At 65.5% G+C, this 54,198-nt stretch carries 57 protein-coding genes, 1 pseudogene and 2 riboswitches (1 of these 60 cut by a window edge); of the genes and pseudogenes, 26 read left to right on the plus strand and 32 right to left on the minus strand.

From position 1 onward, the window contains the following. Positions 1-300: 300 nt before the first annotated feature. The gene (locus AC3A4Z_RS07170; protein WP_498710941.1) at positions 301-978 is read right to left on the minus strand and encodes a 4-carboxy-4-hydroxy-2-oxoadipate aldolase/oxaloacetate decarboxylase; all 678 of its coding nucleotides are present in this window, start codon (positions 976-978) and stop codon (positions 301-303) included. A gap of 25 nt (positions 979-1,003) precedes the next feature. Continuing rightward, positions 1,004-2,212, minus strand: coding sequence for an aspartate transaminase (locus tag AC3A4Z_RS07175; protein WP_498710942.1), 1,209 nt, complete (start codon positions 2,210-2,212; stop codon positions 1,004-1,006). 241 nt (positions 2,213-2,453) lie between these two features. Here AC3A4Z_RS07175 and AC3A4Z_RS07180 point away from each other — a divergent pair, with 241 nt between their 5' ends. After that, positions 2,454-2,954 (plus strand): hypothetical protein, encoded by a 501-nt coding sequence (locus AC3A4Z_RS07180; protein ID WP_498711131.1) that lies wholly within the window; start codon positions 2,454-2,456, stop codon positions 2,952-2,954. 47 nt (positions 2,955-3,001) lie between these two features. After that, positions 3,002-3,424: a universal stress protein gene (locus AC3A4Z_RS07185; protein ID WP_498710943.1), complete on the plus strand. Its 423-nt coding sequence runs from the start codon at positions 3,002-3,004 to the stop codon at positions 3,422-3,424. 174 nt (positions 3,425-3,598) lie between these two features. Here AC3A4Z_RS07185 and AC3A4Z_RS07190 read toward each other — a convergent pair whose 3' ends face one another. Further along, positions 3,599-4,237: a GOLPH3/VPS74 family protein gene (locus AC3A4Z_RS07190; protein ID WP_498710944.1), complete on the minus strand. Its 639-nt coding sequence runs from the start codon at positions 4,235-4,237 to the stop codon at positions 3,599-3,601. A gap of 239 nt (positions 4,238-4,476) precedes the next feature. Between AC3A4Z_RS07190 and AC3A4Z_RS07195 the strand changes: the two genes are divergently transcribed. From AC3A4Z_RS07195 to AC3A4Z_RS07215, 5 genes are read left to right on the plus strand one after another with little or no spacing between them, the layout of a single operon-like run. Next, positions 4,477-5,289, plus strand: a complete 813-nt coding sequence (locus AC3A4Z_RS07195) for a MurR/RpiR family transcriptional regulator (protein WP_498711132.1) — start codon at positions 4,477-4,479, stop codon at positions 5,287-5,289. A 5-nt stretch (positions 5,290-5,294) separates the two neighbouring features. Then, positions 5,295-6,287, plus strand: a complete 993-nt coding sequence (locus AC3A4Z_RS07200; RefSeq protein ID WP_498711133.1) for an NAD(P)-dependent oxidoreductase — start codon at positions 5,295-5,297, stop codon at positions 6,285-6,287. Positions 6,288-6,321: 34 nt separating this feature from the next. Further along, on the plus strand, positions 6,322-7,869 hold the full coding sequence (locus tag AC3A4Z_RS07205) for an aldehyde dehydrogenase family protein (protein ID WP_498710945.1): 1,548 nt from the start codon (positions 6,322-6,324) through the stop codon (positions 7,867-7,869). Positions 7,870-7,905: 36 nt separating this feature from the next. Further along, complete coding sequence (locus tag AC3A4Z_RS07210) at positions 7,906-9,132, plus strand: amidohydrolase (RefSeq protein WP_493971953.1); 1,227 nt, start codon at positions 7,906-7,908, stop codon at positions 9,130-9,132. Next, positions 9,129-10,514, plus strand: coding sequence for a DUF3100 domain-containing protein (locus AC3A4Z_RS07215; protein ID WP_498710946.1), 1,386 nt, complete (start codon positions 9,129-9,131; stop codon positions 10,512-10,514). Before AC3A4Z_RS07210 ends, AC3A4Z_RS07215 begins: the two co-directional genes overlap by 4 nt. Positions 10,515-10,733: 219 nt before the next feature. On the opposite strand, the gene AC3A4Z_RS07220 is transcribed toward AC3A4Z_RS07215, so the two are convergent. The 11 genes from AC3A4Z_RS07220 to gcvP form a co-directional block, all read right to left on the minus strand. After that, complete coding sequence (locus tag AC3A4Z_RS07220) at positions 10,734-10,886, minus strand: hypothetical protein (RefSeq protein WP_167344656.1); 153 nt, start codon at positions 10,884-10,886, stop codon at positions 10,734-10,736. A 31-nt stretch (positions 10,887-10,917) separates the two neighbouring features. Further along, positions 10,918-11,154: a hypothetical protein gene (locus AC3A4Z_RS07225; RefSeq protein WP_498710947.1), complete on the minus strand. Its 237-nt coding sequence runs from the start codon at positions 11,152-11,154 to the stop codon at positions 10,918-10,920. Positions 11,155-11,258: 104 nt separating this feature from the next. Continuing rightward, positions 11,259-11,477: a hypothetical protein gene (locus AC3A4Z_RS07230; RefSeq protein ID WP_498710948.1), complete on the minus strand. Its 219-nt coding sequence runs from the start codon at positions 11,475-11,477 to the stop codon at positions 11,259-11,261. 5 nt (positions 11,478-11,482) lie between these two features. Then, positions 11,483-12,952 carry a D-serine/D-alanine/glycine transporter gene (gene cycA, locus AC3A4Z_RS07235; RefSeq protein WP_498710949.1) on the minus strand — a complete coding sequence of 490 codons (1,470 nt, stop codon included), beginning with the start codon at positions 12,950-12,952 and terminating at the stop codon, positions 11,483-11,485. Then, complete coding sequence (locus tag AC3A4Z_RS07240; protein ID WP_498710950.1) at positions 12,942-13,790, minus strand: methylenetetrahydrofolate reductase; 849 nt, start codon at positions 13,788-13,790, stop codon at positions 12,942-12,944. Before AC3A4Z_RS07240 ends, cycA begins: the two co-directional genes overlap by 11 nt. Before the next feature lie 71 nt (positions 13,791-13,861). Continuing rightward, positions 13,862-14,881 (minus strand): lipoyl synthase, encoded by a 1,020-nt coding sequence (gene lipA / locus AC3A4Z_RS07245; protein WP_498710951.1) that lies wholly within the window; start codon positions 14,879-14,881, stop codon positions 13,862-13,864. A gap of 13 nt (positions 14,882-14,894) precedes the next feature. Beyond that, positions 14,895-16,322, minus strand: coding sequence for an L-serine ammonia-lyase (locus AC3A4Z_RS07250; RefSeq protein ID WP_498710952.1), 1,428 nt, complete (start codon positions 16,320-16,322; stop codon positions 14,895-14,897). Positions 16,323-16,653: 331 nt separating this feature from the next. Then, a complete protein-coding gene (glyA, locus tag AC3A4Z_RS07255) occupies positions 16,654-17,976 on the minus strand; it encodes a serine hydroxymethyltransferase (RefSeq protein ID WP_498710953.1) in 1,323 nt (440 codons plus the stop codon). Next, positions 17,973-18,356, minus strand: coding sequence for a glycine cleavage system protein GcvH (gene gcvH, locus AC3A4Z_RS07260; protein ID WP_498710954.1), 384 nt, complete (start codon positions 18,354-18,356; stop codon positions 17,973-17,975). The genes glyA and gcvH overlap by 4 nt, the downstream gene beginning before the upstream one ends. 137 nt (positions 18,357-18,493) lie before the next feature. Beyond that, positions 18,494-19,615: a glycine cleavage system aminomethyltransferase GcvT gene (gene gcvT / locus AC3A4Z_RS07265; protein WP_498710955.1), complete on the minus strand. Its 1,122-nt coding sequence runs from the start codon at positions 19,613-19,615 to the stop codon at positions 18,494-18,496. Between the two features lie 10 nt (positions 19,616-19,625). Beyond that, positions 19,626-22,478, minus strand: a complete 2,853-nt coding sequence (gcvP, locus tag AC3A4Z_RS07270) for an aminomethyl-transferring glycine dehydrogenase (RefSeq protein WP_498710956.1) — start codon at positions 22,476-22,478, stop codon at positions 19,626-19,628. Between the two features lie 52 nt (positions 22,479-22,530). Further along, a riboswitch (glycine riboswitch) is annotated at positions 22,531-22,638 on the minus strand. A gap of 1 nt (position 22,639) precedes the next feature. Next, a riboswitch (glycine riboswitch) is annotated at positions 22,640-22,737 on the minus strand. Between the two features lie 184 nt (positions 22,738-22,921). Between gcvP and AC3A4Z_RS07275 the strand changes: the two genes are divergently transcribed. Further along, the gene (locus tag AC3A4Z_RS07275; protein WP_498710957.1) at positions 22,922-24,796 is read left to right on the plus strand and encodes a Na+/H+ antiporter; all 1,875 of its coding nucleotides are present in this window, start codon (positions 22,922-22,924) and stop codon (positions 24,794-24,796) included. Between the two features lie 93 nt (positions 24,797-24,889). Here the strand turns inward: AC3A4Z_RS07275 and AC3A4Z_RS07280 are convergent, their stop codons facing one another. Genes AC3A4Z_RS07280 through AC3A4Z_RS07290 form a run of 3 tightly spaced genes read right to left on the minus strand, consistent with a single transcriptional unit; the run spans position 24,890 to position 25,941 of the window. Then, the gene (locus AC3A4Z_RS07280; RefSeq protein WP_498710958.1) at positions 24,890-25,297 is read right to left on the minus strand and encodes an SRPBCC family protein; all 408 of its coding nucleotides are present in this window, start codon (positions 25,295-25,297) and stop codon (positions 24,890-24,892) included. Then, positions 25,294-25,608, minus strand: a complete 315-nt coding sequence (locus AC3A4Z_RS07285; RefSeq protein WP_498710959.1) for an ArsR/SmtB family transcription factor — start codon at positions 25,606-25,608, stop codon at positions 25,294-25,296. The genes AC3A4Z_RS07280 and AC3A4Z_RS07285 overlap by 4 nt, the downstream gene beginning before the upstream one ends. A gap of 33 nt (positions 25,609-25,641) precedes the next feature. Then, positions 25,642-25,941: a hypothetical protein gene (locus AC3A4Z_RS07290; protein WP_498710960.1), complete on the minus strand. Its 300-nt coding sequence runs from the start codon at positions 25,939-25,941 to the stop codon at positions 25,642-25,644. Between the two features lie 47 nt (positions 25,942-25,988). Here AC3A4Z_RS07290 and AC3A4Z_RS07295 point away from each other — a divergent pair, with 47 nt between their 5' ends. The 3 genes from AC3A4Z_RS07295 (at position 25,989) to AC3A4Z_RS07305 (ending at position 27,171) form a co-directional block, all read left to right on the plus strand. Then, positions 25,989-26,348, plus strand: a complete 360-nt coding sequence (locus AC3A4Z_RS07295; RefSeq protein ID WP_498710961.1) for a VOC family protein — start codon at positions 25,989-25,991, stop codon at positions 26,346-26,348. 121 nt (positions 26,349-26,469) lie between these two features. Then, positions 26,470-26,754, plus strand: coding sequence for a DUF427 domain-containing protein (locus AC3A4Z_RS07300; protein ID WP_498710962.1), 285 nt, complete (start codon positions 26,470-26,472; stop codon positions 26,752-26,754). A gap of 60 nt (positions 26,755-26,814) precedes the next feature. After that, the gene (locus tag AC3A4Z_RS07305; RefSeq protein ID WP_498710963.1) at positions 26,815-27,171 is read left to right on the plus strand and encodes a DUF5655 domain-containing protein; all 357 of its coding nucleotides are present in this window, start codon (positions 26,815-26,817) and stop codon (positions 27,169-27,171) included. Positions 27,172-27,234: 63 nt separating this feature from the next. On the opposite strand, the gene AC3A4Z_RS07310 is transcribed toward AC3A4Z_RS07305, so the two are convergent. The 4 genes from AC3A4Z_RS07310 to AC3A4Z_RS07325 form a co-directional block, all read right to left on the minus strand. Beyond that, positions 27,235-27,690 (minus strand): hypothetical protein, encoded by a 456-nt coding sequence (locus AC3A4Z_RS07310; protein WP_498710964.1) that lies wholly within the window; start codon positions 27,688-27,690, stop codon positions 27,235-27,237. An 82-nt stretch (positions 27,691-27,772) separates the two neighbouring features. Then, the gene (locus AC3A4Z_RS07315; RefSeq protein WP_498710965.1) at positions 27,773-28,375 is read right to left on the minus strand and encodes a hypothetical protein; all 603 of its coding nucleotides are present in this window, start codon (positions 28,373-28,375) and stop codon (positions 27,773-27,775) included. After that, positions 28,375-28,707 (minus strand): PEP-utilizing enzyme, encoded by a 333-nt coding sequence (locus tag AC3A4Z_RS07320; protein ID WP_498710966.1) that lies wholly within the window; start codon positions 28,705-28,707, stop codon positions 28,375-28,377. The genes AC3A4Z_RS07315 and AC3A4Z_RS07320 overlap by 1 nt, the downstream gene beginning before the upstream one ends. Before the next feature lie 50 nt (positions 28,708-28,757). After that, positions 28,758-28,964, minus strand: coding sequence for a hypothetical protein (locus tag AC3A4Z_RS07325; RefSeq protein WP_498710967.1), 207 nt, complete (start codon positions 28,962-28,964; stop codon positions 28,758-28,760). A gap of 220 nt (positions 28,965-29,184) precedes the next feature. On the opposite strand from AC3A4Z_RS07325, the gene AC3A4Z_RS07330 reads away from it, so the two are divergent. The 3 genes from AC3A4Z_RS07330 to AC3A4Z_RS07340 all read left to right on the plus strand — a co-directional run bounded on the left by AC3A4Z_RS07330 (position 29,185) and on the right by AC3A4Z_RS07340 (position 30,516). Then, entirely contained in the window at positions 29,185-29,823 is a 639-nt protein-coding gene (locus AC3A4Z_RS07330) for a hypothetical protein (protein WP_498710968.1), read from the plus strand. Next, on the plus strand, positions 29,823-29,987 hold the full coding sequence (locus tag AC3A4Z_RS07335) for a hypothetical protein (RefSeq protein WP_498710969.1): 165 nt from the start codon (positions 29,823-29,825) through the stop codon (positions 29,985-29,987). Before AC3A4Z_RS07330 ends, AC3A4Z_RS07335 begins: the two co-directional genes overlap by 1 nt. 76 nt (positions 29,988-30,063) lie before the next feature. Further along, on the plus strand, positions 30,064-30,516 hold the full coding sequence (locus AC3A4Z_RS07340) for a hypothetical protein (protein ID WP_498710970.1): 453 nt from the start codon (positions 30,064-30,066) through the stop codon (positions 30,514-30,516). A gap of 112 nt (positions 30,517-30,628) precedes the next feature. Here the strand turns inward: AC3A4Z_RS07340 and AC3A4Z_RS07345 are convergent, their stop codons facing one another. Continuing rightward, on the minus strand, positions 30,629-31,018 hold the full coding sequence (locus AC3A4Z_RS07345) for a hypothetical protein (protein ID WP_498710971.1): 390 nt from the start codon (positions 31,016-31,018) through the stop codon (positions 30,629-30,631). Positions 31,019-31,208: 190 nt separating this feature from the next. Here AC3A4Z_RS07345 and AC3A4Z_RS07350 point away from each other — a divergent pair, with 190 nt between their 5' ends. Further along, on the plus strand, positions 31,209-31,772 hold the full coding sequence (locus tag AC3A4Z_RS07350; protein ID WP_498710972.1) for a dihydrofolate reductase family protein: 564 nt from the start codon (positions 31,209-31,211) through the stop codon (positions 31,770-31,772). A gap of 59 nt (positions 31,773-31,831) precedes the next feature. Here the strand turns inward: AC3A4Z_RS07350 and AC3A4Z_RS07355 are convergent, their stop codons facing one another. Next, complete coding sequence (locus AC3A4Z_RS07355) at positions 31,832-32,236, minus strand: SHOCT domain-containing protein (RefSeq protein ID WP_498710973.1); 405 nt, start codon at positions 32,234-32,236, stop codon at positions 31,832-31,834. Positions 32,237-32,392: 156 nt separating this feature from the next. Here AC3A4Z_RS07355 and AC3A4Z_RS07360 point away from each other — a divergent pair, with 156 nt between their 5' ends. Then, positions 32,393-33,259 carry a class I SAM-dependent methyltransferase gene (locus AC3A4Z_RS07360; RefSeq protein WP_498710974.1) on the plus strand — a complete coding sequence of 289 codons (867 nt, stop codon included), beginning with the start codon at positions 32,393-32,395 and terminating at the stop codon, positions 33,257-33,259. 195 nt (positions 33,260-33,454) lie between these two features. Here AC3A4Z_RS07360 and AC3A4Z_RS07365 read toward each other — a convergent pair whose 3' ends face one another. Then, complete coding sequence (locus tag AC3A4Z_RS07365) at positions 33,455-34,198, minus strand: GOLPH3/VPS74 family protein (RefSeq protein ID WP_498710975.1); 744 nt, start codon at positions 34,196-34,198, stop codon at positions 33,455-33,457. Between the two features lie 268 nt (positions 34,199-34,466). Here AC3A4Z_RS07365 and AC3A4Z_RS07370 point away from each other — a divergent pair, with 268 nt between their 5' ends. The 3 genes from AC3A4Z_RS07370 (at position 34,467) to AC3A4Z_RS07380 (ending at position 38,063) form a co-directional block, all read left to right on the plus strand. Further along, positions 34,467-34,991, plus strand: coding sequence for a flavodoxin domain-containing protein (locus AC3A4Z_RS07370; RefSeq protein WP_498711134.1), 525 nt, complete (start codon positions 34,467-34,469; stop codon positions 34,989-34,991). Between the two features lie 108 nt (positions 34,992-35,099). After that, positions 35,100-36,338: an NYN domain-containing protein gene (locus tag AC3A4Z_RS07375; protein ID WP_498710976.1), complete on the plus strand. Its 1,239-nt coding sequence runs from the start codon at positions 35,100-35,102 to the stop codon at positions 36,336-36,338. Positions 36,339-36,479: 141 nt separating this feature from the next. Then, complete coding sequence (locus AC3A4Z_RS07380) at positions 36,480-38,063, plus strand: phospholipase D family protein (RefSeq protein ID WP_498710977.1); 1,584 nt, start codon at positions 36,480-36,482, stop codon at positions 38,061-38,063. Positions 38,064-38,126: 63 nt separating this feature from the next. Here the strand turns inward: AC3A4Z_RS07380 and AC3A4Z_RS07385 are convergent, their stop codons facing one another. The 3 genes and pseudogenes from AC3A4Z_RS07385 to AC3A4Z_RS07395 all read right to left on the minus strand — a co-directional run bounded on the left by AC3A4Z_RS07385 (position 38,127) and on the right by AC3A4Z_RS07395 (position 41,296). Then, positions 38,127-39,158 (minus strand): hypothetical protein, encoded by a 1,032-nt coding sequence (locus AC3A4Z_RS07385; RefSeq protein ID WP_498710978.1) that lies wholly within the window; start codon positions 39,156-39,158, stop codon positions 38,127-38,129. Positions 39,159-39,188: 30 nt separating this feature from the next. Continuing rightward, a pseudogene (locus AC3A4Z_RS07390) lies at positions 39,189-40,048 on the minus strand (phosphatidylinositol-specific phospholipase C/glycerophosphodiester phosphodiesterase family protein). Between the two features lie 141 nt (positions 40,049-40,189). Then, positions 40,190-41,296: a response regulator gene (locus AC3A4Z_RS07395; protein WP_498710979.1), complete on the minus strand. Its 1,107-nt coding sequence runs from the start codon at positions 41,294-41,296 to the stop codon at positions 40,190-40,192. Between the two features lie 242 nt (positions 41,297-41,538). Between AC3A4Z_RS07395 and AC3A4Z_RS07400 the strand changes: the two genes are divergently transcribed. Next, the gene (locus AC3A4Z_RS07400) at positions 41,539-42,525 is read left to right on the plus strand and encodes an aldo/keto reductase (protein ID WP_498710980.1); all 987 of its coding nucleotides are present in this window, start codon (positions 41,539-41,541) and stop codon (positions 42,523-42,525) included. Positions 42,526-42,625: 100 nt separating this feature from the next. On the opposite strand, the gene AC3A4Z_RS07405 is transcribed toward AC3A4Z_RS07400, so the two are convergent. Next, the gene (locus AC3A4Z_RS07405) at positions 42,626-42,955 is read right to left on the minus strand and encodes an SRPBCC family protein (protein ID WP_498710981.1); all 330 of its coding nucleotides are present in this window, start codon (positions 42,953-42,955) and stop codon (positions 42,626-42,628) included. A 120-nt stretch (positions 42,956-43,075) separates the two neighbouring features. Between AC3A4Z_RS07405 and AC3A4Z_RS07410 the strand changes: the two genes are divergently transcribed. From AC3A4Z_RS07410 to AC3A4Z_RS07420, 3 genes are all read left to right on the plus strand, one after another. Beyond that, positions 43,076-43,546 carry a GNAT family N-acetyltransferase gene (locus AC3A4Z_RS07410; protein WP_498710982.1) on the plus strand — a complete coding sequence of 157 codons (471 nt, stop codon included), beginning with the start codon at positions 43,076-43,078 and terminating at the stop codon, positions 43,544-43,546. An 89-nt stretch (positions 43,547-43,635) separates the two neighbouring features. Then, positions 43,636-44,187 carry a hypothetical protein gene (locus AC3A4Z_RS07415; RefSeq protein WP_498710983.1) on the plus strand — a complete coding sequence of 184 codons (552 nt, stop codon included), beginning with the start codon at positions 43,636-43,638 and terminating at the stop codon, positions 44,185-44,187. Further along, complete coding sequence (locus AC3A4Z_RS07420; RefSeq protein ID WP_498710984.1) at positions 44,184-47,030, plus strand: ATP-binding cassette domain-containing protein; 2,847 nt, start codon at positions 44,184-44,186, stop codon at positions 47,028-47,030. The genes AC3A4Z_RS07415 and AC3A4Z_RS07420 overlap by 4 nt, the downstream gene beginning before the upstream one ends. Positions 47,031-47,079: 49 nt before the next feature. Here the strand turns inward: AC3A4Z_RS07420 and AC3A4Z_RS07425 are convergent, their stop codons facing one another. From AC3A4Z_RS07425 to AC3A4Z_RS07440, 4 genes are all read right to left on the minus strand, one after another. Then, positions 47,080-48,039, minus strand: a complete 960-nt coding sequence (locus AC3A4Z_RS07425; RefSeq protein ID WP_498710985.1) for a carbohydrate kinase family protein — start codon at positions 48,037-48,039, stop codon at positions 47,080-47,082. Positions 48,040-48,142: 103 nt separating this feature from the next. Beyond that, on the minus strand, positions 48,143-48,937 hold the full coding sequence (locus AC3A4Z_RS07430) for an ATP-binding cassette domain-containing protein (protein WP_056077930.1): 795 nt from the start codon (positions 48,935-48,937) through the stop codon (positions 48,143-48,145). After that, positions 48,934-49,980: an ABC transporter permease gene (locus AC3A4Z_RS07435; RefSeq protein WP_091423744.1), complete on the minus strand. Its 1,047-nt coding sequence runs from the start codon at positions 49,978-49,980 to the stop codon at positions 48,934-48,936. The genes AC3A4Z_RS07430 and AC3A4Z_RS07435 overlap by 4 nt, the downstream gene beginning before the upstream one ends. Positions 49,981-50,088: 108 nt before the next feature. After that, complete coding sequence (locus AC3A4Z_RS07440) at positions 50,089-51,207, minus strand: substrate-binding domain-containing protein (protein WP_498710986.1); 1,119 nt, start codon at positions 51,205-51,207, stop codon at positions 50,089-50,091. 165 nt (positions 51,208-51,372) lie between these two features. Between AC3A4Z_RS07440 and AC3A4Z_RS07445 the strand changes: the two genes are divergently transcribed. The 3 genes from AC3A4Z_RS07445 to AC3A4Z_RS07455 form a co-directional block, all read left to right on the plus strand. After that, a complete protein-coding gene (locus tag AC3A4Z_RS07445) occupies positions 51,373-52,371 on the plus strand; it encodes a LacI family DNA-binding transcriptional regulator (RefSeq protein ID WP_498711135.1) in 999 nt (332 codons plus the stop codon). A gap of 52 nt (positions 52,372-52,423) precedes the next feature. Beyond that, positions 52,424-52,717, plus strand: a complete 294-nt coding sequence (locus AC3A4Z_RS07450; RefSeq protein ID WP_285251004.1) for a putative quinol monooxygenase — start codon at positions 52,424-52,426, stop codon at positions 52,715-52,717. 345 nt (positions 52,718-53,062) lie between these two features. Next, positions 53,063-54,198, plus strand: partial view of a GH32 C-terminal domain-containing protein gene (locus AC3A4Z_RS07455; protein ID WP_498710987.1) — the 5' portion only. 1,399 nt of this gene lie beyond the right edge of the window; the window shows 1,136 of its 2,535 coding nt (coding positions 1-1,136); its start codon is at positions 53,063-53,065; the stop codon falls past the right edge of the window.

Raw genomic sequence — 54,198 nt, forward strand, 5'->3', positions numbered from 1 at the left:
CCTGCCCAGCCACCGGGTCTCGGGTTGCTCAACCACCGGGTCAGTCCCTGCCCAGCCACCGGGTCTCGGGTTGCTCAACAACCGGGTCAGTCCTGCCCAGCCACCGGGTTTCGGGTTTCGGGTTTCGCTCACCAGCCGCTCCCTAACCTCGGAGGCTCGACCAGGGAATTTGGCGGCCGTGGCCCCTCGCTCAACCACCGGCTCAACCGCAAACCTCAACCACCGGGATGCAGCAAAGCCGCCGCAGGACTATGCCCGCGGCGGCTGCGCTGCTGCTGCCTTGTTGGAATTCCCAGGCTCCTAGGCCTGCTCCACCAGGAGTCCCTTGGCCTTCAACACGTCCGTCAGGTTGCACAGGTCGATGGTGGTGCCGCCGTCCTTGTACAGGCTGATCAGCTCACGCTCGGCGTCATCGCGTTCCTGCGAGAGGCGGATGACTTCCTCGATCTCCTCCTTGCGGACCACCACCACACCGTCAGCGTCGCCGCGCAGGACGTCGCCCGGGTAGATGATTTCGTCGCCGAAGACCACCGGGTGGTTGATGGGACCGATGGTTTCCTTGACGGTGCCCTTGATGGACACACTGCCGGAGAAGACGGGCAGTCCGAGCTCAATGAGGTCCTGGGTGTCGCGGACACCGGAGTCGGTCACGAGGCCGGCCAGGCCCTTGGCTTTCATGGCGTTGCCGAGGACGTCACCAAAAGTTCCGGCTTCCTCGTACTCCCCCGCCGCGGCCAGGACGACGTCGCCGGGCTGCGCGTAGTGGATGGCCACCTGCAGCATCAGGTTGTCCCGCGGCGCACAGCGGACGGTGGTGGCGGGGCCGCAGAAGGACATGGACCTGTCGATGGGCTTGATGCGGGAGCTCAGCGCGCCCTTGCGTCCCTGTGCCTCGTGGATGGTGGCGGACGAGAACTTCGCGAGCCGGCTGACGGCGTCGGCGCTGGGGCGGTCGATGTTGGTTTTGACGTGGATCACGGCGTTTTTCCTTCGGTGGGTTGGGTCAGTTGAGGGCCTGGACGGCCTTGTCGATGGCAGCGATGGACTCCTCGATGATGTCCAGGCTGGTGGCGTAGGAGATGCGAAAGTAGGGGCCCAGTCCGTAAGCGGACCCCTGGATAACTGCTATGGAAGCGGCCTCGAGCAGGTAGAGCGTGAAGTCCTGGTCGTCGTGGATCACAGTTCCATCCGGCGTCGTCCTGCCAATAACCCCCGCACAGTTGACGTACGCGTAGAAGGCGCCTTCCGGCGTCGTGCATGACAAACCGTCGACGGCGTTCAGGGCGGCCACTGCCGCGTCCCGCCGCTTGCGGTACACCTCCAGGCTGTCCCGGACGAAGCCCTGGTCGTCGGTGAGGGCCGCGGCGGCGGCGGCCTGGCTCACGGAGGAGGGGCAGGAGGAGATCTGCGACTGCAGCTTGTTGATGGCGGCGATCACCGGCGCCGGTCCCGCCGCGTACCCCAGCCGCCAGCCGGTCATGGCGTAGGCCTTGGACACACCGTTGACGGCGAGGATGCGGTCCTTCAGTTCGGGGGCCACCTCCACCAGGCTGGTGAGCTTTCCTTCGCCGAAGTAGATCTGGTCGTAAATTTCGTCGGTGAGGACGTAAACGTGCGGGAAACCGGCCAGGACGTCGGCGAGCGCCCGCAGTTCGGCCGGGGAGTAGACGGCGCCGGTGGGGTTGGACGGTGCGTTGAGGATGACCCACTTGGTGCGCCCGGTCAGGGCACCGGCCAGGGCTTCGGGCGTGAGCTTGAAGCCAACATCCTCCCCGCAGGGAACCACCACCGGGGTGCCGTCATTGGCCAGCACCATGTCCGGGTAGGAGACCCAGTAGGGGGCGGGGACGATCACTTCGTCGCCAGCGTCGAGGGAGGCCATAAACGCGGTGAAGATGACCTGTTTCGCGCCGCCGCCGATGGTGATCTCGGCCGGGGTGTACTGAAGGCCCGTCCGCTGCGACAGGGTCTGGAGGATGGCCTTCTGCAGGGCAGGGGTGCCGGTGACGGAGGTGTACTTGGTTTCGCCGCGGTTGATGGCCTCCACGGCGGCGGCCTTGATATGTTCGGGGGTGTCGAAGTCCGGCTCGCCGACGGTCAGGTCCAGGATGCGGCGCCCTTCCGCTTTCAGTTCGCGCACCCGGGCCGCGGCAGCAACGCTGGCGGAAGATTTGATGCGGGATACCCGCGCTGCAGGGACAAATTCAGGCATGGTCTCTTCCTAGGGAGTCAGGAGGGAGCGGTACTCGTTTCCTTCGACACTAGGGAAATCCGGACGGTCTGGATAAGACCAATACTGCGTGGACGGATAAGCGTCCCTTATGGCTGGCAGACCCACAGTTTCCCGCTATGGGTCCACTCACAATTGGTATTTCCGCCATGCATCCGTCTCTGCCTAGCCTCGTAGGTGGCCCATCCGGAAGTACCCCAACCGAGGAGTGATCTTGGCGGTTATGCATCATGGCGACGTCGGCTACTACCGCTACCGCGGAGCACCCAAGCCTGACAAAGCCGCGCTCCAGGCGGAGAAGATCCGGAAGCTGCTGAAGGCGAACCGGCAGCGGCTGGCCTTCAACGCGAGCAGCAGCCGCCCCGTGTCCGCCCGGCTGAACCAGCACGTTGCGCAGGCGCTCCGGGACGGCCTGAAGGTCACCCGCCTCGCCGACGCTGCCGGCCTCTCCCGCTGGACCATCCGCACCATCGGCCTGACATACGACGACCTGCTGCCCTCCGGCCAGCCCGCCGAACAACAGCTCGCCGTCATCGCAAGCCTGAAGTCCGAGCTCGCCGAACTCGAGGAATCGCGGGCCGCACTGGAAGCCCGGCGGTTGAACCTCCTGGCCGCAGCCCGCAGGCTTGGCGTGATGGACGAGTTCGAACTCGCCGCGCTCAGCGGACTTCAAAGCGACGCCATCCGCAAAATGACATGGGGGCAGCACGTCCAAGTTCTCTAGACTTGCTCCTGAACGCCAAGTGACGGATACGAGTAAAGGAGCAAGGCATGAGTGGAGTAGTAGTTGTAGGTGTTGACGGCAGCCAGTCTGCAAGGAAGGCCGCTGAGGCTGCGCGGGACCTGGCGGCCGCGCTGGGAGCGTCCCTGCACATCGTCACCGCATTCGAGACCGAGAGCGCCGAAACGTTCGGCGTCGGATCGGACAAGGTGCGGATCTCCAACGCGGACAGCGCCGAACATGTAGCGAACGACCTGGGCAAGTCGGGACAGCGCGTTGAGATCACCCACTCGGCCGCCCGCGGCAAGCCGGCTGATGCCCTGATCAAGGAAGCGATCCGCCTGGACGCGAAGGTCATCGTGGTGGGCAACCGCAGGATGCGCGGCATCGGCCGCCTCCTGGGCAGCGTCGCGAACAGCGTGGCACACAACGCCCCTTGCGACGTGTACATCGCCAACACCTACGACGACTGACCACTTCGGGTTTTTGTCCAGATATGCAGGGCTAATAAGCCTTTAAGCCTGCACATCTGGACAAAAACTCCAGTAGCCGGGCCAAAAGTCTGTTAGCGGACGACGGCGGGACCTCCCGCCGTCGTCCGCTTGCGTTTAATGCCCGCTGCACAGAGCGCGCTGCCGCGATGACTGCTACGTTGCGGCTTCCGCCTCTGCCAGCGTGATCATGCGGATCTCCTCGGCAACCGCGTGCGAGGGCCAGTGGCTGTTGGCTGTGTCCCGGGCCCGGTGATGATCGGCATCGGGGAACAGCCTCTCCAGCAGCCCCGTCACGTGCAGCAGTCCGATCAAGGCCATGGTTCGAGCACCGGATGTTCCGCCGCCCAGTCCAGCCCCAATTTCCTTGAGGAGCGCCGCCTTCGGGGCGTGGTCCTGCTCCGGATAGCGGGTGATCCTGAACAGGCCCAGGCGCTTTTCGCCCACGTGCCTCACGACGCCCTGCTCCGCCAGCTCCTCGTAAATGCGATGCACCTCCGCGCGGCTTTCCAGGATTGAAACCCAGCGGTGGGCAGTGTGCGGCCTCGATTTATGCCGGATGAGGTCCAGGTGGTGTTGGACTTGGGCGGGCACAGGGCCGCCAGTGACCCTGACGTGCTTGCCCTGCAGGTCGATGGCACCGAGCAGGTCCAGCTCCGCCAGGATTGCCCCGGCCACACCGGCCTGGAGAACAGGCTGGGGAACTTCTGCCCCACCGTCGGCATCGTTTGTTGCCAGAAGGAGGAACGCCTGGGGAAGGCTCAGCTCCCAGGCCTTGGGAGATTCAGCATCCATACCCCTATGGTCCCGCGGGAAACGGGCCACCACAACGAGGATTTACATCCAGGTACGCAAACCACTGGAAGCAAGTGAAATTGCAGAGTACATTTAATGCAATCGCCCTTGCAGAGTGATCTGCGTTACAGAACAGGTCTTCCTTGAACACGAACACCGCAGAAGCGGAAGCCTTCGCCCTTGAAGCCGACGGCGGCAACAGTCCCGGGAACAGCTCCCAAGCATGGCTCGGCGACGCGATCCCGGACGTTCCGCTCACCAAGGCACAAAGCCGGGTAGTGGAGGTCATCACCCGGAACCCGCAGCTTTCCTCCTACGCCGACATCGCGGAAATCGCGCAGCGGGCCGACGTTAACAACTCCACCGTGGTCCGCGCCGCCCAGCACCTTGGCTACCGCGGCTGGCCCGACCTGCAGCGCGAGCTCCGCTCGCGCTACCTGGTGATGATTTCCACGGAGGACACGCTCACCGAGCACGGCGAACACCGCAGCCCCCTGCATGACGCGCTGAACCACGACATTGAAAACCTCCGGCTGACCCTCGAATCAAACACGGCAGACGAAGCCGAGGCCGCCATTGCGGCGATGGCCGCTGCGAAGTCCATTACCGTGGTCGGGATTGGCTCGTTCGCAGGCCCCGCGAGCGTGATGGCCCACCTCGGCTCCACGATGGGATACCCCATCTCGCTCGAAAACCGCGGCGGCGTCCACCTGGCGTCGAGCACCAACACCCTTGGCTCCGGCGACGTGCTGGTGGTGATCAACATGTGGCGCTCCGTCCGGCAGGTCATCGTGGCCGCTGAAGCCGCCAAAGCCGCAGGTGCCACGGTAGTCGCCATCAGCGATATGCGCCGCGGCCGCCTCGCAGCCGCCGCCGACCACCTGCTCGTGGTGGCCTCGGAGGGCATCTCCTTCTTCCAGTCGGTCACCGCCGCGAACTCGCTGGTCTACGGGCTGCTCGCCGGGATGGAAGCAGCCCACCCAGAACGCAGCCGCGCCGCCATCCGCCGCACGCAGCAACTGTGGAAAGACCTCGACATCTACCTCGACTGAACCGCATTACCTCCCAGGAGCACTTCATGAATGAGCAGAACACCCGCCGGATAGCCGTCATCGGACTCGGCGCCATGGGCGGAGCAATGGCCGCCACCCTCCACAAATCCGGCTGGGACGTCACCGGCTTCGACCCCTCTGACGCGGCCAGGACTGTTGCGGAAGAAGCCGGCATCAAAACCACGGCGGACCTCGAAGCCGTTGCAGGGACCCCCTACGTCGTGCTCTCCCTCCCCGCCGCCAGCATCGTGGAAACCACCGTGCCCCACCTCCTTAAAGCGCCGGGCACCGTGGCGATCATCGACACCACCACCTCCGAACCGGGCACGAGCAAAAACATGGCCGACCTCGCCCAGGCACAGGGAGCGGCCTTCGTGGACGCACCCGTTTCCGGCGGCCGCGACGGCGCAGCAACCGGTTCTCTGAGTGCCTTCGTCGGTGCCACGGACGAGGCCTTCGCTGCCGCCGAACCCGTCCTGCTGGCGCTGACGGGCGGGAAGTACAGCCATATCGGCGGCCCCGGCAGCGGCAACGTGGTCAAACTCCTCAACAACGTGCTTGCAGCGGCCAATCTCGTCTCGGTGGGTGAAGCGCTGAGTGTTGCCAAGGCCTACGGCATCGACCCCGCCACCGCCGCGGCCAGCATCAGCAACGCGTCCGGAGGCAGCAAGGTCTCCGCCAACATGTACCCCAACGGGGTGCTCAGCGGCACCCATGATTCCGGTTTTTCGCTGGGCCTGATGGCCCGGGACGCCGCCCTCGCCGTGGATGTCGCCGCCCGGATCGGCGAAAAGCCCGCGCTCCTGGCCGCCGTGGCCAGCCAGTGGCAGGATGCCCTGGCCGCCCTCGGCCCGAAGGCTGACTTCACCGAAATCGCCCGGACCGTCGCCCCGGCCATCACCCCAGCCGGAGCACCAGGCGCGGCACCAGACCCCGCATCAAGCACGGCACCAGGCACCGCGCCAGGCAAAGCGGCCGGCACCTCCGCCGTCGCCTGATACCCCACCCCCAGCCCCCCAAAGGAACACCACATTGAGCATCACCACAGCACCAGCCAATTCGTCGGCAGCCACCGCTAAATCCGTCCTGGACGCGGCCTTCCCCGCCGGCCTCGGCGCCTTCGTCAACGGCAACGTAACCACCGGCAGCGGCGAGGACATTACCCTCACCGCTGCTGCCACCGGCGAAGCCTTCGCCACCTACGCAGACCCCGGCGCCGAGGGCGCCAACACCATCCTGGAAAGTTCGACGGCGGGTGCCAAAGTCTGGGGCGCGATGAACGGCTTCGAACGGGCCGCCATCCTCCGCAACGTCAGCCGGGCCGTGGAACAGCACGGAGAGGAACTCGCCATCCTCGAATCCGCCACAACGGGCAAGCCCATCCGTGACACACGCGTTGAGGCCGCCAAGGTGGCGGAAATGTTCGGCTACTACGCCGGCTGGGCGGACAAGCTGACCGGCCAGACCATCCCGGTTCCCGGCAACTGGCACACCTACACCGAGCGCGTCCCGTGGGGCGTCGTCGTCGCCATCACGCCCTGGAACGCTCCCCTGTTTACGGCCGGCTGGAACTCCGCAGCCCCGCTCGCGGCCGGCAACGCCGTGATCATCAAGCCCAGCGAATTCACCCCGGCATCATCGGTCCGGCTCGCCCAGCTGGCGCACGAAGCCGGGCTGCCGGCAGGCGTGTTCAACGTGGCCTCCGGGCTGGGCCAGACTGTTGGCGCAGCCCTCACCACGGACCCGCGCGTGGGCAAGGTCAGCTTCATCGGCTCCGTCCCCACCGGACGCCGTGTTGCGGTGGCTGCGGCCCAGGCCGGGATACCCGCGCTTCTGGAGCTCGGCGGCAAGAGCGCCAACATCGTCTTCGCGGACGCAGACCTGGACCGTGCCGCGGACGGCGCCATCTCGGCCATCTTCTCCGGGGCGGGCCAGTCCTGCGTCGCGGGTTCCCGGCTGCTGGTGGAGCGCAGCGTCCACGCAGAGTTCGTGGAGCTCGTGGCCGCCAAGGCGGCACGCCTCCGGGTGGGCGACCCGCTCAGCGCGGACACCGAGGTGGGCCCGATCATCACCGCCCAGCAGTTCGCCACCGTTACCACGCTCATTGAAGCGGGAATGAACGACGGCGGCCGCCGCGTCACGGGGGCGGCATTGCCGGAGTCCCTGGCCGGGTCTGCCCTGGCCGGCGGGCACTGGGTGATGCCCACCCTGCTGGACGGCGTCACGCCCGCCAACCGCCTCGAAACCACGGAAGTCTTCGGTCCCGTGGTGGGGGCCGACGCCTTCGACACGGAAGCCGAAGCCATCGCCCGGGCCAACAACACCAACTTCGGCCTGGCCGGCGCCGTCTGGACCTCCGACGTGTCCCGCGCCCACCACGTTGCCCGCGAGGTCAAGGCCGGCACGTTCTGGATCAACTCGTACAAAACAATCCACGTGGCGGTTCCGTTCGGCGGCTTCGGCGATTCCGGCCACGGCCGCTCCTCCGGCCCCGGCGTGCTGGACGAATACACGCAGACGAAGGCCATCTGGGTGCCCACCCGCGCGGCCGGGTCGCCTTTCCCGTCCCTGTCCTACTAACCCGCCCTGAACCGCCGCACCCAAAGGAAGATGCCCATGGAACTGACCAACCCATCCCCCGCCCCGGCGGCCCTTCGCGGCACCCTGGCAGACGGCGTCGACCACTGGAAACCCCGCGTCCAGGCATTGGCGCGGGAAATTCACGCTTTCAAGGAGATCTCCTTCGAGGAGGTTCGCTCCGCCGGGGCCATTGCCGCCCTGCTGGAGGAGGCCGGCTTCGAGGTGGAGCGCGGCACCTCGGGCCTTCCCACCGCCTTCTCGGCGAGCGCAGGCAGCGGCGAACTGACGGTGGCGCTGTGCGTGGAGTACGACGCGCTCCCGGATATTGGCCACGCCTGCGGGCACAACCTGATCGCCGGCGCCTCGGTGGCCGCCGCACTCGCCCTTCTCCCCCTGGTGGACGAGCTCGGCATCACGCTGAAGGCCATCGGCACTCCCGCCGAGGAGCATGGCGGCGGCAAGGCGCTGATGCTGGAACGTGGAGCGTTCGACGGCGTCGGGCTGGCCCTGATGGTCCACCCCGTCCAGGACGGGCTCACCTACAACCCCACCGGCACCAGCGCCCAGGCGGTGGGCCGGTACCAGGCAACGTTCACCGGCAAGGCCGCCCACGCGGCAGCAGCCCCGCACCAGGGCGTCAACGCCGCAGATGCCGCGGTCCTGAGCCAGGTGGCCATCGGACTGCTCCGCCAGCAGATCCCCAGCGACCACCGCGTTGCCTGCTTTGTGGCCGAGGCCGGGCACGTCACCAACATCATCCCGGAAAAGGCGGTGGTCCAGTTCGAATGCCGGGCGTTCACCCTGCCGGAATACGAGGCCCTGCACCAGAGGGTCCGGAACTGTTTCGAAGGCGCCGCGCTGGCCACCGGCACAACCCTGGTCATCGAAGAGGCGGAACCCCTGTACGAACCGCTGCTCCAGGATGACGCCCTGGCAGCGCACTGGACCGACGCGATGGATGCCTTCGGTAAGGACACGTCGCGGTCCTCCGGCCTCAGCGGCGGCTCCACCGACATGGGCAACATCTCCCAGGTCATCCCGTCCCTGCACCCGTGGCTGAGCATCCCGGGCGCGGACGTGCCCATCCACTCGCACGCGTTTGCCGCACTTGCGGACACTCCCGAGGCGTACGGCGTGATGTTCGAGGCAGCCGTTGCGCTGGCCTGGACCGCCGCGGCCGCTGCCTCAACCCCCACCGAACGGGACCGCTTCCTCAAAGCTGCGTACCGCCGTCGTACTTTCACGCAGGAAGGCACATCATGAGCACCACCAAAACAGTCCGGGCTGACAGGGCCGGGACCAAGCTGACCATGCCGATCGCCGCCCTGGCCCTGGTGATCGCCGTGGCGGTCCAGTTCATCGGGCAGGTGAAGATCGATGTGGGAATCGGCTCCATCATCATCTTCCCCATGGTGTGGGGCCTCATCCTGGGCCTGCTGGTCTCGATCCAGAAGTTCAAGCCCCTGGGGATCGACCTCCAGCGGGTGGCGGCCGCCCTGGTGGGCGTCGCCGTGCTGCTGCTGGTGGCCCGGCTGGCGTTCAACATCGGTCCGAGCCTGCCCACCCTGCTCAAGGCCGGACCCGCGCTGCTCCTCCAGGAGGTGGGCCACCTGCTCGGGACCATCGTGCTGGCGCTCCCGCTGGCTGTTCTGCTGAGGATGGGCAAGGCAACCGTGGGCGCCACGTTCTCGCTGGACCGCGAGCCCTCCTTCGCCATGGTGTCCGAGAAGTACGGCCCGGATTCGGACCAGTACCGCGGCGTGCTGGCCATGTACGTGTTCGGCACGCTGTTCGGCGCCGTGTACATCACGCTCCTCACCTCGCTCGTGGCCAACTGGAAGATCTTCGATCCCCTGGCCCTCGCCATGGGTGCCGGCGTGGGGTCCGGGTCCATGATGGCGGCGTCAGCGGCGAGCATCGTTGCCGGCTACCCGGCGGACCAGGAAGCCATCCTGGGTATGGCGGCCGTCTCCAACCTGATCACCACGATCCTGGGCGTTTACGTGGGCATCTACATCGCGCTGCCGCTGGCCGACCGGTTCTACAAACTCCTCACCCGCAAGCAGACAGCCCGTGAAGAAGCAGCCGTGACGGCCGGAGCACCCGCCGGCGGCCCGGCCGCACGGACCGCTGCGGACATCGACCGCGAGGCCGTCCAGGCGGAGGAAAACCGGCGGTTCCGCGAGCGGGTTGCCGAGTCAGCGGCAGCCATCAAACTACCGCTCTGGCTGTCCCTTTCGGTCCTCACGGTACTGGGCATCGCCACAGCATCAGTGGCGGCGAAGGGCTTCAGCCTCAGCATCCTGGCCGGCTATGCGATCATGCTGGCTTTGGTCCTGGTCAGCATCGCGCTGGCGAAGGCCACCCGAAAGATCTCGGCCATCGTTTTTATCACCACCATTGGCGCCTACATCTCCAGCCCGTGGTTCTTCGCCGCGGAGCCGTTGAATGCCGCGGTCAAGACCGTGGACTTCCTGTCCATCGCCACCGTGATGCTGACCCTGGCAGGCCTGTCGCTGGGCAAGGACATCCCGCTGCTGAAAAATATCGGCTGGAAGATCATCCCTGTGGGGCTGGTGGCCATCACTGCGTCCTTCCTGCTCTCCACGGTGATCGCGGAATTCGCCCTGGGCCTCTGGCACTGACTCCCCGGCCCACAGAGTTTTTGTCCAGATATGCAGGGCTGGGAAGCCCATAAGTCCGCATATCTGGACGAAAACCCGGGGCGATGTGCGGGCCACCTGGATCACTGGTATTGCTCCCTCACCCGAAGGCTCACGGAGCCATGCGCCCAACACGGCCAGCGCACTAATCCAGGTTGTTCCCTGCCGTTTCAGGCCCGCACGGTCTGTGGCCGGGAAGGGTCAGACGCTGGTTCGGCGCTTCAGCCAGCCCCACACAGCGGTGGCCACAAACAGGATCAGGCCGATGAACGCCAGCCACAGCAGGCCCTTGATCACGAAGCCCAGGATGGACAGAACAAGCCAGATGATCAGCAGTGTGATGATGAGTCCCATAGGGGAAGCTTAGGCCACCGCGGCGGTTCCGCTAGCTGGACACGTCCCGCTCAATTTCTTCGGCGAGGTCGTCCACCGCTTCGGGGCGCAGGTTGATTCCCGCCTCATCGAAGCGTTCCTCCAGCACATGGCTGACGTCGTCCTGCACATGGCCCAGGCGGATCTCATCCTTCACGTCTTCGGCGATGCTTTCCGCGGTCTCCACTGCGTCAACCTCCTCCACGCTGTCGTCGTCAAAAGGGGCACCGGTATCAGCTGAGTCAGTCATAGTTCATCGTTGCCGGTCGGCGGCGGGCGGTCAATGACGGGAACGGCTTAAAGGCAAGCGGACGACGGCGGGGCCTCCCGCCGTCGTCCGCTCCCTTGCAGGCCCTAACCTTTGATCTCCACCTTGACGAAATCCTCCCGGTGGAACATCCGGCGCTCCGGCCAACCGTCCATCACCACCCAGATGATGGAGCCGTCCGGGGTGGTCCCGTCCACCACGCCGCAGCCAAGCAGCTGCCCGTCGCGTGAAAGGCGGACCCACTGCCCCGGCGGCAAGGCGGTCCAGGAGACGCGCCGCCAGCTGTGCGGTTCGGTAAGTTTCATGGCGCCTACCGCCGGATGACGTCGCTGCCGATGGTTGCCGCCTCGGTATCCAGGTCCTGCGCCAGCTCGGACTTGAACGTCTCGTAGCGGGCCAGGTGGGCGGGACGGCGGCGCAGCACCAGCCAAGCGGCGCCGAGAACCAGGAACCACACCGGCGTGACCAGCAGCGCCATCAGGGTGTCCGGCTGCGTGGTGAGGGCCCAGAGGACGAAGGCGAAGAAGGCGAACACCACCCATACCATCGGGATTCCGCCGGGCATCCGGTACTTGGACGCCTCGTGAAGGTGGGTACGGCGGCGCCGGAAGGCCAGGTAGCTGGCCAGGATGATGGACCACACGAAGACGAAGCAGACCGCGGACACGGTGGTCACCATTTCGAAGGCCTTGCCGATGTCCTGGCCCGCGTACATCAGCACCACGCCGGAGAGCAGCAGCACGCAGGAGAGGAACAGGGCGTTCTGCGGGACCTTGCGGGTGGACAGGTGCCGGAAGACCGACGGCGCGTCCCCCTCCTGGGCCAGGCCGTAGACCATGCGGGAGGTGGAGTAGATGCCGGAGTTGGCCGAGGACATGGCCGAGCTGAGCACCACCAGGTTCACCACGGTGGCGGCGGCGCCGAGGCCGGCCAGGGAGAACATGGCGATGAACGGGCTGTGCCCGGCCTGGAACTGGGTCCATGGCGTAACGGACATCAGGATGATCAGGGCGCCCACGTAGAACAGGAGCACACGGATGGGGATGGAGTTGATGGCCTTGGGCAGGTTCTTCTCGGGATCCTTCGCCTCGGCGGCAGTGGTGCCCACCAGCTCAATGCCCACAAACGCGAACACCGCAATCTGGAAGCCGGCCACGAAACCCATGAACTCGTTCGGGAAGAACCCGCCGTGGCTCCACAGGTTCGTGAAGGTGGCAGGGCCGGCGTCGGACTGGAAGCCGGTGAAGATCATAAACATGCCCACGATGATCAGCGCTGCGATGGCGATGATCTTGATCAGGGCGAACCAGAACTCGGTCTCGCCGAACGCCTTCACCGTGACGAGGTTCAGGATCAGGAGGATGGCCACGGTGGCCAGGCCCGGGATCCACAGCGGCAGTCCCGGCCAGAGTTCCTTGGAGTAGCCGGCGATGGCGATCACGTCCGCGATACCGGTGATCACCCAGCAGAACCAGTAGGTCCAGCCGGTGAAGAAGCCCGCCCAGGGGCCCAGGAGGTCTGCGGCGAAGTCGCTGAAGGATTTGTAGTTCAGGTTGCTGAGCAGCAGTTCGCCCATGGCCCGCATCACGAAGAACAGCATGAAGCCGATGATCATGTAGACGAAAATGACGGACGGTCCGGCCGCGGAAATGGTTTTGCCCGAGCCCATGAACAGGCCCGTGCCGATGGCGCCGCCAATGGCGATCAGCTGGATGTGCCGGTTGGTGAGCTGCCGCTCAAGGTGCGGCTCCTGGTGGGACACTGCAGGTTTAGTTGTCATGTGCTGCTCCTCGAATCAATGCTGTCTGGAGTGCTGAAGTGGTTGCCTGGTCCGGTCCCGCGGGGAGTTGATTGCCGGGGACGGACTGCAGGCTGTTGAAGCTGTAAAGGTGGATGCCGGCGATGCTGCCGGGCTGGCTTTCCAGGCCGGCGATGAGGCCGTCCGGCGAGTAGCGGTCGCCGCTAAGGAGCTTGCGGGCCAGCGGGCCCTTGCGGCTGAGGAATTTCAGGGAACTTCCGACGCCGATCTGCGCGCCGAGTGCCACCAGCTTGGTCCGCGGCACGGACCCCGCCACACCCGCCCAGACGGGCAGGTGGACGCCTTCGCGGCGCAGGAGCGCCGCATAGTCGTGGATTTTTTCCGCAGAGAAGCACATCTGGGTGACCACGTGTGCGGCCAGGTGCTGCTTGGCCAGCAGGCTGTCCAGCAGATCAACCGGGCTCACCGCAGGGTGGCCCTCAGGGTAGCCGGCTACGCCCGCCCGCATGGTGCCGCCGGTGTACTGGGCGATGTCTTCGAGGACCGGAAGTGCCGAGCGGTAAACACCGGCCGGCTGTTTCCGGTCTCCCCCAATAACGAAGACTTCGCCGATCCCGGCGGCATCGCACGCGCGGACAATCCCGGTGAGCTCCGCCTGGCTGCTGATGCTCCGGGCGGCGAGGTGCGGCACCACGTTATAGCCGGCGTCGCTCAGCTCCACGGCGGTGCGCAGGGTCCGCTCGATGCCGTGGTGCGGCAGACAGGTCACGCTGAGCGTGGTGGTTCGAGGCACCGAGGCCTGAACCTGCCCAACGATTCCCTGTGAAGGGATGATTTCGATTCTGACGGGGAACATCATTGGTCCTGTCTATGCATCAGGTATTGGATCATCAGCGCTTGCCGGAGGCCGGGCGCCTCACGCCGTGGCGATTACGCCGTGGCGGCGAGCAGTGAGCTTGCTTCCTGGCGGGTGGTCCCGGAGTCCTGGATGCCGTCGGCGATGTGGGCGAGTTCGGCGGGGATGTCCCGGCCTTTCTTGCGCATGGCGGTGGCCCAGAGCCGGCCGGCCCGGTAGGAGGAACGGACCAGCGGGCCGGACATGACGCCGAGGAAGCCGATCTCCTTGGCCTCGTCCTGCAGGTCCACGAACTCCTGCGGCTTGACCCACCGGTCCACCGGCAGGTGCCGCTCGGACGGGCGCAGGTACTGGGTGATGGTGATCAGGTCGCACCCGGCCTCGTGCAGGTCCCTCAGCGCTTCGGAGATCTCTTCCCGGGTTTCACCCATGCCCAGGATCAGGTTGGACTTGGTCACCATACCCAGGTTCCGGCCCTGCGTGATCACATCCAGGGACCGCTCGTACCGGAACGCCGGCCGGATCCGCTTGAAAATCCTCGGCACGGTCTCCACGTTGTGCGCGAACACCTCGGGCTTCGAATCACAGATCGCGGCGATGTGCTCGGGTTTGCCGGAGAAGTCCGGGATCAGCAGCTCCACCCCGGTCCCGGGGTTCAGCTCGTGGATCTTCCGGACCGTCTCGGCGTACAGCCACACACCCTCATCGGCCAGGTCGTCACGGGCCACACCGGTCACGGTGGCGTAGCGCAGCTGCATGGTCTGCACGGAGCGGGCCACCTTGGTGGGCTCGAACATGTCCACAGGGGAGGGCTTGCCGGTATCGATCTGGCAGAAATCACACCGCCGCGTGCACTCGGACCCGCCGATCAGGAACGTGGCTTCCTTGTCCTCCCAGCACTCAAAAATGTTCGGACAGCCAGCCTCCTCACACACCGAGTGCAGGCCCTCTTTTTTCACCAGGTTCTTCAGCCCGACGAATTCCGGGCCCATCTGGACCTTGGCCTTGATCCACTCCGGCTTGCGCTCCACCGGAACAGCAGAGTTGCGCTGCTCAACGCGCAACAGCTTCCGGCCTTCAGGTGCCAATGTCATTTCCGTACTTCCTTCAGCATTCGACGACGTTGACGGCGAGGCCGCCCATGGCCGTTTCCTTGTATTTGGAGCTCATGTCCTTGCCGGTCTCGCGCATGGTCACAATGACCTCATCCAGCGAGACCCGGTGCGAACCGTCGCCCCACAGCGCCATCTTCGCGGCGTTGATCGCCTTCGCCGCCGCGATCGCGTTCCGTTCAATGCAGGGCACCTGCACCAGGCCCCCGATCGGGTCGCAGGTCAGGCCCAGGTTGTGTTCCATCGCGATCTCTGCCGCGTTCTCCACCTGGGCCGGGGTCCCGCCCATCACCTCGGCCAGGCCTGCCGCCGCCATGGACGACGCCGAGCCCACCTCGCCCTGGCAGCCCACCTCGGCCCCGGAAATGGACGCCTGCTCCTTGTACAGCACCCCCACGGCGCCGGCAGCGAGCAGGAACTTCACCACCACGTCGTCGCGGTCCTCCTGCGAGGCGTTCTCCATCCCCGGCGCGAAATGCAAAGCGTAAAACAGCACCGCCGGGATGATCCCGGCCGCACCATTCGTCGGGGCAGTGACCACCCGCCCGCCGGAGGCGTTCTCCTCATTGACCGCCAGCGCGATCAAGTTAACCCACTCCTGCCAATACTTCTGGTCATAGAAGTCCTCGTCCTGGCCCTCGCCGTCCGGCCGTGAACTTTCCTTCTTCAACCGGTCATACCAGTCAGGCGCCCGACGACGGACCTTCAGTCCCCCGGGCAACACACCTTCGCGCTTCAGGCTGGTGGCCACGCACTCCTCCATCACCGACCAGATATGCAGCAGGCCTTCACGGATCTCCGCGGGAGTGCGGCTGTCCTCCTCGTTGATCCGCATGATGTCGCTGATGCCGAGGCCTGTTTCCCGGCAGTGCTCCAGCAGCTCGGCGGCGGTGCGGAAGGGCAGCGGCAGTTCTTTTTTGGATTCCTCGAGTTCCTGCTGTGCTGCATCCTCCTCGCCCTCGCGGACGATAAAGCCGCCGCCCACCGAGAAAAACGTTGCCGTGTGCAGGACGTTGCCCTCGGCGCCGGACACCGTGAAGGTCATGCCGTTGGTGTGGCGGGGCAGGACGGTCAGCGGCCGCAGCACCATGTCCTTCACCCCGTAGGGCAGCGGGACCGCACCAGCCAGTTGCAGCAGGCCGGTATCGGCGATTGCGGCGAGTCGTTCCTCCACCTCGTCCGGCAGGATGAGCTCCGGATGGAAGCCCTCCAGTCCCAGCAGGATCGCGGTCATGGTGCCGTGGCCATGGCCCGTCGCGGCGAGGGAACCATAAAGGTCCACCCGCAGCGACGCCACGTCCGAGAGCTTGCCCAAGCCTTTGAGCTCCTCCGCAAAAACGGCAGCAGCCCGCATCGGGCCCACAGTGTGGGAACTGGAAGGCCCGATGCCAATGGAAAAGAGGTCAAAGACTCCAACAGCCATGCGATTGTTCCTAACTAAACGTGGTTGGGGTGGAGCGGGCAGGACATCCTCTGTGTGCCGGGCCCACGCCGTCCGGGTTCCCTGGCCGAGCTTGCGAGGCTAGGGGACGGTGGGGAGCATGCTGCCGGATGCCCCGCCCACTCCGAAGGCACCTCACCAGGCGAGGGACCCGCCAGCGCCGGCAGAGCCGGACTTTTCGAAAGCGTGCGTCAAAGCGACGAAGTGGGCCCACGCCGGCAGGGTTCCCTGGCCGAGCTTGCGAGGCTAGGGAGCCGGTGGGGCGCAGCACGCGTGAAAATGTCCGGTCCGCCGGTCCCGAAGCCAGCCAACTCTAGGACAGAGGTGCGAGGGCCGGGTACAGCGGGTGGGCTTGGGCGAGGGTTTCGACGCGGTGACGCAGCCCGGAAAGGTCTGCATCGGCGTCGGCCGTCAAAGCCTCGGCGATGATGTCCGCAACCTCGCGGAATGCGTCCTCACCGAACCCGCGGGTGGCCAGCGCGGGCGTGCCGATCCGCAGGCCGGAGGTGACCATCGGCGGGCGCGGGTCGAACGGCACGGCGTTGCGGTTCACCGTGATGTCGATGGCCGCGAGCCGGTCCTCGGCCTGCTGGCCGTCGAGCTCGCAGTTGCGCAGGTCAACGAGGACCAGGTGCACATCGGTGCCGCCGGAGACCACGCTGATGCCCTTGGCGCTGACGTCGGGCTGGACCAGGCGCTCAGCCAGGATCCGGGCGCCGGCCAGGACACGTTCCTGGCGCTCCTTGAACTCGGCGGACGCGGCGATCTTGAATGCCACGGCCTTGCCCGCGATGACGTGTTCCAGCGGGCCGCCCTGCTGGCCCGGGAACACAGCCGAGTTGATCTTCTTGGCGATGCCGGCGTCGTTGGTCAGGATGATGCCGCCGCGCGGACCGGCGAGGGTCTTGTGCGTGGTGGAGGTGGTGACGTGCGCGTGCGGCACAGGCGACGGGTGCAGCCCTGCGGCCACCAGCCCGGCGAAGTGCGCCATGTCCACCATCAGGTAGGCGCCAACGGAGTCGGCGATGCGGCGGAACTCGGCGAAGTCCAGCTGCCGGGCGTAAGCGGACCAGCCGGCCACGATCAGCGCCGGCTTGTGCTCCTGGGCCAGGCGCTCCACCTCGGCCATGTCCACCGTGTGGCTGTCCTCGCGGACGCCGTACGGCACCACGTTGTAGAGCTTGCCGGAGAAGTTGATCTTCATGCCGTGGGTCAGGTGGCCGCCGTGGGCGAGGTTCAGGCCCATGATGGTGTCGCCCGGCTTGATCAGCGCGTGCATCACCGAGGCGTTGGCCTGGGCGCCGGAGTGCGGCTGCACGTTGGCGAACTCCGCACCGAACAGCGCCTTGATCCGGTCGATGGCGAGCTGTTCGATGACGTCCACGTGCTCGCAGCCCCCGTAATAGCGCTTGCCCGGGTAGCCCTCGGCGTACTTGTTGGTCAGCACCGAGCCCTGCGCCTGCATCACGGCGACGGCAGTGTGGTTCTCGGAGGCGATCATCTCCAGGCCGTCACGCTGGCGGGTGAGTTCGTCGTCGATCTTCGCGGCGATCTCGGGGTCCAGTGCGGACAGCTCGGCGTCCAGCGACGCGGAGACTACCTGCTCAAAGGCCGCGGTAGCGGCAGTGGCGCTCACAGTTCGCCGCCATTGGCTGCGGCGTACTCTTCAGCGGACATCAGCGGGCCCTCTTCGGTAACGGCCACCTTGAAGAGCCAGCCTGCGCCGTAGGGATCGTTGTTGATCAGGGCGGGGTCGGAGACCACTTCGTCGTTGATCTCCACCACTTCACCGGTGACGGGGGCGTAGAGGTCCGAGACGGACTTGGTGGATTCCACCTCACCGCAGGTCTCCCCCGCGGTCACCGTGGAGCCGACCTCGGGCAGGTCCACGTACACGATGTCGCCCAGGGCTTCGGCAGCCACAGCGGAGATCCCGACGCCGGCAGGCCCGGATCCGTGAGAAGCAATCCACTCGTGCTCGGCCGAGTATTTAAGTTCAGCAACAACTTTTGCCATGTGTATTTCCTTAGGTTCGTGTTTATGAAAGTGAGAGAGCGTCAGCCCAAACCCCACATCAAGTGAGAGAGCGTTTAGTTAAAACCCGCATCAAGTGAGAGAGCGTTTGGCCAAACGCGGCATTAAGTGAGAGAGCGTTACTTCTGGCGCTTGTAGAACGGGAGCTCTACTACTTCGAACGGCTCTGCCTTGCCGCGGAGGTCGATGTCCAGGGCGGTACCGGGTGCTGAGTGTTCGACGTCGACATAGGCCAGGGCGATCGGGTAACCGAGCGTGGGGCTCGGCTGGCCGGAGGTTACCTCGCCCACCACGTTGCCGTCCTTGAGGACCGGGTAGTGGCTGCGGCCGGCGCGGCGGCCCAGGCCCTTCAGGCCCACCAGCTTGCGGCCCGAGGTGGACCCGGCGCCCAGTTCCTTGAGCTCCGCCAGCACGGCCCTGCCCACGAAGTCCGATTCCTTCTTGAGTGACACAACCGGCCCCAGCCCGGCGGCGTAGGGGTTGACTTCCCGGGAGAGCTCGTTGCCGTAGAGCGGCATGCCGGCTTCGAGGCGGAGCGAGTCGCGGCACGCCAGTCCTGTGGGGATGAGCCCGTGGCCGGCGCCTGCTTCGAGCAGCGCGTCCCACAGGCCGGCAGCATCCTCATTGGGGATGTAGATCTCGAAGCCGTCCTCGCCGGTGTAGCCGGTGCGGGCCAGCAGGAGCTGCTGCCCGTTGATCTCGACTTCAACCGCGGCGTAATACTTTAGCTCCGTCACCAGCCCGTGCTGCGCCGCGGGGACCAGCTTCAGGAGGATGGCCTCGGCGTTCGGTCCCTGGACGGCGATCAGCGAAGTTTCGGCGGACACGTCCTCCACCTTCACGTCAAAGTTGGCAGCACGCTCGGCCAGTGCAGCGGCAACCACCGCAGCATTGCCGGCGTTGGGGACCACCAGGTACTTCTGTTCACCAAGGCGGTAGGAGATGAGGTCGTCGATGATACCGCCGTCTTCCTGGCAGATCAGCGAGTACTTTGCCTTTCCGACGGCAACAGCGGAGAGCTTGCCGACAAGGGCGTAGTCGAGGAAAGCTCCGGCGTCAGGGCCGGTGACCCAGACCTCGCCCATGTGGGAGAGGTCGAACAGGCCGGCGGCGTTGCGCACGGCGTGGTGTTCGGCGAGCTCGGAGCTGTACTTCAGCGGCATCTGCCAGCCGCCGAAGTCCGTGAAGGAGGCGCCGGCAATCTTGTGCTGCTCGTACAGCGCGGTGTAGTTCTCAGTCATCACAGAATCCTTAGTTTTCGAACTCGGAAAGCGGCGGGCAGGAGCAGACCAGGTTGCGGTCCCCTGCTGCGCCGTCGATGCGGCCCACCGGCGGGAAGTACTTGTCCTGCCGGAGCGAGGCCACCGGGAAGGCGGCCTGCTCACGCGGGTAGGAGCGGTTCCATTCAGAGGAAACGACGGCGGCTGCCGTGTGGGGTGCGTTCCGTAGCGGGGAGTTCTCCACCGGGAAGTCCCCGCCAGCCACCTGGTCGATTTCCTTGCGGATGGTGATCATGGCTTCGATGAAGCGGTCGATTTCCGCGAGGTCCTCGGATTCGGTGGGTTCCACCATCAGGGTCCCCGCCACCGGGAAGGACAGGGTGGGGGCGTGGAAGCCGAAGTCGATGAGCCGCTTGGCCACGTCCTCGGCTGTGACGCCGGTACGGGCCGTCAGGTCGCGCAGGTCCAGGATGCATTCGTGCGCTACCAGGCCGCTTTCGCCGGTGTAGAGGACCGGGAAGTGCTCGTCCAGGCGGGCGGCAACGTAGTTCGCAGCGAGCAGTGCGGACTTGGTGGCTTCGGTGAGCCCCTGGCCGCCCATCAGCTTCACGTACGCCCAGGAAATCGGCAGCACGCCAGCGGAACCGAAGCGTGAAGCGGAAATCGCCACTCCGTGCCCGGCCTCGTGGGCAGCCTTATTGGCGTCGCCCGGCATAAACGGTGCGAGGTGTGCCTTGGCAGCAACCGGGCCGACGCCGGGTCCGCCGCCGCCGTGCGGGATGCAGAAGGTTTTGTGCAGGTTCAGGTGGGACACGTCGCCGCCGAACTTGCCCGGCTGCGCCAGCCCAACGAGCGCGTTCAGGTTGGCGCCGTCCACGTAGACCTGGCCGCCGGCGGCGTGGATGGCGTCGCAGACCTCGCGGACGTCGGCGTCGTACACACCGTGGGTGGAGGGGTAGGTGATCATGATGGCCGAGAGGACGTCCTTATGGGCCTCGATCTTGGCCTGCAGGTCCGCGTGGTCGATGGTGCCGTCGGCAGCGGTGGCCACAACAACAACCTTCATGCCGGCCAGGACGGCGGACGCGGCGTTGGTGCCGTGCGCCGACGCCGGGATGAGGCACACGTTGCGCTGCGCCTCGCCGCGCGAGTGGTGGTAGCCGCGGATCGCCAGCAGGCCGGCAAGTTCCCCCTGGGAACCGGCGTTGGGCTGGATGGACACCTGGTCGTAGCCGGTGATCTCGGCGAGATCCGCTTCCAGTCCGGAAATCAGTTCACGCCACCCTGCGGTCTGGGAGTCGGGGGCAAACGGGTGGATCGAGGCGAATTCGGGCCAGGAAATGGCTTCCATCTCGGCTGTGGCGTTCAGCTTCATGGTGCAGGAACCCAGCGGGATCATGGTGCGGTCCAGGGCCAGGTCCCGGTCGGAGAGCCGGCGGATGTAGCGCAGCAGCTGGGTCTCGGAGCGGTGGGTGTTGAACACCGGGTGCTCCAGGTAGGTGGAGGTGCGCAGCACCTGCTCCGGCAGCTCGAAACCCTCGGCAGACACCACGGGACCGGCGCCAAAGGCGACAACAACCGCGGAGAGGACCTCCGGCGTCGTGGTTTCATCGACTGACACGCCAACTGTGTCCGCGTCGATGAGGCGCAGGTTGATGCCCCGGGCTTCGGCGGCGGTGATCACCTTGGCGGCTTTGCCGGGGACGCGGACGGTGATGGTGTCGAAGAAGGTATCGGACACCAGTTCCCGGCCGGCGATCTTAAGCGTGGCGGCCAGGGCGCGGGCGTTGTTGTGGACGGTTTCGGCGATCGCCTTCAGGCCGTCGGGGCCGTGGTAAACGGCGTAGAAGGACGAGACGATGGCGAGCAGTGCCTGCGCCGTGCAGATGTTGGACGTGGCCTTCTCGCGGCGGATGTGCTGCTCGCGGGTCTGCAGTGCCAGGCGGTATGCGGGGACGCCGGCGTTGTCCTTGGAGACGCCCACGATTCGGCCGGGGAGCGTGCGCTCCATGCCGTCGCGGACGGCCATGTAGGCGGCGTGCGGTCCGCCAAAGAACAGCGGCACGCCAAAGCGCTGGGTGGAACCGACGGCGATGTCCGCGCCCTGCTCGCCCGGTGGAGTGATCAGGGTGAGTGCCAGGAGGTCGGCTGCGACAGTGACCAGCGCGCCGCGGTCCTTGGCCTCGGCGATAACGCCGGACTGGTCCCAGACGCGGCCGGAAACGCCGGGCTGCTGCAGGACGAGGCCGTTGATGTCGCCGTCGGGCAGGCCGGCCGTGAGGTCGGCAATTTCCACCTCGAAGCCGAGGGCTTCGGCGCGGCCCAGCACGATGGCGATGGTCTGCGGGAGCAGGTCGGCGTCCAGGACAGTCTTGCCGTCCTTGGCCGTCTTGTTCTTGTTGGCCCGGCGCATCAGCAGCACGGCTTCGGCCACGGCGGTGGCTTCGTCCAGCAGGGAGGCGTTGGCCACCGGGAGCGCGGTAAGGTCCTGCACCATGGTCTGGAAGTTCAGCAGCGCCTCGAGCCGGCCCTGCGAAATTTCCGGCTGGTAGGGCGTGTAGGCGGTGTACCAGGCGGGGGCTTCGAGGATGTTGCGGCGGATCACCGGCGGAGTCACGGTGTCGTAGTAGCCCTGGCCGATCATCTGCACGGCCATCTTGTTTTTGCCGGCCAGCTTGCGGAGCTCGCCGAGGACCTCGACTTCGCTGAGGGCGCTCTCAAGGGTGAGTGGCGTGTCCTGGCGGATGGAATCGGGCACGGCGCTGTCAACGAGGCCATCGAGGGTGTCGTAGCCGACGGCCTTGAGCATGGTGTCGATGTCGGACTGGCGGCGCGCGCCGATATGGCGGTCTGCGAAGGTGGTGGGGGACGATTGAACCGTCATAAGAGGAACTCCATAATTCAGGTGGTGCCGGAGCACCACGTTGATTCGGGTTCCTCCCCGCTCTGTATTGGACCTGAGAGTTTTGTGTAGTCCTGCTGTTCGGCAGGGCGCCACTTGCACCGTCGGTGAGCCCGGTTGCCCGGACTGCTTTCCAGAGTTGCCTTGCCGCGGCGGTACGTGGGCCTGAGAGATTCCTGGGGAGGATTTGCTCCTACGGCGCCTGCAGAACGTACCGGCAGGACTCTCCCGCCGCAGATCATCAGCACGTGCCACTGGTGGGTGACACGGCTCACAGGTTACAGGATCCGTGGTCAGGATGCAAAATGAGGGCCAGCTTTCGGGCGGGCGGACGACGGCGGCACGTCCCGCCGTCGTCCCCTCACCGGAAGTGCCGCAGGGCTCCGTGCAGGGACACCCTTGGCAGGGCCTGAGACAATGGCCGGATGGAGATCGCCCTGGGACTTCTGGTTCTCGTTGCGGTGGTTTGCGCCGGAAGCGCGCTGGGCCGAAAACTGAACATTTCCGTTCCCCTGCTGCTGGTACTGGTAGGCGTGATCGGCTCCTTCCTTCCGTTCGTGCCGGACATTGAGCTGAACCCGGAAATGGTCCTCGTGGGGCTGCTGCCGCCGCTTCTCTATGCCGCGGCGCTGCGGACGTCCCTGTTCGACTTCAGCTCCAACCGCCGGTCCATCGGCCTGCTATCGGTGGGGTATGTCATTTTCGGCACTATCGCTGTGGGCTTTGTGGTGTGGTGGCTGTTCCCGGAGATCCCGCTGGCGGCCGCGTTTGCGCTAGGGGCCGTGGTGGCACCCCCGGACGCGGTGGCCGCCACCTCCATCGCCCGGAAGGTGGGGATGCCGCGCCGGATCGTCACCATCCTGGAGGGTGAATCCCTGGTCAACGACGCCACGGCATTGATCTGCCTGCGCGCAGCGATCGCCGCGATTTCCGGGACGGTGTCCGTGGCGGGGATCGCCGCGGACTTCCTGCTCGCGGTGGGCGGCGGCCTGGTGGTAGGCATCGCCGCGGCCTACGTGCTGACGGAACTGCGCAAGCGGATCCGGAACGTCCCCATCAACACCTCCACGTCGCTGGTGGCTCCCCTGGTGGCGTACCTGCCGGCGGAAGCGATCCACGCGTCGGGTGTCCTGGCCGTCGTTGTCACCGGGCTCATCATGGGCACCAAGGCGCCGTCTATGCCCAACGGTGCCGCCCGGCTGAGCCAGCGCAGCAACTGGAATACGGTGCAGTTTCTGTTGGAAAACTCGGTGTTCCTGCTGATCGGGCTGCAGGTGCGCAGCATCGTGGAGGGTGTCCAGGACGATTCCCTGGGCGCTGGCCGGATCTGGATGGGCTGCGCGGTGATCCTGCTGGCGGTGCTGGTCCTCCGCCCCGTGTGGGTTTTCCCCGCGACATACCTGCCCCGGCTGATTCCCGCGGTGCGGCGCAGCGACCCGGCGCCGCCCTGGCAGTTCCCCGCCATTGTGTCCTGGGCCGGGATGCGCGGCGTGGTCACCCTGGCCGCAGTGTTGGTGCTGCCCGAGGACCTGGAACACCGGTCTGTGCTGATCCTCGCTGCCCTTGTTGTGGTGGGCGGGACCCTGACGCTGCAGGACTTTACCCTCCCGGCACTGGTCCGTGCGCTGCGGGTGCAGGGTCCGGACCAGCGCGAGGATGCCCTGAACAAGGCGTCGCTGATGCAGCTGGCCACCGCCGCCGGCGTGGCCCGGTTGCAGGAACTGGGCACTGAGAACGATCCGCCCGAGGTCCTGGCCATGCTGAAGCGGCGCACGCAGGAGCGCGGGCTGGCCGCGTGGGAACGGCTGGGCCGGCCGTCGGCGGAAACGGCAACACCCAGCGAGCGCTATGCCCGGCTCCGGCTCGCCATGCTGGAAGCGGAACGTGCCAAGGTGCTGGAGCTGCGCCGCGGCGGCGAGTACGCGCAGGAGGTCCTCACCGACGTCCTGGAGCGGCTGGACGTTGAGGAATCCATGCTGGACGTGGCGCTGGATGAGGTAGACACGTCCGGCGAGGGCGGCGGGGAAGGCATCGCAAGGCCGGGCGGGGTGTGCGACCACCTCGAGTCGGCGCGGCCCCGGGAGGTTCCGGCCGACGCGTTCTGCGCTGACTGCGTCAGGGAAGGTACGACGCCGGTGCACCTGAGGATGTGCCTGGCCTGCGGGCAGGTGGGGTGCTGCGATTCCTCCCCCGCAACCCACGCATCGCGGCATCACGAGAAGACCGGGCATCCGGTCATGCGCAGCATTGAGCCGGGCGAGGACTGGCGCTGGTGCTACCAGGACGACCTGCTGGGGTGATGGCCGGCTGAGGCGCGGCCTGCCCACGTCACGCCTGCCCACGTGAGGGGACGACGGCGGGGAGGTCCCGCCGTCGTCCGGTCACCTGAAACGTCAGGAAACGCCGGCGAGAACGCCGTCAATCCGGGTAAGCAGCCCCGGCCAGCCGTTGCCCATGCCCTCGATGGCCTGTTTGCCCATGGGGGTGTCGAGGCGGAAGCCCGCGTGTTCGTGATGGAGCACAGTGCCGCCATCCGCCGGCTCGAGGCGCCAGGTGATGGTGGTGTCCAGCACGGCCTCGGAGAAGAGGAAGCTGATGGAGGTGCCGGGATCCACGGTGAGGACTTCGCACTGCTGCTGCCCCCAGGAGCCCATGTCCATGGTGAAACGGTGGCCAACGACTGGCGCGATATCGCCCGGCGCCCACCAGCGGGCCAGCAGCTCGGGGGTGGTCAGCGCGGCCCACACGGATTCGGCGGGGTGCGGGAAGCGGCGTTCGAGCCGGATGGCGTTCTCGGTCATGACGGTTTCTCCTCGTCCAGAAGTTCTGCCAGCGCGTCGAGGCGCTGGTCCCAGTAGTGCTCGAAGTGCTTCACCCAGCCGCCGATCTCGGCCAGGGCCTGCGGCTGGAGGTGGTACAGCCGGTTACGTCCGTGGCGCTCCTCGCGGACCAACCCGGCCTCGCGGAGTACGGCAAGGTGCTCGGAGGCCGCCGGGCGGCTGAGGTTCAGCAGCCCGGTGAGTTCGCCCGCTGTCCGGGGACCCTGGCGGAGCTCGTCGAGGATCACTCGCCGCGCAGGGTTGGAGACGGCGCCGAATACGTCAGGAAGCACCGAACCAGTATATGTCGGAAATTTCCGACATATCTAGCGGGTGCCGGTTTTCCTGCCGAGCCTGTACCCGGCCCAGAAGGCGAGCAGGAGCAGCCCCACCACGGCGACGGTCAGGCCGATCTGGGTTCCTTGGGTTATCAGAACAGCGCCGTTGGCAGTGAAGGGCGTATTGCTGAGCGGCGCGTAGGCGAACCAGCCGATGTAATCCCGGTTCAAGATGGCGATGAGACCGCCGGCCAGCACCGCCGCGAAGCCCGCGAAGGGCAGGACGGTGAGAAGAACTTTGGCAGATTTGGATGTGTTGGGCTGCCCGGCAGCGTTGTTTTCCCCCATGGAACCGAGTCTAGCCGGGGCTGTTCGGCCGCCATTAGGCTGGGCGGATGTTGACCATCGGCAGCACCGTCCTTGGCGTCAACGACGTCGCCCGCGCCACCGCATTCTGGCACGCCGCCCTGGGGTATGTTCCGCAGGAGCCCGGCGACGAGACCTGGGTGATCCTCGTGCCGGAATCGGGCCCGGGGGCGCAGCTGGCCCTGATGCGGAGCGAGACGCCGGTCCAGGAATACCCCCGGATCCATCTGGACTTGTACGCGGACAACCAGGCCGCCGAGGTGGAACGGCTGGTCTCCCTCGGCGCCCAGCGGGTGGACTGGGACCTGTATCCGGAGGACCCTGATTTCATCGTGCTTGCTGATCCTGACGGGAACAGGTTCTGCGTCATCGACAAGAGCCCGCGGTAGCACCGCCGGCGGACGCGCCCGAGGAACGCTGACGTTCGGGAACATTCCTGTCCGCTATCCCGTTGGTATCCCTACGACCCGCGCCTCCTTTGAACGCGGCGGCGCTTACGGAAGGGAACCTATGGCCAGGGCTATCTGGAACGAAAAAGTTATCGCCGAATCGACGGACACCGTGGTGGTGGAGGGCAACCATTACTTCCCCCGCGAAGCCGTCAACGCCCACTACCTTCGGGACAGCGACCTCTCTTCCGTCTGCCCGTGGAAGGGCAGGGCCAGCTATCACACGCTCGAAGTTGACGGAAAGCTGAACGTGGACGCGGCCTGGTACTACCCGGAGACAAAGCCGCGGGCAAAGCAGATCGAGGACCGGATCGCGTTCTGGCGCGGCGTCACCATCGAGGCTTAAGAACAGAAAGCAGCGGACGACGGCGGAACCTCCCGCCGTCGTCCAGGCCAGTAGGCCACCATGGTGATTGTGGATGCACAGCAACTTTTCCCCGGCGCCCTCACGGAGATTTATGATGCGCTTTCAGCGCGGATGTCCGGGCTGGGTGACGACATCGTCGAAGAGTTCTCGAGAACCCAGGTGAGTTACGGGGCGGCGCGGAAGTTCACGTGGCTCACCCCCATCACGAAGAGCAAAGCGCTGCTGACCATGGATATGTGGGATGAGCACCACGCCTCGTTCGTCCGTGACATCATTCGGTTTCATCACGACAAACACACCCACCAGGTGGAAGTGCGCACCCCAGCCGACATTGAGTCCGTTGCCGCCCTCGGCTGGTTTGAGGATTCAGCCGCCTGGGGCCGTAAGCAACGTTGACCAGTTGGCTGCTTCGTCAGCGCCGGCATCATCGCCTCCCCCGGGTGATTGGCTCAGTTCCAGTTATGAGCCGACGGTGACGTACTCGCCATTGAGCTTTTCTGCCAGGCGTTCGATGTCCCTCGTCGAGGGTTGGCCGGTGGCCATCTCAGTGAAGTCGACAACCATCCAATTCATCCCATGGACGAGATGGATTTTGCCTTGGTTGGAGTCAGACAAGATCTGGTAGGTTTCGCGAAATGCTTTCTCATCTGCAAAAAGGTCTATCTGAACCTTTTCAAAGCACAGCTTCTGTGCGGAGGACAGCCTGATGCCGTCACCCATTGGAACAATTGGATCACCAACAGGATCAGCTTCGCAGGCCAGGACGTCATCGACGGCGGTGTAAGCCTCATCCATGGAGCTGAAGCCTTGTAGGTTCTCGCTTCCAGGCTGCTCTTTGACGACACATCCCGCGACCGGAACGGCCACAAGAAAAGCCGCCGTTGCAATATTTAGAAAATGCCTGTTTTTCGTCACTTTTACCCCCAGGTTATTTATCGCACTGTTTCACATGAGGGGGGAACCCTAAAAGCCTTTCCGGTCAGCCGGGGTGCGGTATCTATCGCTGGATGCCGAGAGTGGCGATGAGATCCTCGTGGAACTCGAACCATACGCGGTGAAAGGAATCGCGGTCCGTGGCGACTAACCAGGCTGGTTCTGTGGCTGCGTTTGCCACCGCCTGGTCGAGCCGGTGCGCGTATCCGTCAAACCGGGGCAACGCTCCAGCCAGGCGGGTTTCCAGCCCCCGGAAGGAGGCTGCGGCCTCGGCAAAGGTTTGATGCTTCTCGTGGTCCAGCCCTTGATTTGGCTGGTTGTCCTGAGACAGCCGGTCAAGCTGAAGCTGGCTGCAGGCGGCGACGATATCCGTGTTGAGGGGCACAAACTCCGCGTGCACGGAGGTGACCACGGCACGTGCACCCGCCAATTCAAGTTCCTCTGCCAGGAGCCGTTCATTTTCTGTCCTGCCGGCGACAGTCAGCGACCAACCCCGAGAGTCCCCGAATGAGGAGCGCACGGCCCACCCCTTCGAGCCGGCTTCGATGAGAAGGCGTTCGACTTGTTGGGGATCCTGGCCAAACCTTTTTGCCACTGCCTCAGTGTCGGCAAAGCCGAGGAGCCTCATGGAGTGGAGGGTGAGCAGCATCGTGGGCTTCAAACTCATCACGGCCCCTTTACCGGCGCTGCCGTGACGGTTCCCTGGGTTCCGTCGACCACGATGGTGGTTCCGGCCGGGAACAGGTGGAGGGCACCGGCTACCCCTAAGACAGCGGGGATGCCATATTCGCGAGCCACGATGGCGGCGTGTGAAAGCATGCCGCCTGTTTCCGTCACGATTGCACCGGCTAGCCCGAACAGCGGTGTCCAGGCAGGGTCAGTGGTCCGGCAGATAAGGATGTCGCCGGGCTTCACCGTGGAAAATTCGTCCACGCTGTCAACTGTCCTTGCCGTGCCGCACGCGGTCCCCGGGCTGGCGCCGGTTCCAAAGGAAGTCATCAACCAAAATTACCGGGTCAACAATCCATGCGCAGGACGAATTCTTGACTTCATCCTGATGCACTACTGCGCCGGGGGTTGGGCTTCTGAGCTTCCGGCGGCGGGAGTACCACAACGAGTAACGTCGCGAATGGCCCGAGGAACATTGACATGAGAAACCATGCCAACCGGCTCCGGTTCTTCTGTTCGGCCAATCCGGCATTGATCAGCGCGATGGCGAACCACATGCCGCCCCCATTGACATAGTTGCTATCCATTGGCCTACTCAACCACATGGGGATTTTGCGAACTCAGGTTTCGTCGTCGCGAAATCACGGGTTACAACGGAAACGATCAGAACCGGATCATCCAAATCTGTTTGGGTGGGGGTCGGGCAGTCAGGGCTAGACTGGCGTGGTTAGGACGGATTGGGGGATCCAGAGCGGCTCGCGCCGCTGTTCCGCTGGTCGGTCGCCGCCAGCGGACCAAGGGATGACCATGACCTTCTTTCAGAGCTTTCCGGTACCGCCGTTGCCGCCGCAGCCGCGGTCGACAAGATACGTCCCGCCGCCTTGGGTGGCTCCTCCCTCTCATGAGCTGCCGGCCGTCGTACATGTGGGCAAGTTCCTGCACCGCAGTCCGTCGATCGTTGTGGGTGTGAAGAGCGCTGAGGTGTTTTCCACAGGCTGCTCCTTCAGCCTGTCCTGGCTATGTCGACGCGTCGACCAGAATGACGAAGACTGGGCTGTTCTTCAGGAAAATTTCCATCACTCGGGGATGGGCTTCCGCCACGGCCGGTCACAGCAGACATCCTTGATGCTCGGCGTCCAGTTCCCCGATGGTTCCAAAGCCAGCACTGCCAATCAAGGGCCCCACGGCCTCAGAGGAGTCGGTCAGGATCCCGAACCACCGACGCTTGCCCTGAACAACGGAGGGGGCAGCGGGGGCGACGACGAGCTATCGGGCACCGGCACGATCTGGCTGTGGCCGCTTCCTCCGGCCGGGGAATTTCGCTTGCTGGCTCAGTGGACCGCCCTTGGCATGCCGGAATCATCCGTAGTCGTGGACGGAGCCCAGCTTCGGGAGGCCGCGGCAGGCACCCAGAAGTACTGGCCGGAGGAGGGTACGCAAGGATGATGGCTCTCGACAGTCTGGTCCTGACCGTGGTCTTCGCGGCGGTGTTCTTCTACGTCCTTTACGGCGTCATCCGCGCCGCAGTCCGGGACGGCATACTTCAGGCCGAGAAACGTCGGCAAGGGGCGGACAGGCCGCCGTTTGATGACAGCGGCGTAAGGTCGTGACTTTGCAGAGCTGGCTTGTGGCCGGGTTCGGAGTTGGAGCGCGGCGCCTTTGCACGCCCTCGGAGAATGGACAACCATGAACAAAGCTTTTCCCGCCCTCGCTGTAGCGACTTTCGCTGCCCTGTTGTTCACCGGGTGCTCGTCTTCCGCTCCCAATACAGCTACGCCCGTTGAGAGGCCAGCCAGCCAAACGGCTGCCGCTCCTGACTCCATACCCAACTCCTCCCCTGCGTCGAACAAAACAGCAGACTTTGTGACAGCCAACGCGAACGCGGGCTGGGTTGGCCACATCAAGTCTGTGACTGAAATCGAGCCGGGAAGAATCCGGATCTACACCAGTGTCGTTGACCCGCAGACCGCCAGCGGCAGCGAGGCGGCCGTGACCGCGATCGCCATCTGCGAGTCCGCAGTGGCTCTGTTCGGGCCAAGCTATGTATCGGTTCTGGAAGACGACGGCACCAGCTTCGTGCTGTACGGACACCCGTCAGTCCCCGAGGGTGCCTGCGCGGACGTTCGACCATCACAATAGCGGCGCCGGCCGGGACCAGATTCCCCGGAACGGGTTCCGTCCGACGGCGGTCGACTCCTCAATGTCAACTAGCAGCCAGTTCCAAAGTCTTCAGCTAAACTTGCGGGCTCAGTCAGCGGCCGCTGACTGGGGCTACGACTACCTGCACGTCGTCTTCGTATAGGACATCTCCCGGATCATTCGAGTGCAGCACTCGCCAGTCGACACCGTAGCGCTCAAGAAGATCCATGTAGAACTGGACGCCGACGATTAGATCCGTCGCCGAGCTCTTGAACCAAGATTGGGCCGAAGGGTTGATTGCGCGGTCGTAGATCATTTTGTCCACAGTTGATGGGTCCGTGTACGCGGAGTCGAAATGGTCGTTCGCTTTCCGCCAGGCGGCCCAGTCTTTGTCGCTGAGTTTTCCGTCTCTTGCCAGACCGTTGGCGAGAGCGAAAATTCCTGGATAGCAACCACGACTGTTGGGGTTGCCTGCTTGGAAGCGTACAAACTTTGAGTCCATGTTCCCCAGCTAATCACTAGGCACGTGATTAGCGCGGCAGGGAAACCAATTCGCAACAGTCCCGCTAGATGCCGTAGGCAGCAGCTACTTGGCGTGGTGGTCAACTGGCCCTGGTGTAGCCCGACCCGAGGATTTTTCCGCGACCGTGCTGGTCTGTACACACGATACCGACCCACGGAAGACTGACGCCATGCGCAACCTGACTTTCGGCATGAACGTGAGCGTGGACGGCTACATCACCGCCCCCGGCGACGACCTTGGCTGGAGCGTTCCGAGCGACGAACTGTTCCAATGGTGGTCCGACCGGGTGGGAGCGACGGGCCTGGCGCTGTACGGGCGGAAGCTGTGGGAGACGATGAGCTCCCACTGGCCGACCGCCGACCAGCAGCCGGGCGCCACACCCGCCCACATCGAGTACGCGCGCCGCTGGCGGGACATGCCGAAAACGGTGTTCTCCTCAACGGCCATTCCGGTCGACTGGAACACTCGCCTGGTCACCGGCGACGCGGTCGCCGAGATCACCCGGCTCAAGGCCGACGACGGCGGCTCGATGGACATCGGCGGTGCCACACTCGCCGCGGCGGCCATGAGGGCCGGGCTGATCGACGAGTACCTGATCGTCACCCATCCGGTCCTGGTGGGCGGCGGCACGCCGTTCTTCACGGCCTTGGACAACTGGGTGAACCTGAGCCTCGTGGAGACACGGACGTTCCCAGACGGTGTACTCATGACGAGGTATGTGACCAGGCGCTGAGTGCGTAACGTCGAATCGGCGCGGGCTTCGTGTCACCCAAGGATCCCGTGCCCCTGCGTTCAACTGTCTCCAAGGATGCGCCGCTTTCCGGCGCTGAACTCTTCGTCAGTAAGTGCGCCCCGTCCATGCAGTTCTGCAAGGAGGGCAAGCTCTGCCGCCAGCGATCCCTTACCCATAATCTTGCCGACCATCATCTGTGGCCCTCTGGCGCGTTTTGCCGTCTCAGGTGGAAGCTCGTGAGTCCGTGATGAACTGTTGACGGCATAGGTGATTAGCAGGGTGATTACGAGGACGCGCATCGCGATTCCCAAAGGGACACGGAAAGGCTGGGTCGCGTTTATCAAGACAGCAAGGAAGGCCGCGGCAACAACTGCACAAAGCCCAGCTATCCGAAGCGACGATCGGCTAATACCAAACGTGAAGGTGTATCCATCGGCCTCGGTCGAAACCAAGTGCTCATTCATCTGCCGATAATAGCCCCACGGACACTTATTGGACATCCTCCGGTCAGCGCATAAACGTCCCCGTGCAACGCTGGAGAATGCCGGACTAACCGCAGAAGCTACGAAATCCGAGCCGGGACCTTACGATCCCGTGGACGGGCGTTGTAGGGTGACGGCGTGATCGTCCCCACTATTTCCCAGAACGCCGCAGCAGTCGCGGATCACTACGACGAGCTCGACCCGATTTATCGCCGGGTGTGGGGTGAGCACGTCCACCACGGGCTGTGGTCCACCGGTCGCGAGACGCCCGCCGAGGCCGTCGAGGCGCTGGTGGACACCGTCGGCGGCCGGCTGCGCCTGATGCCCGGCGAAGCGTGCGTGGACATCGGCTGCGGCTATGGCTCCACCGCAAGGCAGCTCGCGCTGACACACAGGGTCAGTGTTACCGGCTTCACGCTGTCCGCCGAGCAGGCCCGCTACGCCGATGCGCACCCCTTACGCGGCGTGGACATCCAGCTCCGCGACTGGCTGGTCAACGGGCTGCCCGATGCCTCGGCCGACGCCGCCTGGGCCATCGAGTCGAGCGAGCACATGGTGGACAAGCCCAGATTCTTCGCCGAGGCGCATCGGGTGCTGGCTCCCGGCGGCCGCTTCGTGGTCTGCGCGTGGCTGGCCGAGACTGACGCCAGCGGCTGGAAGCTTCGCCACCTTCTCGAGCCGATCTGCCGCGAAGGGCGCCTGCCCTCGATGGGCACGCGCGAGGAGTACGAGGCGATGGCAGTGGCAGCGGGCTTCGTGGTCGATGGCTATGAGGATGCTAGCCGCCGCGTCGCGCGCACCTGGACCATCTGTGCCCGTCGACTAGTGAAGGCCTTGATCGTCGACCGGGAGACCCGTCGCGTTGCCCTTGGCGCCCGCAACCTCTTCGCTCTCAGCCTCCCCCGCATGATCCTGGCCTATCGCACCGGTGCGATGCGCTACGGCATATTCACGCTGTCGAAGGCGCGGGAGGACGGGCCGCGCCGCGCGGACCCCGGCATGTAATCGCAGCAGGGGCCAGCCTGGGCGGCAGCCGTCCCGTGGGTTGTCTCTTCCACATCATCGCCGGCTTCGCGGATCTGGAATTCCGCCCGGAGGTTCTCGGTGTACTTGATTCCCGCGCTGTCCAGGTAGACACCAGTCGGTCGCGGCCGCAAGCCCTTTTCCGTCAAAGCCCCTGTTGAACGGAATACCGCAAGATTACAACGCCGCAGTTTCTTCCTCCGCGAGCCGGATCAAACGAAGTTCGTCTTCCACTGCACGGGCAGGCCAATAGTCCTTTGCCAGTTCGTTGGCCCACACCCTGTCTGCGTCCGGGAAGAGCCTGCCGAGCAGTCCGCCAGCCTCCAGCAGTGCGATCAGGGCGAGGGGCCGGTGGTCGGGTTTCTTGAGGTCGCGCTGGACAGGTTCCGGCCCCTTGGCATTGGGGGGCACGGCATTGGTTGTCCCCGCCTCGGCAACAAGGGAATCGGGCACCTCGGGCTCAGGCGAGTCGCTGAGCGTGGCCTGGATCTTTCGCAGAAGCGCTGCCTCTGGAGCGTGGTCCTTCTCGGGGTAGCGTACAGTCCGGAACCTGCCCAGGCGTTTTTCTCCCACGCGTTCCACGACGCCGAGCGAGACCAGGCCCTGGTAGACGCGAAGCACCTGGGCCCGGCCCTCCAGCGCGGAGACCCACCACTTGGGTGTGTGGGGCCGGGACTTGCCCCTGATCAGCTCAAGTTCGAGCTGGAGATCAGTGGTGGGAAGGGTGTCGGTGGGCCTGACGTACTTGCCCCGCAGTTCGATCGCCCCGAGCAGGTTGAGTTCGGCCAGCACGGCCCCGGCCACGGCGGTCCTGATTGCGAACACGGGCGCCTCGGCTTTGCCGGTTGTGTCATTCGTGGCCAGCAGGAGGAAGGCCTGGGGAAGGGACAGGTCCAGGGACTTCGATGTGTCTGCGTTCATAACACTATGGTCCGCCCGCAGGACGAACGCCACAATCGGCCGAAGTACCCGCTTTTCCAGTGGTACAGCACCATCACCTGCATCTGCGGCAACACCGTGAGCCAGGACGGGCTGATCCAAGCCACTCCAGCCTCATAGCCGTGCAGGGTGAAGTTCGGGCCGCTCCCTTCAGCGAGTCCCTCCCGGGACGTTCGGCCCTACAGCCGGGTCTTTCGGGATTGGCACAGTGGTAGTTGACCAGGAACTTGGAAAACTGAAGGAGGCCATGATGGCCAGTATCTACATCCCCTACGGGACCGTTGAGGGTCAGACGGCCAGGATCGCCGAGTTTATCGCGGACGTGGTGCAGGCGCATGGCCATACTGCCAAGGCGGTGCATATCAAAGACGCGGAAACGGACATCCCGGACGGATACGACGCTGTGCTGGTTGGAGCGTCTGTGCACATGGGCAAGCACGAGGACTACGTTCGGGATTTCGTGCAAAAGAACCGGGAGACTCTGGAACGGCTCCCGTCTGCGCTGTTTTCAGTCAGCATGGCAGCCCACGGCGACACCGAGAACGCTGAGGGCTACGTGGAGAAGTTCGAGGAAGAGACGGGCTGGCGGCCAGCCCAGGTGGCGCTCTTCAGCGGGGCCCTGCTCTACACCCAGTACGGGTTCATTAAGCGGCTCATCATGAAGAAGATTGCCAGCGACAAGGGCTCCCCGGACACGGACACGTCCCGGGACTACGTGTACACGGAGTGGGACGGCGTGAAGCGGTTCGCGGAGGACTTCCTGGCGCGGCTGTAGCACCTGACCCAAGCAGGGAGGACGACGGCGGGGCTTCCCGTCGTCGTCCGCTCGCGTGTCGGAGTCGAAGGGCAGCGGGTGGCACCCCGTTGCTGGCACACTGGCCCAATGAACGCGGCACTCACACCTTCCCGCCGGCCTGGCATCCGCGCGGCGATGTTTGTTGATTTCGACAACGTCTTCACCGGCCTCCAGGCTTTGGATCCGCAGGCGGCGAAGCGGTTTGCTGAAGACCCCAAGCATTGGGCCGATGCCTTATCTGCAGGAGGTCCCGGCGAGGGTGCCCGGCGCTTCCTGATCCGCAACTGCTACCTGAACCCCATGGTGTATTCGAAGTACCGCACGTATTGGACCCGCGCCGGATTCCGCGTCATCGACTGCCCCTCCCTCACCCAGCGGGGAAAGAGCAGCACGGACATCAACCTGGTGCTCGACGCCATGGACGCACTCGCTGGCGGCGGTGGAATCGAGGAGTTCTTCATCGCTTCGGCCGACGCCGACTTCACGTCCCTGATCCAGCGGTTCCGTGCCGCCGACCGAATGACCACCGTCATCGCAGCCGGGGCCGTGGCCTTCGCGTACAGGGAGATGGCGGACCACGTGGTGGAGTCCCACGATTTTGTCTCGATCCTCAACGGCACAACCGCTGAACCCGTGCGCGCAGCAGCTTCCGTACAACAACCCCAAGCACCTGCCGCGACCAAGGCAAAGGCCAAAGCCCACTCCCCGGCGATCCGCGAGGTAGCGGAGTTTGTCCGGACGGCACCGGGCCCGGTTGTTGGTGCCATGGTGGCCCACCGGGCGCTCACTGCCGATCCTTCTTTGAAGACGGACTGGGGCGGCTTCGGAAAGTTCGGGACGTGGGTTTCCCAGATCGGCAAGAACGTCGAGTACTCAGCGGCACACGGCGGCTGGGTCTGGGACTCGAAGCGGTTCTCCAGTGAGGACCTTCCCCTGCCAGCCGATGCGCAGCCGGGTGTCGAGGAGCGGGTCACCCGGGTGACAGACGTGCCGGCGCTCTCGGAAGCCCAGTTTCGGCAGATCTTTGAGGCCATGGCGGCGCGGCTGCGGGAGCATCCGCCGCTCAACCGCACGGAACTGTCCCGGCAGGTGCGGGATGACTGTGTCGATGCAGGCCAGCCGGTTTCCCGCAGTGCGGTCAGTTTTGTCCTGCAGGGTCTCGCCTACGCCAGTTTCCAGCTCCACGATCAGGCGACAGCAGAGGAATTGGCCGCAGCCTGGACGGAGAACGTGGAAGAACTCTGCCGCGTGGCGTTACTGGAATTCGACGCGGCGGAGAAGATGGCAGTCCGGCGGTGGGCGAGCGGCGGACTGCTGGACAACTGATCCAAGCCTAGCGGACGACGGCGGGAGGTCCCGCCGTCGTCCGCTTCCGTTCGCTCACCCGATGACATTCCCCACTAGGGTCGTAGGCTACTAAAGACACTGGACACCAACGCCGGCTTTGGGTCTCGAAGGGAACATCACGTGGACAGTAATCCTGGTACCTGGTTCTTGAGCGGTGCTGAGCGGGGGAACACGGCCACCGGCGTGCACGCCGGTGATGACGGATCGGAGTCCTGGTCCGAGGGCAATCTCGTGAAGCCCCTGATCCACGGGGCCACCTACTTCGCCCGGCTCCACGAGGAGCTGTCGGCACTGCAGGCCGGAGACCGTGTCTGGTTCACCGACTGGCGCGGCGACGGCGACGAGCGGCTCACACCGGACGGACCCACCATCGGCGAGCTGCTGGCGCGCTTGGCCGAAGCGGACGTGGAGGTTCGAGGCCTGATCTGGAGATCCCATGGCGAGCGCATCTCGGCCCCGATGAGCAACCGGTCCAACGAGCTTCTCAGCCGCCAGGTCAATGATGCCGGCGGCGAGGTGCTGTTGGATCAGCGGGTTCGTCTTTTCGGCTGCCATCACCAGAAACTGGTGGTCATCCGCCGCCGCGACGACCCGTCGAAAGACGTGGCGTTCGTGGGCGGTATAGACCTCTCGCACGGCCGTCGGGACGACGCCAACCACGCGGGCGACCCGCAGGCGGTGGACATGGATCCCCGGTACGGGAAACAACCCCCGTGGCACGATGCCGCATTGGAACTGCGCGGCCCGGTGGTGGCGGATGTGCTGGAGTTGTTCGCGGAACGGTGGAATGACCCCCATCCCCTGGACCACCGCACCCCGTACCGGATGCTGTTGCAGCGCCTGGCCGACATGCCGCGGCATCCCGAACCCCTACCGGAGACAGCCCCACCGCCGCCGCCGGCCGGCCCCCACGCCGTGCAGCTGCTGCGCACGTACGGCGTGAAGCATCCGCCGTTTCCGTTCGCCCCCGGCGGTGAGCGGAGCGTCGCCCGCGCCTACACTAAAGCCTTCTCCCAGGCCCGATCCCTGATCTACATCGAGGACCAGTACCTGTGGTCCTCAGAGGTGGCCGACGGAATCGCCGCGGCCCTCGAAAAGAACCCCGGGTTGAACGTGATCGCAGTCGTGCCCCGCTACCCGGACTCGGACGGTCCGCTCGGAGGGCCGCCCAAGCGGGTGGGGCAACTGCGCGCCATCGAAAGGATGCGCCGCGTTGCCCCCGGCAGGTTCGGCGTCTTCAACCTGGAGAACAAGGCGGGGACTCCCATCTATGTCCACGCCAAGATCTGCATCATCGATGACACCTGGTTCACCATCGGGTCGGACAACTTCAACCGCCGGTCCTGGACCACGGACAGCGAACTTACCTGCGCGGTCATCGACACCAGCGCGGGTTCTGATGCATCCCGCTCGCTGGCCCACTCACTCCGTCTCGAGCTCTGGGCCGAGCACCTGGGCCTGGACGAAAATGACCCCCAACTCCAGGACCCGGCAGCCGGGCTGGGCCTGTGGAAGGCCACCGCCGAAGCCCTGGACCAATGGCATAAAACCGGAGGCGGTTCGGAGCGCCCCCGGGGGCAAGTGCGGCAGCACCATCCGCAAGGAGTGCCGCGGCTCCAGCGCCTTTGGGCGAACCCCGTCAACCGCCTTCTGGTGGACCCGGACGGCCGTCCACGGAAGATGCGCGGGACCACCGACTTCTAACCAAGGACAAAAAGAAGCGGTCGACGGCGGGACCTCCCGCCGTCGACCGCTCCCCCTGGGTGCCTACTGGCTGAAGGGGACCTTCTCCCACCTCAGGACCTCGCCGTCGGTGCTGTTACCGGCCACCGTAAGCCGCACGTAGTTTGTCGCGTTGGCGGAGCCGTCAACGGTGATGCGCTCAAGATTGTCCGCGGCCTCCTGACCGTAGACCGCGAGCCAGGGTGAGCCCTCGGCCAGCGGCTGGTTCTCGGCGAAGACGTGGCTGTCGCCGTTGATGAGGTACACCGGGGCGTCAAAGCTGTTGGTTTCCTCGATGATGACCTGAACGATGTCGCGGAAGCCGGAGACCGTTTCCGGGTTGGCGGTGGCCGCGGCCAGCAGCGACGGATCGAACATGTCGGCCTGGGTCATCAGCACCACGGCCCGGTCGTTGCGGCGCTCCGCGTCGGCAAAGGTCTCGCGGATCTGGGCGATAACGGCACCCGTCCGGTGCTCCACTTCGGCCAGCTGCTCCGGGGTGGCGGTGGTTTCGCCCAGTCCGGCCCAGGGAAGGAGGGAGTTGTTGCTGCCCTGGATGTTCAGCACGGAGAACGCCACCCGGTTCTGCGCGAAGCGGACGTTCTCCGGGAGGCCGAGCTCCTCCTGGCTCTTGACGGGCATGGTGGCGCCGAGGGTCTTGCCGGATGCGTCGAAAAAGACCTCCCGCAGCTTGTCGAGGCGTTCCAGCGGGTTGAAGGCGCCGTTGTTGGTGCGGTGGCAGTCCACCCACTCGTTGTCGCCTGGCGTGTAGACCAGCGGGTGCTCGAAGGTATCGAACTGGGCCCGGATGTTGGCGAAGTATTCGTCGGAGCAGACCGATGAGCCGTTCTTAATGTCGCCCACGTGGGTGACAAACTTCAGGTCCCTGTCAGCGTTGATGTCCTGGATCCGGGACGGAAACTTGGCGATTTCGGCATCACCATAGGGGATGTCGCCGATGACGCCGAAGGTGAAGGCCTCGCCGGTGCTGTCGGCGGCTGTGGCGGGCTGGGAAGCAAGGAGGCCAAGCGCCAGGGTGAGGGCCGCCGTCGTAATTTTCATGGGGCGTGAAGGCATGGGGATGTTCCTGTTTCTGCTGGGATGGGACTAGGCGGTGCGGGCGGTGAGGAACTGCTGGAGGCCTGCGAGGTCGTCGGTGTTGATGTGGTCCACGCCGGCATCGGCCAGTTCGGTCCACAGGGCGTCTCGGGCTGCGCCGGGCGTGTCCGGGGTGGCCCAGAAGCGCACGCGGTAACCGTTGGCGTGCGCCTCGGCACGTAGGCACGAAGCTTGATGCGCTCGGCCTCGGGCATCGGGCCGACGCCCTGCCAGGTGAAGAGCTTGGTCCAGTTGTCGCTGACCAGCGGCATCAGGCCGGCGGGCTTGCCGGTGGCGAGGTCGGCGGAGCGGCCGTCGTAGAAGCTGAACCGCTTGTCCTGTGCCTGCATGGTGGCCAGCGGACGGTTGCCGCTGATGACGGCGGTCACCGGGCCGGTTTTGACGTTGCCGTTGGTGTAGCGGCTCATGATGTCGCGGTGCTCGGCCAGCTCCTGCTCGACAGCAGCGTAAGTGGCCGCGCCCTCACTCTTGATGTCGATCAGGAGCTGCAGGCTGCCATCCCAGTGCGGGTGGACGGCGTGGCCGGGCTGGCTGCGGACCAGGTCCTCAAGCGGGTCGAGGTAGAGGCTTTCGAGCGTGACGCCCTGCTTGGCGTCTTCCAGGTCGTGGGCCACCAGCAGTTCACCGTCCACCAGCCACACGTCGGCTTCGACACTCGTGAAGCCGTGGTCCAAGGCGTCGAACAGCGGCCTGTCATGCTCGTAGTCGTTGTGGGCATGCGCCTCGGGCAGCGGCTGGCCGACGACGACGGGCGCGGGCTTGGGCGCCTCGGCTTGGGCAGGTGCCACTGCGGTTCCGGCCAGGGAGGCGAGGACGGCGACAGCGGCGAAGGTGCTTTTCACGAACACGTAGTACTCCTGGTACCTCGGGGATGTCCGCCCGGCAAGGGTGCGCCGGGCAAAGGGTGCGTGAAAAGACTGCTGGTCGCAGGAGAACGAAAGAGGACAACCGGGTTTCCCGTGGGTGAACCGCAGGGACCAATGCCGGTGCTACAACGCCCCAAGGTAGATGCTGATGGTCGTCCCGCCGCTGGAGTTTGAAGAGATTTCCAGCCGTCCCCCATGGGCGGCAGCGACGCTGGCACACGTCGCCAGGCCCAGGCCGGTACCTGCAGGATCGCCTTCCCGGTGCAGGCGGACCAGCGGTTCAACCACCCGGCGCCGGTCCCCCGCGCTGATTCCCTTGCCGTTGTCCGCTACCCGGATCACCACGCCGGCCCCGGCGGGCTGCCCGCTGATGCGGACCACCGGGGGCACATCCGGGCGGCGGTACGCCACTGCGTTCTGGATCAGGTTCTGCAGCGCAATCCGAAGCTGGTTTTCGTCGGCGTCGAAAACAAAGTCCGCACATTCCACTGCGGCACCGGCTTCCCGCAAGCCCGGCCCCAGGTCATCGGTGACCTCCTTGACCAGGCTTGCCAACGACAGCCGGGACCTGGACAGTGAACCGCCGATGGAAGAAAACGCCAGCAGCTCCTCCACCATGGAAAGCATCCTGCGTGCACCGCTATCAACGATGTCCAAGTACTCTGCGGTTTCCCCGGTCCGCCCCGATTCCGCCTCCATGGCCCCCAGCTCGAGGTACCCCAGGATGGAGGTCAGCGGATTGCGGAGGTCATGGCTGACCCGGCCGGTGAACTCAGCAAGCCGTTGATTGCTGTCCTTGGCCTGGTGCAGGGCGTCGGCCAACGCTCCGTGGAGCGCCGTGACCCGCCGGGCAGCCAGCAGGCGGGTGTGCAGGACGAAGGGGTCCAGCGGCTTGGTCACGTAGTCGTCCGCGCCTGCCCTCATGCCTTCCAGCACGTCCTCCCTGGCGCCGTGCGAGGTCAGCAGCATCACGTACGTATAGGAGCTCGTTTCGGCGGCCCGGATCCCGCGGCACAGATCAAACCCATTGAGCCCCGGCATCATCAGGTCGCTGACCACAACCTGGGGACGGAGTTCCTCGTAAAGCTCCCAGGCAGCCGTTCCGTCCGTGGCCACGATGCACTTGTGCCCCGATTTCTCCACCGCCGCTTTCGCCACCAGCAGGGATCCTTCGTCATCGTCCGCAACCAGCACGGTCATGGCGTCCGCGTTGTTCGAATCAATTGCCACAGTGCCCCCCGGCATGCATCGTCACGAGCGGGCCCGCCATCGGCCCGGTGGACCTATCGTCCCACGGGATGGCCTGGCTGTGGCAAGGGGGCCGACCAGTAGCTGCCGCCGGGGCACCGGATAACGGGGTCCTGCCAGAACCCGTTTCAACAGGGACTCCCTTGTGGGCCCGGAAAGACGTTGACTGGAGAAAGGCCCGGCACAGCGGCGTCGGCCGGGCGATCATCAGCAAGGGAGACATGATGCATACACGGACACTTGGGCAGGGCCTGCAGGTCTCGGCGGTCGGCCTTGGCTGCATGGGCATGTCCCAGAGCTATGGCCCCAACCCCGGCGACCGCCAGGCGATGATCGGTGTGCTCCGCGACGCGGTGGAGATCGGCATCAATTTCTTTGATACCGCCGAGGTGTACGGGCCTTTCGTCAACGAGGAACTGGTGGGCGAAGCACTCGCACCGGTCCGGGACGCGGTGGTCATCGCCACCAAGTTCGGCTGGCGGATCGAGAACGGGAAGTCGGTGGGGCTGGACAGTTCACCCGAGCGGATCAAACGCGTGGCCGACGAGTCACTGCGCCGGTTGCGTGTGGACACGCTCGACCTCTTCTACCAGCACCGCGTGGACCCCAACGTGCCCATCGAAGAGGTGGCCGGTGCCGTGGGCGAACTCGTCCAGGCCGGCAAGGTCCGCCACTTCGGGTTGTCGGAAGCCTCGGCCGCCACCATCCGGGCCGCCCACGCCGTCTTTCCGGTGACCGCCGTGCAAAGCGAATACTCGCTGTGGACGCGGGACCCGGAGCCGGAAGTGCTGCCAACGCTGGCGGAACTGGGGATCGGCTTTGTGCCCTTCAGCCCGCTGGGCAAGGGCTTCCTCACCGGAACCGTTAATACGGCCACGCAATTCTCCGAGGGTGACGTCCGCGGCACCATCCCGCGCTTCACACCCGAGAACCGCGCCGCCAACCAAGCCTTGGTGGATCATGTGGCCGGACTCGCCGCCGTCAAAAATGCCACGCCGGGGCAGATTGCGCTGGCCTGGCTCCTGGCACAGCAGCCGTGGATTGTGCCGATCCCCGGGACCCGCCGCCGCGAGCGCCTTGAGGAGAACGCAGCTGCCACCGCTGTTGCCCTGTCAGCCGATGAAGTGGCTGACCTCAACGTGGTCGCCGCCCGGATCGGCGTGCAGGGGAACCGCTACAACGATCTGCACATGGGCCTCGTAGGGCGATGACCTAGCGCCCCTCACACAGAGGCGAGCGGACGACTGCGGGAGGTTCCCGCCGTCGTCCGCTTTCTGTTGGTGATGCGTCGCTTCCCCACCACGGGCACTGCTAGAAGTGGCCGGTGGGCCCGCTGTCCTGGACTTCGCCGCGCCAGCCGCCGGTTTCGGTACCGCGCGATTCGATGAAGGCCTTGAACTTCCGCATGTCGGCCTTTACCTGCATCTCGTCGATCTTCAGTGCGGCGCCTGCCTTTTCGGTCAGGGTTTCCGGCGCCCATTCGAAATGGACTTTGACCTTCGTGTGGTTCGGATCCAGCGGCGTGAACCTGATGATTCCGGCGTGGGACTTGCCATCGGTGCTGCGCCAGGCGATCCGGTCGTCCGGCTCCTGGTCACTCGTGACGGACGGCCGCAACAGCGGACCGGCAGCACTGGCCATCCTGCCAGTCAGGCAGCCGCCACCTTTTCACCATAAATCGGGCCGATCCCGGGGTCCAGACCCTCGGAATTCGCAGGCCGGGTTGAGGATTCCGCAGTGCCAGCCGGTAGATTTGAGCCGATGATTTCCATTGACCGGGACGACCCCGCACGGGCCGACGTCCATCAGCTCCTCAGCGAACACCTGGCGGACATGTACGCCACCTCGCCGGCCGAAAGCGTCCACGCCCTGGACCCCTCCGCCCTGTCCGGACCGTCCATCACGTTCTGGACGGCCCGTGAGGACGGCGGCCTGCTGGGGTGCGGCGCCCTCAAGCTCCTGGACTCCCCTTCCGGGGCGATGGATGGCGAGATCAAGTCCATGCGCACTACAGCAAGCGCACGCGGCCGGGGCGTAGCCACCCGGATGCTCCGGCACATCCTCGACGACGCCCGCACCCGACAACTCAGGCGTGTCTACCTCGAGACCGGAACCGAGGAGTACTTCGCCCCTGCCCGGCGGCTGTACGCCCGGAACGGCTTCACCGAGTGCCCGCCGTTTGCCGGCTACACTCTGGATCCCAACAGCGTTTTTATGGAGTTGTCCCTGTAATAGCGGACCTCCTTCATTTGCCTTGAGAACTAGCGTCACAAAACGCGATCGCATCCGAATTCGGCCAAACAACGTCCTACCCTTGACAAGTGACTTTGACTAAGATGCGCACCGCCGCCACGAGCTCGCTCGCCGCCGCCGGTCTCCTGTTTTCCCTCGCCGCCTGCTCCGCGCCGGCCACCCAGCCTGCTGCCTCCGACCCGGCTTCCTCGGCAGCCTCCTCCCCCAGTGCCTCCGACGGACCTTGCACCGGCGTGAAGGTTATTGTCGATTCCGGCTCCCTGAAGCAGGCCGCCGCCGACAAGTCCGTGTGCGTGCCCGTGGACGGACCCACCGTGGCTTCCAAGGTTCTCGACGAGGCAAAGATCAAGACCGAGGGCAGCACGAAGTACCCCGACACGGTATGCCGGGTGAACAGCGTGCCCGCCGCCGACTTCGATATTAAGCACAAGGGCGGCACCTACCGCGAGGAATGCAAGGACATGTCCGCTGCCTTCGCCTACTGGTCGCTGTGGGTCAAGCCGGCCTCCGGTGAGTGGGGCTACGCCCAGGAAGGCGTCGCAACCTTGAAGGTAAGCCCCGGCGAGAGCCTGGAACTGCTTTACACCGTCGACGGCGAACCGGCCGCCCCCAAGGCATGACCTTTCGACCCGCGCCGCTGCGCGCCGGCATTGCTCTGGCCGTCGTGTTCATCGCGGCGCGGGTCATCTACCGCGTTCTCTTCAACGGCGCGGGCATCGGCTCGCCCGTCCTGCTCGACTTCCCGGCCATGCGGCTGCCGGCCCCGTACGCCCATGTGGTCTTCCTCGGTCCGGTCTCCGGGCCCGGGCTGTGGGCCGCGGTCCTGTCCGCCCTTCCCATCGCCGGACTGTTCGTCGGCTTCGGCCTGCTCAACGCCAGGGTGGACGTGGCCCGCGGCTTCGTGTTCCTGGCCCGCCGCGGCCCCATGCAGGGCATAGCCCGGATGCTTGTGGTGGCATGGGCGGCGCTCCCTGCACTGGCCGACGCCGTCACCTCCGTACGCCTGGCGTTCCGGTTACGGGGTGAACGCTTCGGCCCCCGCGCCCTGGTGCCCGTGCTCGAGCGCACCCTTGAACACGCCAGCAGGGTTGCCGCGGCCCTGGAACTGCGCGGCTTCGGGAGCCGGGCGGCACCTCAGTCTGGCTCCCATTCCGACGCTCGAGTTCTCATTCGGGACGCACGCTTCCGGATCGGGGACGCGGCCGTCCACGTTGCCGGATTCACCCCCGCCAGTGGCTCCATCACGGTTATCACCGGACCTACCGGCTCAGGCAAGTCCACCGTTCTCCGGGGTATCGCCGGTCTCCTCTCGCACGTGGACGGCGGCGACCTCTCCGGCACCGTCCGCGTCGCCGGGGCGGACCGCTCCGCCACTCCGCCGCGCGATACCGCCCGCCACGTCGGTGTCGTCCTGCAGAACCCCCGCGCCGCCTTCGCCAGCACCCGGGTCCGGGACGAAATTTCCCTCGCCCTTGAACTGCGCGGCCTGCCATCCGCTGCCACCAAGGAGCGGGTGCAGGAAGTCGCCGGGCAGATTGGCGTGACGGCACTGCTGGACCGGCATCTCAGCACCCTCTCGGCGGGTGAGGCAACGCTCGTGGCCATTGCCTCCGCTGTAGTGGACCACCCGGCGCTGCTGCTGGTGGATGAGCCCCTCGCCGATCTGGATACCGCAGCCCGCGGCCGTGTCATCTCGGTACTTCATGCCCTCGCCCGCGACGCGGGAGTCTGTGTGATCGTGGCCGAACACCGCGCGGAAGCACTCGTGCCCGTTGCCGATTTCTGGTGGACCATTGACCGCGGCGCCTTGGTCCCGGGTGCCGCCCCCTCCCCTTCGCCCCCTGTTGAGCTCCGTGAATCGCCGGAAGAGCCAGCGGATGTTCCCCCCGTGCTGACGGCGACCAACCTTGCGGTGCACCGCAAGGGCAAGCCGCTGGTGCGTGATGCGTCCCTGACCCTGCACCGGGGTGAAGTGGTGGCCCTTGTGGGACCGAACGGGGCCGGAAAGTCCTCCCTCCTGGTGGCGCTTGCGCTCGGCGAAAGTACGGGCGGATCAACTAAGTACGACGGCGGCACGGGCGACGGCGCTCGGGTGGCCCTGGTGCCGGACGCCTCGGACGACCTCTTCACCCGAGATACGGTCGCGGGAGAGCTGCGCGCCGCCGAGCGGCGCCAGGCCCGCCGAAAAGGGGGCATCCAGCCCCCGCCCGGCTCGGCAGCTTCGCATCTGGCCCGTTTGCGGGGAGACGCCATTCCCATCGGGCAAGAGCATCCCCGCGACCTTTCCGCCGGAGAGCGCAGGATCCTTGCCATCGCGCTGCAGACCATGGACGATCCGCAGGTGCTCCTGATCGATGAGCCTACCCGCGGCCTTGATCCCGCAGCACGGACGGCAGTCTCGGCGGCGCTGCGGGCCGCGGCGGAGGCAGGCACTGCCGTCCTGATCGCCACCCATGACCGCAACTTTGCCCACAGCCTCGGTGCCCGGATCCTCCCGATGAGTGACGGCGTCGCGCCCTCTGCCGGGACGGAAGCCGCCCCGGCCGATGCCGTCTCGGCACACCCCGCAGCAGCACCACGGATCCCAGTACGAAAGTTCACCGACGAACCAGCTGATTCTCACGGCGCGACGAAGTCGCCCCGCATCCGGATGCCGCGGCCCGTCGAGCTCGCAGTCCTCGCCGCTGCAAACCTTCTGGCCCTCGGTGCCTTTTGCTGGCCGCTCCTGTCCGCCGCGCTCCCGCAGGATGCGGCCGCGGCGCTCCCCTACGCGGCGCTGGCCATGGCGCCCATCGCCGTCGTCGCTATCGTGGTGTCGCTCGACGGATCCGTCCGCTCGGCACACACGGTGGCGCTGCTCGGCGTCCTGGCCGCGGTAGGTTCCGCGGTGCGGGTGGCGAGTACCGGCGTCGGGGGCGTGGAGGCGGTCTTTATCCTGCTGATCCTGGCCGGCCGGGCGTTCGGTGCCCGGTTCGGGCTGCTCCTCGGCGCGGCCACCATCGCGGTCTCGAGCGTGCTGTGGGGCGGCATCGGGCCGTGGACCCCGTTCCAGATCTTCGCCTGCGCGTGGGTGGGCGCGGGTGCCGGCCTGCTCCCCCGCCGGGTGCGGGGCAAGGCCGAACTGTGGATGCTGGCCGGCTACGGCGTGGTGGCGTCCTACCTGTTCGGCCTGCTGACCAACCTGTGGTTCTGGCCGTTCGCGGTGGGCGCCGGTACGGGCATCTCCTACGTGCCGGGCGCGCCGCTGGGCACCAATCTCAGCAGCTTCCTGCTCTACTCGCTGGTGACGTCGACGGCGGGCTGGGACACCCTGCGCGCCATCACCACGATCATCGGAATCGCGGTGGTGGGGCGGGCCATTCTCGCCGCACTTCGGCGGGTGAAGCCCGTCTCCAGCGCGGGCAGGCAGGCCGGGAAAGCCCAACCAGCCCAGGCGAAGGATCCGCTACAACTCAGGGCCTAAGGACCCGCAGAAAATGATGGCAGGACCAGCCCCTTGGTGACGATGTGCTTCAAGCACCCGCGTATTGGGCAGGCGCGTTGGCTTCGAGTGCGGCGTTCAGTTCCTCAAGGGTCGGCGGGTTCGCCCCGGGGCGCTGCACGGTGATGGCCGCGGCGGCGGCCGCGGTGTGTCCAAGCTGCTCCAGGACAGCCGGGGCGAAGCCTTCGGTTCCCCTGGTGAGGAAGCCCAGGATCAGGGCGGACATGTAGGAGTCCCCGGCGCCGATGGTATCTGCAACCGTCGTCTTCACGGCAGGGATGCCGATGGTGGCGGCCGTTGAGGTGAATTGTGAGCCGTCACCGCCTTTAGTAATGACGGTCAACCGGGTGCCCAGTCCGAGGATGTGCGCTGCGGTTTCGTCCACGCTTTTCCGGGGGTACAGCCACCGGGCATCCTCATCACTGAGTTTGACCACGTCGGTGAGGGCCACGAGCTCTTCGAAGATGGCTTTCGCTTCCGTGTGGCTGCCGAGGAGGGCCGGCCGGATGTTGGGGTCGTAGGTGATCATGCAGTGCCGGTGGGCCTGTTCGAGCAGAGCTTTTACGGCGCTGGCGCCTGGGCTGAGGAAAGTGGCGATGGACCCCGTGTGCAGGATTTTGGGGAAGTACGCGGGCGGCGTGGGGGCCAGGTCCCAGGAGATATCGAACTCGTACGTGGCGGAGCCGTCCGAAGCGAGGGTTGCTGTTGCCGACGGTGTCCGGGTGAGGGATTTCGAGCCGGGCAGGAGTGTGACTCCCGCGCTGCGGAGATGTTTTTCGATGGCGGTCCCCCGGGCGTCCGGCCCGATGGCCGTGAGCAGACCTGTGGTGACGCCGAGGCGGCCAAGCCCATAAGCGACGTTGGCCGGCGAGCCGCCCGGGTGTTCCACCTGGCCGTTTGAGGTGGTGACCACGTCGATCAGCGCTTCGCCCACGACAGTGACGTCAAGTGTCGGGTGAAGGTCCTGCCGGGCTGTTGTGAGGTAATCCATGGTCTGTCTCTCGTGGGGAGGTGATGGGGTGGGGCTGTTCAAGCGACATCAGTCCGCGGACCGGTGACCTGGTCCGCGGACTGACGTCGGGGCAAGCAGTTGATCAGGCGGTGGCTGCACCGGTCATGATTGCCACTGCATCGGTCATATTGTGGGACTGGGGAGTGATGGTGGCCGCGCATTTGCCGAGGCGCTGGATGTGGATCCGGTCGGCCACGTCGAACACGTGGGGCATATTGTGGCTGATCAGGATGACGGGCAGGCCGCGGTCCCGGAGGTCCCGGACCAGCTGCAGGACCTGGTTGGATTCGCGCACGCCCAGCGCCGCCGTCGGCTCATCCAGCACAACAACCTTTGAACCGAACGCCGCGGCACGGGCCACGGCAACGGCCTGGCGCTGGCCGCCGGAGAGGTTCTCGACCGGGACGGTGACGTCCTGGAGGGTGGAGATGCCGAGCCGGGTGAGCTCATCCTTGGCTTTGCGGCGCATTCCCTTCGTGTCCAGGACGCGGAAGAGCTTGCCCAGCGGACCGGGCACCCGCTCTTCACGCCCGAGGAACAGGTTTGACGCCACATCGAGCGCCGGCGATACCGCAAGGTTCTGGTACACCGTTTCGATGCCGTGGACACGGGCGTCCTGGGGCCGCTTGAAATGTACCGGCTGTCCTGAGACGAAGAGTTCGCCGGAATCCGGGACCTCTGCTCCGGTGAGGCATTTGATCAGGGTTGATTTGCCTGCGCCGTTGTCGCCGATGACTGCCAGGACTTCGCCCGGGTACAGGTCGAGGCTGACCCCGTCCAGGCCAACGACGCGGCCGAAGGTCTTGACGAGGTTCCTGGCTGACAGGATGGGCTCGCGGGTGGCGGTGTGGGAGGCTGCTGATTCTGTCATGGTCATGACTTGACCTTTCGGATCCACTGGTCGATGGACACAGCGAGGATGATCAGGACGCCGACCGCGAGGGTCTGGTACAGAACGTCCAGGCCGGCGAGGGAGAGTCCGTTGCGGAAGACGCCGACGATCAGGGCGCCGAGGAGTGTTCCCCAGACCGAGCCGCGGCCGCCGAAGAGGCTGGTTCCGCCGATGACGACGGCGGTGATGGAGTCGAGGTTCAGGTCCACGCCGGCGTTGGGGCTGGCTGCGTTGGTGCGGCCGATCTGGATCCAGGCGCCGATGGCCAGGACGGCGCCGGCCGCGAGGTAGACGCTCATGAGGACTTTGTTCACGGCGATGCCGGCCAGGCGGGCGGCTTCCTTGTCATCGCCGACGGCGTAGACGTGCCGGCCCCAGGCGGTCTTGCCGAGGATGAAGGCGATGGCGATGTAGAGCAGGAGCATCACGACGACGCCTGTGGAGATCCTGACGCCGCCCACCGGGAAGGTGGTTCCGGTCCAGGTCAGCAGGCCCGGCATTGCCGAACCGCGCACTGTTGCTCCGTTGGAGTAAAGCAGCGTCAGTGCGATGAAGATGTTCAGGGTGCCGAGGGTGACGATGAACGGCGGGAGCCGGAACCTGGTGACAAGGAATCCGTTCACGGCTCCGGCGGCGAGTCCCACGATCAGGCCTGCGAGCAGGGCAACGGGCGCGGGGAGTCCGTTGTTGACGGCGAGCTGGGCCACCACCATGGAGGACAGGATCATCACGGCTCCGACGGACAGGTCAATCCCGGCCGTGAGGATGATGAGCGTCTGGGCGATGGCGAGGGTGCCGACGACGGAAACCTGCTGGGTGATCAGCGAGAGGTTTTCAACCCGCAGGAACCTGTCATTAAGCAGGCCGAACACCACCACCGCGATGAGAAGTACGAGGGCCGGGCTGAGGGCGGGATAGCGGTGCAGGATGTTGCGGATCCTGCTGAGCGGGGTCTGGCGGTCAAGGAATTCCTCCGCCAGGTCTGCATGCCCGGCGCTGGGCGGGCCGGCGGTCTGTTGCTGGGTCACGATGGGTCCTGATCTTCGATGATGGTTTGCGGGCGCGTACTAACGCGGAAGTGGTGCTCCGGGGAGGCCGGAACGGAGCGCGGCCTCCCCGGGCGCATGGTTGGGGTTCTACTTGCCCCAGCAGATCTCGGAAGCTTCGGTGGTGGTGATGCTCTTGATGCCGTCGGCCGGTTTGTCAGTGACGAGTTCGACGCCGGTGTTGTAGAAGTCCAGGCCCGGCGAGTTGGCAGGCTTGTTGCCGGTCTTGGCCAGATCCACGATGGCCTTCACGCCAAGCTCGGCCATCTTGACCGGGTACTGCTGGGCGGTGGCGCCGATAACGCCGGACTTGACGTTGTTCACGCCGGTGCAGCCGCCGTCGACCGAAACCACGAGCACGTCCTTCTCCTTGCCCGCGGACTTCAGTGCCTCGAAGGCGCCGGCAGCGGCGGGTTCGTTGATGGTGTAGACGACGTTGACGTTCGGGTTCTTGGCGAGGAGGGTTTCCATCGCCGTGCGTCCGCCGTCCTCGGCGCCCTGGGAGGCCTGGCTGCCGACGATTTCGTACTCCCCGCCCTTGCCGCCTGTGTACTTGCCGGTCTTGGCCTCATCACCGTTCTTCTTCTTGTCAGCGGTGTCGATGCCCAGCCCGGTCAGGAAGCCCTGGTCACGGTTGTAGTCCACCGAGACGACCTTGTCGTCGAAGAGGTCCAGCAGGGCGATGGTGGCCTTCTTGCCGTCCAGCTGCGCGGCGGTCCACTTACCGATCAGCTCGCCGGCGGCGAAGTTGTCTGTCGCGAACGTGATGTCGGCGGCATCGGCGGGGTCCGGCGGAGTGTCCAGGGCGATGACGAACAGGCCTGCATCCTTGGCCTTCTTCAGGGCGTCAACCACCGAGGGGCCGTTGGGCGTGATCAGGATCCCTTTGTCCCCCTTGGAAATGGCGTTTTCGATCGCCTGGATCTGCGTTTCCTCATCACCGTCGGCCTTGCCGGCGGCCAGCTTCAGGTCAACCCCGTCTGTTTCGGCGGCCTTCTTTGCACCGTCCTGCATGGAAACGAAGAACGGGTTGGTGGTGGTCTTCACGATCAGGGAGACGCCCACCTTCTCATCAGCGGAACCTCCGCTGGCTGAGGGGCTGCTGGAACTGCCGCCGCAGGCAGAAAGGCTGACCGCTCCCAACGTCAGGACCGCTCCTGCCGCGAACACGCGGGTGGCCATTGAACGGGATGCTTTGGAACTCAACATTGAATCTCCTGGTGTTTGAGGCCCTAGCGAGCCTCGACAACGATGTCATAACGAGGTAAGCAGGATCACACGCTAAGGTCAATAGGAAAAGAACGAGAAGGAGCGACTTTCTTGACAACGATGTCCGATCGTTACCAACCACCCTTGTCCCCGACGCGACCCACGATGCGCCACGTAGCGGCACTCGCGGGTGTCGGAATCAAAACCGTTTCACGAGTAATCAACGACGAGGCCGGGGTATCTGAGGCCACCCGGCAAAAGGTGCTCGATGCCATTGCGCAGCTCAACTACCAGCTGGACGTCACAGCCGGCAGCCTCCGCCGGGCGGGCAGGAGGACCCTCTCGGTTGGCCTCCTGCTGCCCAGCGTCTCCAACCCGTTCAGCGGTGAGATCCACCGGGCCATGGAGGATGCGCTTGGCGCCCGGGGAATAGCCGTTTTCGCCGCCAGCCTCGACGACGACCCCAATCGGGAGCAGGCCATCATCGCCGCTTTCCTGGGCAGGCGGGTGGACGGCCTTGTCCTGACGCCGATCGCCAAAAACCAGGCCTATATGATCCCGGAGCACTCCAGAAACCTGCCAATGGTCTTTATTGACCGGGAGCCGGTAGGAGTGGAGGCCGATGCCGTGGTCACCGACAACGCAGTGGGTGCGGGCAAAGCGGCCGCACATCTGCTGGCGCACGGACACACCAAAGTGGCCTACCTCGGCGACCGCACAGACATCCAAACCGCGCGGGAGCGCCGGCGGGGCTTCCTCGAGGAGGTCGGCGGGGCAGGAATTCCCACCTCCGCCCTCCCCGTCATCGACAATCTTCATGATGAGGAAGCAGCGAGGCGGGCGGCCCTGGAACTGTTGAATTCCGAGGATCCTCCGACGGCAATCTTCTCCAGCCAGAACCTCGTCACCTTCGGAACGATGCGCGCGCTGAAGGAGCTTGGCGCACACAAGCGTGTGGCACTTGTCGGCTTTGACGACTTCACGCTCGCCGACATGATGGACCCCGGGGTTACTGTCATCGCTCAACATCCGGAGCGGATTGGCGTCAAGTCAGCTGAACGGCTCCTGGCAAGAATTGACGGCGACGATCAACCTGCGCAGACCTACATTGTCCCCTCCGAGCTCATCCAAAGAGGCTCCGGCGAAATCCGCCCGCCGGCATAACCCCCTTCCCCCAACGAACCACATTCCTGCCAAACCAACCCGAAGAGAGATCATGACCAAAACCTTGTATGCCGAGTTCACCGTCAAAGCCGGCAGTGAGGCCCGCGTTGCCGAAATGATGGCCGAGTTGACCCGACACGTCCGCAACGAACCAGGCAACGAACTGTTTCTTCCCTACACCCGCGAAGAGAACCCCCGGGAATACTTCGTCTTCGAGGTCTACCGGGATGAAGCCGCGTTCCAGGAGCACATCACCGCGGACTACGGCGCCAGGTTCAACGAGGAGTTGGCCCGCCACATCGAAGGCGACGCCTCGGAGCTGACCTGGCTGAACCCGGTCCTATAGCCCCGCTGCACACAGCGGCCAGAGGGTAGGAGTCCCCCGGGGTTTTTCCCTCAAGGGCCGCCTCTTCGCACATCACAGCCCCCGTCCTGCGGACGCGGGGCCCCTCGTCGTGCCCTCGCCCGGCAAGGTACTTCAGGCGCAAAAATCGGCCGCAATATGACCGTTGACTTGTCCGATAGACATCTTTTAGAGTCCATCGCACCGACTGACAACGTTGTCTACTGGCTAGACACGCGCAATGAAGGGCGACACAAGCAACATGAAACAATCCACAATGCGGGGAGCGCGCTGCGTCTCCGCACTGACACTGGCCAGCCTCTCGCTCGCCACTGCATGGCTGGTGCCATGCCCGCGTCCGCCGTCGAACCCGGGGATGAGCTGCACCGGCCAGCCATCCATTTCACGCCTGAAAAGAACTGGATGAACGATCCCAACGGGCTCGTGTTCCACAAGGGCGTCTACCACCTGTACTACCAGCACAACCCCTCCGGGAACACTTGGGGGAACATGTCCTGGGGCCATGCCACGTCCAAGGACCTCGTCCACTGGGAAGAGCAGCCGCTGGCCATCTCCACCGATGCCCAGGAGGATGTCTTCTCCGGCAGCATCGTCGTCGACAAAAACAACACGTCCGGACTGGGCACCAAGGAAAACCCGCCCCTGATCGCGATCTACACCAGTGCCTACAAGGAAGCGTCCCCGCACCGCGGCCTGCAGGCCCAGTCCCTGGCCTACAGCCTGGATGACGGCCAGACATGGACCAAGTACGACGGCAATCCCGTCCTAAGCCGGAACTCAGCCAACTTCCGCGACCCGAAAGTCTTCTGGTATGACAACCCGGCCGGCGGAGGCTACTGGGTCATGACCGCGGTGGAATCGCAGGAGCACAAGGTTGTCCTCTACAAGTCCGACAACCTCAAGGACTGGACCGCCCTGAGCGACTTCGGGCCGGCCAACGCCACCGGCGGGCAGTGGGAATGCCCCGACCTGTTCCCCTTGGCTGTTGACGGCGACCCGAACAACGTCAAATGGGTCATGATCGTCAGCATCAACCCCGGCGGCGTCGCCGGAGGCTCCGCCGTCCAGTACTTCGTGGGCAACTTTGACGGCACCACGTTCACCTCCGAATCCACCAAACCAGCCGCTGCCGCCCCGGCCGGAACGGTGCTGGCAGGATTCAACGACGGAACCTACAACGGCTGGACGGTGAACAACGAACCGGGCAACTGGAAGAACGGCCCCTTCGGTGACGCCCCGGCCACCGGTTCCCTGCCCGGTCAGAGCCCGGTAACCGGATTCGGCGGCAGCGGGCTGATCAACTCCTTCAATGATGGGGACTGGCCCCTCGGTTCCATGCAGTCACCCACCTTCACCGTGACCGACAACTACTTGAACTTCCTGGTGGGCGGAGGCAAGCACCCCCACGTCTCGGACAAGCTGGACAATAACCCGCCTGAGGGCGAACTCAAGTTTGACGGCTT

The sequence above is a fragment of the Arthrobacter sp. Soil_C_49 genome, from assembly GCF_057656635.1.

Excerpts from the sequence above, each read along its gene's own strand:
- AC3A4Z_RS07175 (WP_498710942.1), bottom strand. The coding sequence starts at position 2,212 with ATGCCTGAATTTGTCCCTGCAGCGCGGGTATCCCGCATCAAATCTTCC.
- AC3A4Z_RS07180 (WP_498711131.1), top strand. The coding sequence starts at position 2,454 with ATGCATCATGGCGACGTCGGCTACTACCGCTACCGCGGAGCACCCAAG.
- AC3A4Z_RS07185 (WP_498710943.1), top strand. The coding sequence starts at position 3,002 with ATGAGTGGAGTAGTAGTTGTAGGTGTTGACGGCAGCCAGTCTGCAAGG.
- AC3A4Z_RS07190 (WP_498710944.1), bottom strand. The coding sequence starts at position 4,237 with ATGGATGCTGAATCTCCCAAGGCCTGGGAGCTGAGCCTTCCCCAGGCG.
- AC3A4Z_RS07210 (WP_493971953.1), top strand. The coding sequence starts at position 7,906 with ATGGAACTGACCAACCCATCCCCCGCCCCGGCGGCCCTTCGCGGCACC.
- AC3A4Z_RS07215 (WP_498710946.1), top strand. The coding sequence starts at position 9,129 with ATGAGCACCACCAAAACAGTCCGGGCTGACAGGGCCGGGACCAAGCTG.
- AC3A4Z_RS07220 (WP_167344656.1), bottom strand. The coding sequence starts at position 10,886 with ATGGGACTCATCATCACACTGCTGATCATCTGGCTTGTTCTGTCCATC.
- AC3A4Z_RS07225 (WP_498710947.1), bottom strand. The coding sequence starts at position 11,154 with ATGACTGACTCAGCTGATACCGGTGCCCCTTTTGACGACGACAGCGTG.
- AC3A4Z_RS07230 (WP_498710948.1), bottom strand. The coding sequence starts at position 11,477 with ATGAAACTTACCGAACCGCACAGCTGGCGGCGCGTCTCCTGGACCGCC.
- cycA (WP_498710949.1), bottom strand. The coding sequence starts at position 12,952 with ATGACAACTAAACCTGCAGTGTCCCACCAGGAGCCGCACCTTGAGCGG.
- AC3A4Z_RS07240 (WP_498710950.1), bottom strand. The coding sequence starts at position 13,790 with ATGATGTTCCCCGTCAGAATCGAAATCATCCCTTCACAGGGAATCGTT.
- lipA (WP_498710951.1), bottom strand. The coding sequence starts at position 14,881 with ATGACATTGGCACCTGAAGGCCGGAAGCTGTTGCGCGTTGAGCAGCGC.
- AC3A4Z_RS07250 (WP_498710952.1), bottom strand. The coding sequence starts at position 16,322 with ATGGCTGTTGGAGTCTTTGACCTCTTTTCCATTGGCATCGGGCCTTCC.
- gcvH (WP_498710954.1), bottom strand. The coding sequence starts at position 18,356 with ATGGCAAAAGTTGTTGCTGAACTTAAATACTCGGCCGAGCACGAGTGG.
- gcvT (WP_498710955.1), bottom strand. The coding sequence starts at position 19,615 with ATGACTGAGAACTACACCGCGCTGTACGAGCAGCACAAGATTGCCGGC.
- gcvP (WP_498710956.1), bottom strand. The coding sequence starts at position 22,478 with ATGACGGTTCAATCGTCCCCCACCACCTTCGCAGACCGCCATATCGGC.
- AC3A4Z_RS07275 (WP_498710957.1), top strand. The coding sequence starts at position 22,922 with ATGGAGATCGCCCTGGGACTTCTGGTTCTCGTTGCGGTGGTTTGCGCC.
- AC3A4Z_RS07280 (WP_498710958.1), bottom strand. The coding sequence starts at position 25,297 with ATGACCGAGAACGCCATCCGGCTCGAACGCCGCTTCCCGCACCCCGCC.
- AC3A4Z_RS07290 (WP_498710960.1), bottom strand. The coding sequence starts at position 25,941 with ATGGGGGAAAACAACGCTGCCGGGCAGCCCAACACATCCAAATCTGCC.
- AC3A4Z_RS07295 (WP_498710961.1), top strand. The coding sequence starts at position 25,989 with ATGTTGACCATCGGCAGCACCGTCCTTGGCGTCAACGACGTCGCCCGC.
- AC3A4Z_RS07300 (WP_498710962.1), top strand. The coding sequence starts at position 26,470 with ATGGCCAGGGCTATCTGGAACGAAAAAGTTATCGCCGAATCGACGGAC.
- AC3A4Z_RS07305 (WP_498710963.1), top strand. The coding sequence starts at position 26,815 with ATGGTGATTGTGGATGCACAGCAACTTTTCCCCGGCGCCCTCACGGAG.
- AC3A4Z_RS07315 (WP_498710965.1), bottom strand. The coding sequence starts at position 28,375 with ATGAGTTTGAAGCCCACGATGCTGCTCACCCTCCACTCCATGAGGCTC.
- AC3A4Z_RS07320 (WP_498710966.1), bottom strand. The coding sequence starts at position 28,707 with ATGACTTCCTTTGGAACCGGCGCCAGCCCGGGGACCGCGTGCGGCACG.
- AC3A4Z_RS07325 (WP_498710967.1), bottom strand. The coding sequence starts at position 28,964 with ATGGATAGCAACTATGTCAATGGGGGCGGCATGTGGTTCGCCATCGCG.
- AC3A4Z_RS07330 (WP_498710968.1), top strand. The coding sequence starts at position 29,185 with ATGACCTTCTTTCAGAGCTTTCCGGTACCGCCGTTGCCGCCGCAGCCG.
- AC3A4Z_RS07335 (WP_498710969.1), top strand. The coding sequence starts at position 29,823 with ATGGCTCTCGACAGTCTGGTCCTGACCGTGGTCTTCGCGGCGGTGTTC.
- AC3A4Z_RS07340 (WP_498710970.1), top strand. The coding sequence starts at position 30,064 with ATGAACAAAGCTTTTCCCGCCCTCGCTGTAGCGACTTTCGCTGCCCTG.
- AC3A4Z_RS07345 (WP_498710971.1), bottom strand. The coding sequence starts at position 31,018 with ATGGACTCAAAGTTTGTACGCTTCCAAGCAGGCAACCCCAACAGTCGT.
- AC3A4Z_RS07350 (WP_498710972.1), top strand. The coding sequence starts at position 31,209 with ATGCGCAACCTGACTTTCGGCATGAACGTGAGCGTGGACGGCTACATC.
- AC3A4Z_RS07355 (WP_498710973.1), bottom strand. The coding sequence starts at position 32,236 with ATGAATGAGCACTTGGTTTCGACCGAGGCCGATGGATACACCTTCACG.
- AC3A4Z_RS07365 (WP_498710975.1), bottom strand. The coding sequence starts at position 34,198 with ATGAACGCAGACACATCGAAGTCCCTGGACCTGTCCCTTCCCCAGGCC.
- AC3A4Z_RS07370 (WP_498711134.1), top strand. The coding sequence starts at position 34,467 with ATGGCCAGTATCTACATCCCCTACGGGACCGTTGAGGGTCAGACGGCC.
- AC3A4Z_RS07375 (WP_498710976.1), top strand. The coding sequence starts at position 35,100 with ATGAACGCGGCACTCACACCTTCCCGCCGGCCTGGCATCCGCGCGGCG.
- AC3A4Z_RS07385 (WP_498710978.1), bottom strand. The coding sequence starts at position 39,158 with ATGCCTTCACGCCCCATGAAAATTACGACGGCGGCCCTCACCCTGGCG.
- AC3A4Z_RS07400 (WP_498710980.1), top strand. The coding sequence starts at position 41,539 with ATGCATACACGGACACTTGGGCAGGGCCTGCAGGTCTCGGCGGTCGGC.
- AC3A4Z_RS07405 (WP_498710981.1), bottom strand. The coding sequence starts at position 42,955 with ATGGCCAGTGCTGCCGGTCCGCTGTTGCGGCCGTCCGTCACGAGTGAC.
- AC3A4Z_RS07410 (WP_498710982.1), top strand. The coding sequence starts at position 43,076 with ATGATTTCCATTGACCGGGACGACCCCGCACGGGCCGACGTCCATCAG.
- AC3A4Z_RS07420 (WP_498710984.1), top strand. The coding sequence starts at position 44,184 with ATGACCTTTCGACCCGCGCCGCTGCGCGCCGGCATTGCTCTGGCCGTC.
- AC3A4Z_RS07425 (WP_498710985.1), bottom strand. The coding sequence starts at position 48,039 with ATGGATTACCTCACAACAGCCCGGCAGGACCTTCACCCGACACTTGAC.
- AC3A4Z_RS07430 (WP_056077930.1), bottom strand. The coding sequence starts at position 48,937 with ATGACCATGACAGAATCAGCAGCCTCCCACACCGCCACCCGCGAGCCC.
- AC3A4Z_RS07440 (WP_498710986.1), bottom strand. The coding sequence starts at position 51,207 with ATGTTGAGTTCCAAAGCATCCCGTTCAATGGCCACCCGCGTGTTCGCG.
- AC3A4Z_RS07445 (WP_498711135.1), top strand. The coding sequence starts at position 51,373 with ATGCGCCACGTAGCGGCACTCGCGGGTGTCGGAATCAAAACCGTTTCA.
- AC3A4Z_RS07450 (WP_285251004.1), top strand. The coding sequence starts at position 52,424 with ATGACCAAAACCTTGTATGCCGAGTTCACCGTCAAAGCCGGCAGTGAG.